This window comes from Agrobacterium sp. GW821-FHT02D03, from assembly GCF_059421725.1.
Window position 1 is genome coordinate 2,216,781 of record NZ_JBWKVN010000001.1, and the last position, 53,349, is coordinate 2,270,129.

The window sequence follows — 53,349 nt, forward strand, 5'->3', positions numbered from 1 at the left end:
AGCTTGCCGAAACGTCGGAGGTGGCTCTCATTCCCCAATGCGGCCTGGCACCGGGCTTCATTTCCATTGTCGCTGCCGATCTGGCATCGCGCTTTGACAAGCTGGACAGTGTGCGCATGCGCGTTGGCGCCTTGCCGCAGTACCCGTCCAACGCCCTGAACTACAATCTCACCTGGAGCACGGACGGCCTGATCAACGAATACATCGAGCCATGCGAGGCGATCGTCGAAGGGCGCCTGACGGCCGTTCCGGCCTTGGAAGAGCGCGAGGAGTTCTCCCTCGACGGCATGACCTACGAAGCCTTCAACACGTCCGGCGGGCTCGGCACGCTTGCCGCCACGCTGGAAGGCAAAGTGCGGACCATGAACTATCGGACGATCCGCTATCCCGGCCACGTCTCGATCATGAAGGCGCTTCTCAACGACTTTAACCTGCGCAACCGTCGTGACGTGCTGAAAGACCTGTTCGAAAACGCTCTTCCCGCCACCATGCAGGATGTGGTCATCGTGTTCGTCACCGTCTGCGGCACCAAGAACGGTCGGTTCATGCAGGAGACCTACGCCAACAAGATCTATGCCGGTCCCGTCTCCGGGCGCATGATGAGCGCAATCCAGATCACCACTGCCGCAGGCATTTGCACGGTTCTCGATCTTCTTGCTGGAAACAAGCTGCCGCTGCGCGGCTTCGTGAAGCAGGAGGATGTGGCTCTCGATGCTTTCCTCGCCAACCGCTTCGGCCAGTATTACGTGCCGCGAGAAGGTCTGGCGAAGGTCGGCTGACAGGTACCCTCACCTCTCAGCAGAAAGTTAGAACAAATTTCCGAGGCTGGCGCGATCGAAACTTCGCTCCAGCCTTTTTGATTGCGTATGACCGCAGTCAGAAACTCGCTCCAGAAACGCAAAAAGCCGACCCTGAGGTCGGCTTTGTGTCTTCGCCAATGCTGATTGCGAAAATGATCAGCGGCCGGACTTGCGGCGCTGGCCGAGGCCCATTTCCTTTGCCAGACGCGAACGCGCTTCTGCATAGGCCGGAGCAACCATTGGATAATCCACAGCAAGATCCCACTTTTCGCGGTATTCTTCCGGGGTGATGTTGTGATGCGTCGTCAGATGACGCTTGAGCGACTTGAAAGAACCGCCACATTCCAGGCAGATGATCTGATCATCCTGCACCGACTTGCGAACAGAAACCGCAGGCTTCTGCTTTTCGACGCTGACCGACGCCACAGCCGGGGCAGACGTGCCGTTCAGCGCGTTGTGGACGTCGGAAATCAGGCTTGGAAGTTCCGCAACCGGAACGACGTGGTGGCTAACATATGCGGCAACAATGTCCGCAGTCAGCTCAACGAGCAGATTCTGCGCTCCGCCATATGTAGTTTCCGTCATTTAATGTCTCCTGTTCATGTCACGCGTAGCGACGGGCAAAGCCACATGCGCCAGTAAAGCAAAGTAGGCCAGCGAAACTGCACTTGTGTCTATGACACGAAGCCAGCCCCGAGCCTCATGCAGAAAAGATGGAATATACTGACGCGATTTACGTCATCCGTGACTGTATTTCCGGCAAATCGCCCAGCAAGACTTCTCAGTCCAATGTAGGCAGCGGCGGAACGCCAATAACGAAAAGCAAATCAACATCAGCAACTTTGCGTATCGTGGATAGCACCAAACCAAAAAAAGTCCAGATATTATTTTGGAACAACTCAGGCAAGTTTCACAGAAACTCATATATAAAAAATAACGGGTAACAAAATTTTTCAGTAGAAGAAAAGCATACAAGTTTAGGGCGAAGATGTTTTTCTAGTTGGACTTTCGATCTGCTTCCAGGTCGTCTTTGACAGCGTGAAAAGACAATTTATATCCAGCGAGATGCGCGGATTTAGCAAGCAAATGTGCCGATATTGGAGCGGTCAAAACAACAAACAGGAAGCCGACGAAAGCGCATCCAAATACCGCAAGCTCTTGGGAATAAAGGCCAACTGCGAGAAGAAGCAGGCCGGAACCGACGGTGCCTGCTTTTGAGGCAGCGTGCATCCGAGTATAGAAATCCGGAAGGCGGTTGAGGCCGATCGCCGCGGTGAGCGAAAACAGGGCACCGCCAATACACAGCACAGTCACAACCAGAGCGATTGTCCAATTCATTTCGTCTTGCCCTTCGCTTTTTTTCTTCGACCTTTGGCTGACCTATTTGGGACTTCACCCGTTACATTTCGTAGTGCCGGAGGCGCTGCAACAACGTCCGTGCCGTCGAGAATTTGTCTTTTCCTCAGCCCATTTTTAGGTTGGCGCGACAAAATGAAGCGTGCAAAAGCCACTGTCGCCAGAAAACCGACCAAGCAAAGTGCCACCGCGATGTCGACATAAAGGTTGAAGCCAGTGCGAATCGCGATGACTGCAATGAAACCGATGGCGATTCCCACCAGCATATCGAGAGCGACAACGCGATCCGGCAGTGTGGGGCCGACGGTCACCCTGTAGACGGTGAGCAAGAAAGCGACGCACAGTATCAGGAGAGCCGCAAAAGAAGCGTAGGAGACGAGGAGTTCCGGCGTCATCTCGTAAAGGCCTCCATGATCTTGCGCTCGAACCCGTCAGCAATCGACCTTCTGGTCGCCTCAACATCGCTGCAGTCGAGCGCGTGGACATAGAGCGCCTTGCGATCCCCGCTCACATCGACCGACAGCGTGCCGGGCGTTAAGGTAATGAGATTAGCCAGAAGAGCGATTTCGAAATCACCTTGAACGGCGAGCGGATAGGCAAAGATGCCGGGCTTCAATTCCATCCTTGGCTGAACGACCAGCTTCGCGACGGTCCATGCGGACAGTGCCAGTTCCTTGATGAACAGCACGATCAGCCCCAGAAGCGGAATGAGATGGACCCGTCTGCCATCGCTCCTGACCAACTGATGGCGGACAAGGCCGAGCGACAGGGCCGCAATGACAGCGCCAAGAAGCAGATTGGGAAGCGTGTAGCTGCCCGAAATCGCAAGCCAGACGATGACAAAAAGTGCGCCTGTGAGAAAGAGATTCATCGAAGCGCTCCTCCCGGAAAGACAGAGCGGATATAGGCGGATGGATCGCCAAGTGTCGCAGCGGCATCCTCACTCAGTTTCATCAGGGATTCTGGAAAGAGCCCGACGGCGATGATCAGCGCCGTCAGAACCGCGACGGGCATCATCGACGGTCCTTTCATATCCGCGACGGCGCGTGGCGCGTTAGCCGTTGATGGTCTCCAGAAACAGAGAAGAAACGCCCTTGCCAAGGCGATGGTGGAGATGAAGCCCGCGACGAGGATGGCGGCAGCAAGCCACCATGCACCGATATCGATGGCGGATTTCGTCAGCATGGCTTTCGGCCAAAAGCCGGAAAAGGGCGGCAAGCCCGCACCGGCGAAGAAGAGTGCCAGCACCATGGCCGAGAACCAGGGGGCCCTGGCGTAAAGCCCGCCGAGACCGGACAGTGTCCAGGCACCGCCAAGCCGCGCGGTATGGCCGATAGCGAGGTAGAGCGCGGTCATCAGCACGATCGAGTTCAGTGCATAAAACACCACGCCGCTGAGTGCCGCCTGGGTGCCGATCGCAATACCCGCCATCATGTAGCCGATGCCGGAAATGACGATGTAGCCGAGCATGCGGCGCAGATCGTTCTGGGCAAGAGCGCCCATGGCACCGAGGATCATCGTCAAGGCAGCCGAGATGGCAATGACGAAACTCAGTTCCTCCCGCTGGACCGGGAACAGCATGACCATGACGCGCAACAGGGCATAGATGCCGACCTTCGTCAGCAGGCCGCCAAAGAGTGCGGAGACCACAATTTTCGGCGTGTGGTAGGACGCGGGTAGCCAAAAATTAACCGGAAAGGCAGCCGCCTTCATGGCGAATGCAAGTGTGAACAACGAAGCCAGAGTGATCAGCGGCGCGGTCTCGCCAACCGCTGTGGACTTCATGGCGATGTCGGCCATGTTGAGCGTGCCGAAGATGGCATAGAGATAGCCAACCGCGATCAGGAACAGCGTCGTGCCGATGAGATTGAGGATGGCATATTTCAGCGCACCATCGATCTGTTCGCGCGTGGAGCCAAGCACGATGAGGCCGAAGGAGGAGACGAGCAGCACTTCAAACCAGACATAGAGGTTGAAGATGTCGCCGGTGAGAAAGGCTCCGGTAACGCCCGCCATCAACAGCATCAGGAATGGGTAGAAGCCGTACCGCCTCCCCGATTCATCGATATCGCGCGCCGCATGGATGGCGCAAACCAGCGCGATGATACCTCCGGTCAACGCGAACAATGCTCCCGTCAAATCCGCGGTAAAGGCGATGCCGAAGGGTGGAAGCCAGCGCCCCATGACCATGGTGAAGGGGCCATTCGAAGCGACACGCCAGGCAAGTGCGGCATCCAGCCCGACGAGGATGGCAAGTCCTGCAATCGCGATCGGTGCGTGGAGGCGGGTTTGGTGGCGGATCATCATCAGCACCGCACCAAGACCGATGCAAAGCGCCACGGGCAGCACGATCAGCCAATCGGCAAAGGTGGTGGGATGCATGACGAGTGTTGCCGAGAGATCCACACTTGCTGTTGGGCCGGATGCGGTGAGAAGCAATTGCGCGGGCATTCAGTACCCCACCGGCGGAAGCGGCTCGGCTTGCGGTTCGGCTGCGCGCATCTCGTCCGTGTCGTCCGTCTTCAACTCCTGGAAGGCACGCCAGACCAGCACCAGCAGGAAACAGAAGAAGCAGAAGGAGATGACGATCGCCGTCAGGATGAGCGCCTGGGGCAATGGATTGGCCGTATCCGGTGGCAATGCGTCTAGGCCAGCGGGAATGATGGGTGGCACCTCGCGATGCAGGCGCCCGGCAGTGAAGAGCAGAAGATTGACGGCGTTGCCGAGGATCGCGATGCCAAGCAGAAGGCGCACACTGTGACGCGACAGCATGAGATAGATTGCGGTCGAGAAGAAGATGCCGACGAGGATAGAGAATATCGCTTCCATCAGTCGCGATCCTTTTCTTCCAGCGCAAGTGCGATGGAGGTGAAGCCGCCGACCACGACGAGATAGACGCCGATATCGAAGGAGATGACGGTCGCGAGCGGCACTTCGACACCGAAGAGGCTCGGATAGACCCAAAGGCCGGTCATGAAGGGAACGTCGACGACGAGGGATATCATACCGGAAAGTGTTGCGATCAGCAGGCCAAAACCGGCAATCGACAGCGGATGAAAGATGATGGCGCGCCGCACGGTTTCCACGCCAAAGGCAATACCGTAGATCGCCAGTGCCGAGACGGCGATCAATCCGCCGATGAAGCCACCGCCTGGCGCGTTATGGCCGCGCAGCAGAACGAAGATGGAAAACAGCGTCATCAGGCTTGTGATCACGGGCGCTGCGGTTCTGAAGATCAGCGTGTTCATGCCCTGCCCTTCCCGACGCGTTCATATTCATCATCCGGATTGTTGTCGCGAGGACGTAACGGTGCTCCCGGACGAATACGGATCAGCGCCAGAACGGCAAGTGCGGTGATCATCACCACCGCGATTTCGCCGAGCGTATCGGTTCCGCGAAAGTCGACGATGATGACATTCACGACATTGTTTCCATGCGCGATGATCTTGGAATAGGCGTTGAAGAACGCCGTCAGGCTGTTGTCGAAGCTCTGCTCGGTGGATTTCAACAGCATCAGAGCAAAACCCGCGCCGCATGCAATCGCGATCGTTCCATCGAGAAGCTTCTGGCCGAGCCCACGGTGATCGGATGGCGATAGACGCAACCGCGTCATGACGAGCGTCAGGATCACCACCGACAGTGTCTCGACCATGAACTGGGTGAAGGAGAGGTCCGGCGCGCCAAACAGCAAGAAAAGAACGGCAACTGCGAACCCCTGGATGCCGAGCGCGATGATCGCTGTTAATCGGCTCGCCGCCACCAGCACCGCAATGAGGCCGATCACGGCGATGGCGATGAAGGTAAATTCATGGATTTGCGCATCCTGTGGCCACGCGGGCGTTGCGGGCAGTTCGCCATAGACGAAAAGTGGTACCAGCAGTGCCACGGCGATCATGGCGCAGGTGGCAGTCATGTAAAATTCCAGTCGGCCGGGTTGAAGCACGCGGGTCAACACGAAAGAGATGCGGACGAGCGCGGAGATGAAAGTATCGAACCCCTTGTCCGGCCCGGGGCCGATGGCCCGCAGGGTGCGATCCATCAGAGAGCGTGCCGTGCCCAGCATTGTGAAGATCATGATCCCAAGACCGATGGTGAAGAGCGACAGCGCCAGCGGGACACCGACATGCGGCACCAGCGATATGTCCACCATGCGTGGCTCGTCGGCGATCGCCGTTGCCATCGGCGTGGAGACGGCCGCGTGAAACGAACTCGAAAACACCGCCGCGAGAAATCCGGAGAGGGCCAACACAGCCGGTCCGAGCCACAGAAGGACCGGCGCCTCGTGTGCCATCTTCGGTGTCCGCGGCGTGATGCCGATAAAGGGTTTGAGGCCGACGGCAAGAGCGATCGCCAACATCAGAGCATTGCCGATGACCGCTACGCCGGTAAAGAGGATGGCCCGCGGATTGGCATGCGCCAAGGCATAATAGATTTCCTCCTTCGCCAGGAAGCCCAAGAAGGGTGGCAGCCCAGCCATGGAGAGTGCGGCAGTAAAAGCGGCGACAAAGGTGATCGGCATCACCTTTCGCAAGCCGCCGAGTTGGCGCACATCCCGGGTTCCGGTCTCGTGATCGATGATGCCAGCGACCATGAAGAGAGCGCCCTTGAACAATGAATGCGCCACAAGGTAAAGCACCGCTGCTTCGAGCGCATGCTCCGATCCGAAACCGATCAGCATGACCAGAAGGCCGAGCGAGGATACCGTCGTATAGGCGAGCATCAGCTTGAGGTCGGTCTGGCGGATGGCCATCAGCGCGCCGATCAACATTGTTAGCCCACCGAAGAAGGGCAGCAGAATTTGCCAGGCCGCCGTGTCGCCAAGAACAGGATTGAGCCGCATCAGGAGATAGACACCCGCCTTCACCATGGTGGCGGAATGCAGATAAGCCGACACCGGTGTCGGCGCTTCCATGGCGTTGGGGAGCCAGAAGTGAAAGGGAAACTGCGCGGATTTCGTGAAGGCGCCGCCGAGGACCAATAGCAGTGCCGCAAAGTAGAACGGGCTTTGGCGCAGCACATCGCCGCCATGAACGAGCAGCGAAAGCTGGGTCGTGCCGCTCATGTTCCAGATGAAGATGAGGCCCGCCAGAAGCGCCAGACCACCACCGCCGGTGACGACGAGCGCCTGAAGTGCTGCCCGGCGTGACGCTTCTCTCTCATGATCGAATCCGATCAGCAGAAAAGAGGTGATAGAGGTCAGTTCCCAATAGACGAACAGCATCATCAGGCTGTCGGAGACGACGACGCCAAGCATCGCTCCCATGAAGAGAAAGAGAAAGGCAAGGAAGCGCCCCTGCTGCGGATGCCCGGCCATATAGCCGCCGGCATAGAGTACGATCAGAGTGCCGATGCCGGTGATCAGCAGCGCAAAGGTCAGGGAAAGACCGTCGATGAACCAGGAGAAACTGAGATTGAAGCTCGGCACCCAGACGTAACCACCGGTCACCACCTCGCCTGCCGCGATCTCGGGAAGGAAGCCTAAGAAATGGACAAAGGCAAATGCGGGAATGAGCGCCAGCAGCCAGGCAGCCTTGGCGCCAAGCCTTCCAACGAGCGAGGGCGCGAGCAGCGCCGCCAGGAATGGCGAAAAAAGTGCGATGAATGTCAGCGACGTGACACCGAATGCCATCTGGCCTCCCCTTAAGAGCCAAACGCTGACTCTCTATCAGAACAGACTGAATTATGGGAAAGGTCGAGACCTCTCAACCCTTTGAGTAGCGAAAACGACAGACTACACGCCGATTTGTCCCTCTTTTAATAGCAAAGCAGCATCCCTATATCTTCGGCAACAGAAAGGGGCCTCTGATGAGCGATCTCAAATCTCCGAAAATTACCAAGACCGATGCCGAATGGCGCGAACAACTCACGCCGGAACAGTATCGAATCCTGCGCGAACACAGCACCGAACGCGCCTTTACTGGCCCCTATTGGAACAGCACTGAAAAAGGCCTGTACCGTTGCGCTGCCTGTGACGAAGCGCTGTTCATCTCTGACACCAAATTCGATGCCGGTTGCGGCTGGCCGAGCTATTTCGAGCCCGTAAAGCCGGATGCGGTCACCGAGCACCGCGATATCAGCCATGGCATGGTGCGCACGGAAATCCGCTGCGCCAATTGCGGCGGTCACCTGGGCCACGTCTTCCCCGACGGCCCACCACCGACCGGCCTGCGTTATTGCATCAACGGCCATTCCATGGTGTTCGAGCCACAAGCGTAAGAATGACTGTGAGGGCCGGCGTGCGAGCGCCGGCCTTTTGCTTTTTCTCGGGAATGTCCAGCCTTCAGGCAGACAGGAAGCCCTTCAAAAAGGCGCACTTCTGTCGCCGATGTTCCTCCGGGGCGCACCCTCGCTTTAATCAAAACAATTTGGACGACGTCTCCCAACGAAAGTTGCAGAGCTCTCACGCTCAATCCGCGAGACGTATTCTCCTCGGCATCCTTCTCTTCCCGTTTTCAACCACTCCTAGCTCCATTCGCCATGCTTTTGGATCGGACCTTCTGTCTCCACTCAAATGCGTGCACGTCTTCAGTCATTCGAATTTTATAGATAATTTTGCATTTTCAGCCATTTCTTTGCGCCTTGACTCTTTTGAGACTCGAACTAAGCTAAGTTCCATCAATAAATTATCTATAATTTGAGAGTACCATGATCAGAGCTGACATATCTTCCTCCCTTCCCGCAACACGCAGCTTGCCTCGCCAAGCTCTCATGATCGTCGCTGGCGTGGCGCTGATGACGCTTGCAGCCAAGACGCAGGTTCCCTTTTGGCCGGTGCCGATGACGCTTCATACGTTGGCGGTGATGGGCTTTGCCGTTGCACTTGGGCCGCGTATGGCCTGCACGATCTTCATCGCCTATCTGGCAACAGGTGCTGCAGGACTGCCGGTTTTCTCAGGCTCCCCCGAACGCGGTATCGGTCTCGCCTATATGATCGGGCCGACCGGCGGATATCTTGCCGGCTTCCTCGTGGCATCCTGGCTGACGGGATGGCTTGCTCAGAACGGGACATTATTGCGGCGTATGTTTTCCATGCTGGCGGGACTTGTCGTGGTCTATGCCTTCGGCATGGCATGGCTGCTGGCCTTCGTTCCTGCCGCAAAGGTGCTGTCCGTCGGCGTTGCGCCCTTTATCCTCGGCGACCTAGTCAAGATCGGCGTTGTCGCGGCTGCTTCAATGCTGCTTCCGAAGGCCAAGGCCGTGGAGAAAGCCGCCAATGACTGAGGATGCGAAACAGGACGGCGTCATCCGGCACGACTGGAGCGTCGACGAGATTGCCTCGCTCTATCGGCTTCCGCTTCTGGAACTCGTGGGCCGCGCCAATGCGGTTCACCGGCAGTATCACGATCCGAACCGGGTGCAGAAGGCGAGCCTCCTGTCGATCAAGACGGGTGGCTGTCCGGAAAATTGCGCCTACTGCCCGCAGTCGGCCCACCATCGCGAAGTGGATCTGACCCGCGACCTGCTGATGGAGCCTCAAAAGGTGCTGGCGATGGCAGCAACGGCCAAAGCTGCGGGTGCGGAGCGCTTCTGTATGGGGGCTGCCTGGCGGCAGGTGCGTGACGGCAAGGAGTTCGATGCGGTCATCGAAATGGTGGAAGGCGTGCGCCGCCTCGACATGGAAGCCTGCGTCACTCTCGGCATGCTGAAACCGCACCAGGCCGAGCGCCTGGCCAAGGCGGGCTTGACCGCCTATAACCACAATCTCGATACCAGCCCGGAATTTTATAGTCGCATCATCACCACCCGAACCTATCAGGATCGCCTGGAGACGCTTTCCACCGTTCGCGCCACAGGCGTCGAACTGTGCAGCGGCGGGATTATCGGCATGGGCGAAGGCATTCGCGATCGCGCCGCGATGCTGCAGGTTCTGGCGGGCTTCGCACCTCACCCGGAAAGCGTGCCCATCAACGCGCTGGTCCCCGTCGAAGGCACGCCGCTTGCCAAGCGAGAACGCATCGATCCGCTGGAACTGGTGCGCATGGTGGCAACCGCGCGCCTCGTCATGCCGCAATCCACCGTGCGCCTGTCGGCCGGTCGCTCCAGCCTGACCCGAGAGGCACAAATCCTCTGCCTCATGGCGGGTGCCAACTCGATCTTCTATGGCGATACGCTGCTGACGACGCCGAATGCCGGCATTGGTGAGGATGCCGAATTGCTCGCCGCTATCGGACCGGTCAATGATGATTCGGAACGAGCATCCGCCGCTTAGCCAAAGCATTTGAGGCGGGCAGCCCTTCTTGCTGCCCGTCTTCTTCAGGCGGTCATGAAGGCAAAACCTTCATCCGCCCAGCCGGTCATGCCACCGATCATGATCTTCACCTTGCGCCCAAGCCGGGCGAGGTTCAGAGCCGCCCGATCCGCGCCATTGCAATGCGGGCCGGCACAGTAGACGACGAAGAGCGTGTCCTCCGGCCATGCCCGCATGCGTTCTGCCGTCATATCCACATGGCGAAGATGGATGGCGCCCGGCAGGTGACGCTTTGCAAATACCGCCGGCGAACCGACGACATGCAGAAGGACGAAATCCTGTTCGCCCTTCTCCATGGATGCAAAGACATCCCAGCAATCGGTCTCAACCGAGAGGCGCTTAGAGAAATGGTCGATAACGATCTCAGCGGGAGCCGCTGGTATTTCAGTGACATAGCTCAAGGTTCGTCTCCTTCTTATCAAGCGTCCCCAAGTTTAGATCGTACTTTTTCTCTTTTGCAGATGGCAGGATTGCCATATATCGTAAAGATCATGACAAACCATCCAACCCTCAGCCGTAATCCAAACCGGCTCGTCGTAGCGCTTGCCTATGACGGGCTTTGCACCTTCGAATTCGGCGTTGCCGTCGAAGTCTTCGGTCTTGCTCGCCCCGAAATGGGAGACGACTGGTATCGCTTTGCGGTGGCCGCGGTGGATGTTGGAGAAATGCGCGCAACAGGTGGGGTGCGCTTTACGGCCGATGGCGGCTTGGAGCTTGTCGAAAAGGCGGGCACCATCATTGTGCCAGGCTGGCGCGGAATGGATGCGCCCGTTCCGGACGCACTTTGCACGGCGTTGCAACGGGCTCATGCGAAGGGCGCGCGACTGCTTTCCATCTGTTCCGGCGTCTTCGTTCTGGCGGCAAGCGGGTTGCTCGACGGTGAACGCGCGACCACCCATTGGCGTTACACCGAGGTCCTGAAGGAGCGTTATCCGGCCATCACGGTTCTGCCGGATGTGCTCTATGTCGATGAAGGCACAGTGCTAACCTCTGCCGGAAGTGCAGCAGGCATCGATCTCTGCCTGCATCTGATCCGCCGCGACTTTGGCACGAAGGCTGCCAATATGGTGGCACGTCGCCTGGTGGTGCCGCCGCATCGTGACGGCGGACAGGCGCAGTTCATCGACAAGGCCGTGCCGGAGCTTCATGAAAAAGCAAGGCTTGGGCCACTGCTCGATACGATGCAGGCCGATCTCAGCAAGAGTTTTACGGTTGCCCAACTCGCGGATATGGCAGGCATGAGTGCGCGGACTCTGCTGCGCCGCTTCGAGGCGGCAACAGGCACCACACCGGCAAAGTGGCTTTTGCTGCAGAGGCTTTCAAAGGCCAAGGATCTGCTGGAAACATCGGCGCTGACGATCGAGGCAATTGCCGAGAGCTGCGGGCTTGGCTCCACCGCCAATCTGCGTCACCACTTCCGCCAGCAGTTTTCCACTACGCCTGCCGCCTATCGCGGCAGGTTCAGCTCTACAGCATCGGCCCGAAAATCGGACTCGATTTTCGGAAAGCACGATGCGTAGATTCAAAAAAGGTAAAGCGTCTTTTGTGCGTCCGTTAGGACGCACGGCGCTTTTGCCGCTTATGAGGGCACCCTGAGTTCCATCGTGGTGAGGTCCAGCCATCTGCCGAATTTCTTGCCGACTTCCGAATATTGACCTGCAATGCGGAAGCCGAGCTTTTCGTGAAGACGGATAGAAGCGACGTTTTCGGACTCGATGGCCCCGATCAGCACATGCACGCCGGCGGCCTTCGCGTGTTCGATGAGCGACAGCATCAGCAGCCTGCCAATACCGTGGCCGCGCGCGTCCTTATGCACATAGACCGAATGTTCGCGCGTGTGGCGGTAACCGTCAAATGCGCGCCAGTCGCCAAACGAGGCGTAGCCTACGACAGTGTCATCCTTGATCGCCACGATCACTGGAAAACCGCGCTCCTTGCGCAGCTTGAACCATTCCTTGCGGTTATCGAGATCCACCAGGATTTCATTCCAGATGGCGGTCGTGTTCTCCACGGCATCATTGTAGATTTCCATGATGCCGGCCAGGTCTTCGACGGTGGCGTCGCGCAGTTGAATGCTCATTCTCGATATCCGCTTCGTATCAATGTCTACCCCGACCATAGGGATCAAGGCAGAGCGTGTGAAGCGATTTTCGGAAGGCTTTAAGCGAATGACAGGATCAAGAGCCGATCACCGGCGTGAGGCTGAAGCTCGTCATCACCGCGGAGTAATGGACCGCAGCGGCCACCACCACGAAGCCATGCCAGATGGCGTTCTGGAACCGCAGGCGTTCCCAAACGTGGAAGATCACGCCCATGGAGTAGATCATGCCGCCGATGACGATCAGCCACATGGTGATTGGTGCCAGATGGTTCGACAGAGGCTCCGCCACCATCACCCCGCTCCATCCCATGCCAAGATAAAGCAGGATCGCCAGCCGGTCATATCGTCCGGGATAGAAGCATTTGAGGAAAATACCGCCTAGAGCCGCCATCCAGATTCCGGCGAGCGTCAGTGCAATCAGAGGATCTTCGATGCCGCGCTGGAGAAACGGCGTGTAAGTGGCGGCAATCAAGATGAAAATTGCCGAATGATCGAGCCTGCGAAGCAGCCACTTCGCCCGCGAATGCGGCCAGATGTTGTAGGTGAAGGAAATCGAGAGACAGAGAATAAGCCCGAGCGCGTAGATCCAAGCCGCTGCAATTGCGCTGAGGCTGCCCCAAAGAGTCACGTAGAAGATGAGCGCGGTTGCCCCCACAAGGGCAAAGGCAATGCCGACGCCATGGACAATGCCATCGGCTACAATTTCATGAAGGTCATACCGGCGGCCAAAAGGCCAAAGCTCGCTCATTTCGTTTTCCCGTCTGTCGTCGCCACATCATGACGCCAATTATGAGACGGGAACAAGACGACGGGCGGCGTCCAACTTCACTTTCCGTTCCTGCCTGTTGCAAAACCGGAGACGGGTTTAACGGTCCACCAGGACCGAGCACTTGGCATGACGCACCACGCGATCTGCCGTGGAGCCAATGAAATAGTTGGTGAAATCCGGTGTGTGCGAGGAGATGATGATGAGATCCACACCGATCTCTTCCGCGAACGCCAGAATTTCACGGGCTGGAGCACCGCTTCGAATTTCCGTGGAAGAAATATGCGGCGACTTCGCCTTCAAAACAGCGAGCTGGCTCTTGGCGTCCTTCACCGCATTTTCGATGATGTCCATCGGCACATCGATTGCCAGATAGCCCGGCAGATCTTCCACCACATTCATCAGCACGATCTGGCCGCCTTGATCGAGAAGCGCCTCGGCCTTTTTCACCGCGCGCTCTGCCTTGTTGGCGTTGCTGAGATCGACAGGTACCAGGATTTTTCCGTACATTGCATGCTCCCTTCGTTTGGAAGCAGTTCTGATGCTTCCTGCCTGTAATCATAGTCTCTTCAGGACAATTTCGCCATAACGGACGTCAAGTCCGAACGCGTTGCTGTCAACGATTATTAGACAGTTTATCGCCGAATGGTGAGCTTCTCGGAACGATCGACTGTCTCCATATTGAGGTCAACAACTTTGCGGCCTAGCGAACGAAATGGAGACGGTCCAATGGACACTGAAAAGCAGTTTGCCTTCACCCGCCCCGGCTATGTGGGACAGGCGCATCTGGTGGTGAAAGATCTCGGTCAGGTCTCCCGCTTCTATCAGGACATCACCGGCCTTTCGGTTATCGACAAGAGTGCCAGCGGTGAGGTTCTTGGCGTCAACGGTTTGCCGCTCTTGACGCTGACAACGTCCAGCGATGCCGAGAAAGCGCCGGCCACCGCAGCCGGCCTTTTCCATACCGCATTCCTCCTGCCAAGCCGCAATGCCTTGGCAGACTGGCTAGCGCATGTGGCGCATAACAATATCCGGCTTGAGGGTGCGTCGGATCACCTCGTCAGCGAGGCGATCTATCTGTCCGATCCGGAAGGAAACGGCATCGAGGTCTATCGCGACCGGCAACCGGGTGAGTGGAACTACAAGCCCGACGGAACGGTGGAGATGGCAACGAAGAGGCTCGATCTCCAGGCACTCTATGAGAGCGCCGGCAAAACCCCGTTTCGGCAGGCCGCCGAAGGCACGGCAATCGGCCACATTCATCTTCAGGTCGGCGCACTGCCGCAAGCGGATGCGTTCTATCAGGATGTTCTCGGGTTGAAGATCATGGCACGTTATCCCGGTGCCAGTTTCTTCGGCTACGGCGCTTACCACCACCATGTGGCAGCCAATATCTGGAACAGCAGGGGTGCCGAAACGCGCAAAGAGAATATGACAGGACTGTCGGGCTACTCTTTGAAATTCAACGAGAAAGAGACCCTCGACACGGCACTTGCCGCACTGGACCGATTGGAAATTCCGACCGAGCGTCAGAGCGACGGGATCGCCGTGAAAGATCCATGGGGCATCGGTTTGAAGCTGTCTGCATAACGCGTGGTCAGCTTTAAGCGGAGTCGAGAGATCGCGACACGCTCTGACCGCTTGAAAAGGGCGCAAATCACGTGCCCTTTCCTTATTTTAGCGGTTCTGGAACTGCGACCCGCACGGAGAGTTATAGCTCTCCATGAGGGGTCGGGAAAAAGATGAACAACCACGTTTTCAGCCGGAAGAAAAAAAAGAAAGCCGAAGCGCTTCCCATTGAGCAAAATCGCGATCCGGTTCTCAAAAGTGCGCTCGCCACGGCGCAGGACGATGCCCGCAGCCAGCAACCGCTGGGGCGTGAGGCGCTTGATGTGGCCGTCGCATGGTCGGTCGTCGGCCTCTTCGTCATCGTTCTGATGAGCGTGATCCACGCGCTTTCTCTCGTCCTCATCCCCATCGTTATGGCGATCGTCGTCGGCATGATCCTCGGTGTTGCAGCGGAAAAGCTCGGCTCCTACGGCATCCCAGGTTTCGCTGTCGCCCTCATTCTGTCGTCGGCGGTGGCGCTCGTTCTGTTTCTTGTCATCAACTCGTTGGTCGAGCCGCTATCGGCGCTTGCCAACGAAGGTCCGGCGCTGCTTGAACGGACGCTTGATCGCTTCCTGCCCTACCTGCAAGGCTGGCGATGGGTGAACATTTCCTCAGCGACATTCAACCTCGGCAACATTTCGATGGAGTCGCTGATCTCGCGCAGTGGCGAGATCATATCGGTGGTGGGTGCCAACCTGACGCCCGCTATCGTGCAGGGCCTGATGTTCTTTGCGGCGTTGCTGCTTTTTCTCTACAGTCGTCTGCGACTGCGTAAAGCGGTCATCATGGCCTTTCCGCAGCGTCATCAGCGGCTTAGAACCATCCGCACCATCGCCTCCATCGAAAACGTTCTGGGCTCCTACTTCGCCACCGCCTCGCTGCTCTATGCAGCACTCGGCGTTTCCATGGTGGTGATCGCGTTTCTTGGCGGTCTCGCCATGCCGTTTCTCTGGGGGCTGTTCGCGTTTCTCTCCAGCTTCGTCCCGTTTATCGGCATCACGGCGATGACGCTGGCGCTGGCGATTGCGGGCATCATCACACATGACAATCTGTTTCTCGCGCTGCTTCCCTCCATCGTCTTCTTCACCATCCACTTGCTGATGGAAAACCTCGTCTTCCCGGCGGTCGTCGGCAAGAACATGGAGATCAACCCATTCCTCGTCTTCGTTGCCATCATCTTCTGGACATGGATGTGGGGAGCCGCAGGCGCGATGCTTGCCCTGCCGCTGTCGCTCATCGGCATGACGATTGCGCGCGAACTCTTCCCCTCGCGTCGGGTCGTACCAAACCTGCCAGACTGATCGGTTGGCCTACTTGGTCAGTTGGAAGGTGGATTGAAGGCGGGATCGTCCAGCCGCACGAAGGTCACTCCACGCGCTTTCAGAGCCAGCAGACCTTTCACTACACCCTCGCCTGCCTCATGGGTCGGCTGGTTGATGTGCGAGATCACCACATCGCCATCCTTCGCGCCAGCAATATGCTTAGCCGTTATCGCGCTTCCCAGAAGCGATCCGCCGTCGCCATTGATGGAGTAGCCGGCCACGCGCTCGCCGAGCTGATTGATCGTGGTCATGGAGGTGTTGGTATATTTTGCCGTGGCACCGCGAAACCATTGCGGCTGCCGGCCGGTCGCAGCAAGAATGGCCTGCCTTCCGCCCTCGACCTCCTGAACGACGGCCTGCTCGGAACCGGCTGCTGCAATGCCATAGATCGACACCGGCTTGTCCACCGCCGGGATATGATTTTCGCCGTGGTTTTCCAGTTCGAAAAGATCCGGGTGGGCCATCAGGATCGCAAGGGCATCGCTATTGTGTTTCAGCCAGCGGGCGGTAACGAAGATGGTCGCCGGAATCTTTTCCTGCACCAACGTGTTGAGAATCCGAAAATCGGTCTTGCCCATGCAGGCATCCAGCGTGATGGCGACGCGCACCGGCGCACCCTTCGTCTGCGCTTTCGAAACAGGCATTTTGAGACTCGGCTCTAGAAGCCCCGTTCCGGCGAAGGCTGGCATGGCAAGGGTCGCAAACAGGGCTGCAAGGGCAATAGGCTTCAACATATCAGACGGGCTTTCGATCAAATTTCACTGGCAATGCGGCTCTCAAAACGCCAGAATTATGGCGTCGCTGCCGGTAGCGCGTCCAGTTCGGCGAGCTTCGCCAGCGCTTCCTCCACGCGTTGCGTATCGCTGACACCAAGCGGCATGATGGGCAGCGGCGGCTGGCGGTGGGTAAGCGAGAGGAGATTTGCAGCCGTGTAGATCACACGGTAGCTGCCAAAGGTCTTGAAGAGCGCCCAGAGCGGTTCAAAGAACGCCTGCAAGCGTTGCACCTCCGCCTTGTTGCCCGCCTTGGCAGCGGTGAAGAGACGCTGCGCAGGAACGGGCAGAAGCCCGGCAATCACGCTGTACCAGCTATCCGCACCCTGAAGCAGCGCGTCGGCGCAGCCCCAGTCTCCACTATAGCCAATGGCAAAACCCTCTCCGAGGCGTGGACGTAGTCGTTCCAGTTCCGCCTTGAACTGCATGTCCGAAGGCAACGGCATTTTCACCGAAAGGATATGGGGAATATAGGCCAGCCGCACCAGCAGCTCTTCACCAAAGGTGAAATGGGTGGTGGACGGGTTGTTATAGATACAGAGCGGCAGCGCCGTGGAGCCAGCGACCGCGGCGAAGTGATGATACGCCTCTTCCTGAGTCAGAGGTGTATAGGAGACAGGTGCCAGCAAAAGCGCATCGGCGCCTGCCTTTTCCGCATCCTGCGCCAGTGCAAAAGCCTCATCCGTGCGCAGCGCCCCCGCCCCGACGATCAGTGTTCGTTTGCCTTTCAGGCATTCGACGGCCGCCTGAACGGCGCGTAGGCGCTCTTCGCGGCTGAGATAAGCATAGCTGCCGGTACTGCCGAGAAGTCCGATGGAATCGACGCCTGCCGCATCCAGCCTTTCGATCAGGCGAGACAGCGCTTCCACATCGACGCGGCCATGCTCATCTGCTGGCGTCAGCGGAAATGCCGAAAGGCCATGAAACCTGCTGCTCATACGACGTCACCCCGAAATCCCTCTTCGAGAAGGATTACGGGGCAAATGACGGAACGACAATAACGATATGAAATCATTGAGATATGGTTGCAGATAAGCAACTACTATCCCATTGGCTTTCTCAGGTTCCGCAAAAGGTTCTGAAGACCCTCTCATGGTTCATCGGCGCCTGCATGTAGACGGAGAATTCCGGCAGTTCTTCGAAAGGACGGGCGGTTGCCTTCAGCATCTCGTGGAACGGCGCAAAATCATTATCCTCGACGGCCGCGGCAATCACTTCCTCGATCCTGTGGTTGCGCGGAATGATGGCCGGGTTGACGGCGCGCATGGCGTCTGCACGCTCCTGGCCTGAACGGCTCTCCTGTGCTGCGCGGTTTCTCCAGCGCTCCAACCATTCGTCCGCAGCAGTGAGGTCGATGAACATGCCGCGGAACGGCTCGGCGTTATCGCCTGCCGCATCACAGAGCCTGCGGAAGGTCAGGGTGTAATCGACCTCCGACCGCTGCATCAGCGCCAGGAGATCCTGCACCAACTGCTCGTCACCCTCTGCCTCAGTCTGAAGCCCGAGTTTGGTGCGCATGCCGGAAATCCAGCGTTTCGGAAACGCCTTGCCGAAATCCGCCAGGACGCCATTGGCCATATCGACGGCCTTGTCCTGATCCTCATCCAGTAGCGGGATCAGGCATTCGGCAAGCCTTGCAATGTTCCATTGGGCGATGCCGGGCTGATTGTTATAGGCGTAACGGCCTTGGGCATCGATTGAAGAAAACACCTTGTTTGGATGGTACTCATCCATGAAGGCGCAGGGACCGAAGTCGATTGTTTCACCGGATACGGCCATATTGTCAGTGTTCATCACCCCATGGATGAAGCCCACCATCAGCCAGCGGCAGATCAGGTCGCATTGCCTCTCCGCAATGGCCTGCAGCATGGCGAGATAGGGCGTTTCCGATTGCCGGGCCTCTGGATAGTGCCGCTCGATGACGTAGTCGGATAGCGCCTTCAAGGCTTCGGTATCTTCGCGCGCGGCAAAAAACTGGAAGGTACCGACGCGGATGTGGCTTGCTGCAACGCGGGTGAAGACGCCGCCTGGCAGGCCAATTTCGCGCTGAACGCGCTCACCTGTCGTCACTGCTGCCAGAGCGCGGGTCGCGGGAATGCCGAGCGCGAACATTGCCTCGGAAACGATATATTCGCGAAGGACCGGTCCTAGCGCCGCACGTCCGTCTCCCCTGCGGGAGAAGCGGGTCGGGCCAGAGCCTTTCAATTGAATGTCGCGCCGCCTGCCTTGGCGGTCGATCACCTCACCTAAAAGAATGGCGCGGCCGTCCCCGAGCTGGGGCACGAAATTACCGAACTGATGTCCGGCATAGGCCATAGCCAAAGGTTCGGCCCCCTGGGGCACGGCGTTGCCAGAGAAGATCGCCGCCAGCCGCTCGTCGTCCATGCCCTCCACGTCAAGACCAAGCTCTTCTGCCAAGGGCCGATTGAAAGCAATGAGCTGCGGCGCCTTGACCGGCGTAGGAAGAACGGCAGCGGTAAAGCGCTCTGGCAGGCGGGCATAGGAATTATCGAAACGGATCACGGGCTTGCTCCCTTTTGCCCCTATATTGGGTCTGAAGCCCGGCTTTGCCAGTGTTCAAGATGATACCAAGATCCGAACAGGTCAGCCTGCAGCCCCTGTCTGTCACTGGTGCGCCTCCATTTCGGGATGGCGGCGAGGCCTTACGGATTGGTCTTCATCACACGGGACTACTGCCCGGCCTTTTTGCCAGTGAACTTTAACCTGCCATTTTCATTCCTATTCTGAGCTTGATTTGCAAAGAAAGGATAGTGGAATGAATGACATCGCTGCGCCAACCGAGAGCGAAAGCGCGATCCGCACCATTCACACCGATCTTCCCGTCAATGCCACATTCCATGTCTGGCTGAAGGCGAAGAAGCCGGATGTTGCAGGTGCAGTCTCGTTTTCAAACGCCAATGGCAAGTTCGGCGAAGTCTCCACCTCCAATCTGGAAGAGTACAGTTTTCGCATCTATCAGGTGTTTGGTGGCGGGCGCGTCGATATCGCCTATGACACGATGACGACCGCCGTCTCGGTGATCTACTGGTTCACCGCCTCCGATGTGCTGGAGACGGGCATTACCGTCGTCCACACCAAGCCGGACAATGCCCCACCGGATCTGCCGGACAGCTATCACTTCCGCCCACCCTTCGGCTGGATGAATGACCCAAACGGGTTTGGACGGTTCGAGGGACACCCGCATCTTTTCTACCAGCATTACTCGCATGGGCTTCGCTGGAACACGATGCATTGGGGCCATGCGATCTCGTCGGATTATCTGCGCTGGCGACACCTGCCAATCTTCCTCTTCCCGTCCGAAGATCTGACGACGCGGCCGGACAAGCGCGGCGGTGCCTATTCGGGATCGACGATCCCGCTTGTGGAAGGGACCGGCATCCGCGTCTTCTTCACCGAACAGGTTCAGGACCGTGTGCCCGAGCAACAGATCCAGCTCACCGCAACCTCCTCCGATCTGATCATGGCGGGACAGGCGGAGGTCATCCTCGGCCACCGGCCCGATGGGCAAGGGCTGACGCCGGACTTTCGCGACCCTTATGTGGTGCGCGGCCCCGATGGCCTTTGGAAGATGCTGCTCGGCAGCCAGAGCGACAGCGGCGGCGTCATCCTGCTTTATGAAACGCAGGACCCAACAGCCGCTTCCGGCTGGACCTATGTGGGCAAGCTTTGGGTGGAGACCCGTTACAAGACCACAGCGATTGAGTGCCCTTGCCTGCTTCCGCTCGATGGACCGGCCAATGCCCGTTCCACGCGCTGGGTTCTGACCTATGGCCTGATGCATTCGGAAGATCCGGCCACGGGACGGAAGAACCTGACGATGGCCGATGTCGGCTGGTTCGACGGCAAGAAGTTCGTCAAGGAATTCGGCCAGGAGCTCGATTTCGGCACCGACAATTATGCCTTCCAGGCGTTTCTCGATGGCGACAGCATCGTCGGCATTGGCTGGTTGGCGAATTGGGCGGATGCGACACCCGAGATCGACTTCCCCACCTCCATGACCTTGCCGCGGCGGCTGCATTTTTCCAACGGCGCACTTCTCACACCGCCGATCGGGGCGGCGGAAAGCCTGCGGCACCGCATTCTGGACCGCACGAGACTGGCGGCTGGCGACCGGGTCGATCTCTCAACGGGTGCGGTAGAGTTGCTGTTCGAACTCAACAAGCCAGGCCTGCCTTTCGATCTGGAACTCGACCACCCGGATGTCAGGCTCGGTGTCGTCTGTGACGAAACCGGTCTCTGGATTCGCCACGAGGACGGTCGCGACGGTGCATCGCCGCGTTATGTCTCCGAGGGCGCACGCCCTTATCGCCTGCGCATCTTTGTCGATTACGGATCGATCGAGGTGTTTGCCGACCGGGGACGCTACGTCGGCACCAAGCGTATCGCCAGCTTCAAGCCGGTGCGCGCAGCCCACCTGAAAACTCTTGAGGGGGCCGTTGCGCATGCGACAATCTGGAGTCTCAAACAGTAAATATAGGAACCTTTGCTGCTTTGGCGCCTTTCCTGAATGACGAGATTTTCAAGAAGGGCGATCAGATGACACAGATTAGAGAAACAGATCCGGTCCATTTTCCCACCCAGGCGAATGAGAACAAAGGCGAAAAACGCAGGGCGGGCAAAGGAATCGTGCTGGTGATCGCAGGCATCGGCATCCTGGCCTTTGTCATCTACATGGCGGCGATCCTGATCGCCTCGACCCAATCCTAAATCAAGCCCGCATATCGAAGAGGAAAACCCATGGACCCGCGCGAACCACTTCTGGAAAGTGAAGACGCACTCGATCAGGCAGTTTCAGACCTGGATGTAGAAGAACTCCCGGCGAAGGGGGAAATCCCGCAGGAGCTGGAGCACGAAATCGAGGAAGACGAACTCGAAACGGAAGACGACCCTTACCAGGAAAGCGACGAGGCCCTTCCGGACGACGCCGAGGAGCGCGTCATTGACCGCAATCCATCCCGCGAAGGCGGCGCTTTCGACGAGGTTTGACGGTTAGCCTTTGCAGCCAACTTCGAGCCTGAGCGAGCTGACTTATGCGGCTCGCTCAGGCGTGTAACCCACCTCCTGCATGGCCGCCATCGCAGTGTCAGCGTCGCCGTCTACCACGACCTTGTGCGATGACAGATCGATACTCACCTCAGCACCCGGCAGTGCCTCGTTCAGCGCGTTGCGGATGGTCTTCTCGCAGTGGCCGCAGGCCATGTCCGGCACGGTGAATGTAGTCTCAGTCATGGTCTTTCCTTTCTTTATCAGTTTTGATGGTTCGGCTTCCGGCCAGATCATCCAGGATCGGGCAATCCGGTCTGTGGTCGCCGCCGCAGCAATGGGCGAGGTGCGATAGCGTTTTCACCATGCTCCTCATGTCCTCTATCTTGCGCTCCAGGTCGGCAATATGGGTGAGAGCAATTGCTTTCACCGCCGAGCTTTCTCGCGCCTTGTCCTGCCAGAGTTTCAGCAGAGCTTCGGTTTCCTCCAGCGAAAAACCAAGGGTTCGGGCGCGCTTGATGAAGCGGAGGTTATGGACTTCCTGATCGCCATAGAGCCGGTAATTGTTATCAGCACGGGTCGCGGGAGAGATCAGGCCGATCTGCTCGTAATAGCGGATCATCTTCGCAGACACGCCGGAGGCCTCTGAGGCTTCGCCGATATTCATGACGTCACCTTTCCACCCGTGGCGCTTATGGTCTTGAGGCGCAGCGCATTGCCCACGACGAAAACCGAGGACAGCGCCATGGCACCTGCTCCGATCATCGGTGACAGCGTGATGCCAAACGCCGGGTAAAGCGCGCCGGCAGCGAGTGGGATCAGCGCGACGTTGTAGCCGAACGCCCAGAACAGGTTCTGGCGAATATTGCTCATCGTTGCGCGGCTCATTTCGATTGCATGGACGGCACCGATCAGATCACCACCGACAAGCACCACATCGGCGCTTTCAATCGCGACATCCGTGCCCGTCCCGATGGCGATGCCGATATCGGCCTCGGCAAGCGCCGGTGCATCATTGATGCCGTCGCCGATGAAGGCAATAATCTTCCCGCCCTGGCGCAGGTCGTGGATGGCCTCCACCTTGCCTTCCGGTAGAACGCCGGCGATGACCCTGTCGATGCCGACCTCATCAGCAATCGCACGCGCCGTTGCCTCATTGTCCCCGGTCACCATCACTACCTCGATGCCCATGCGACGAAGCGTTCTGATCGCCTTGACGCTCGAGGGTTTCAAAGGATCGGCAACCGCGATGACGGCGGCAAGCACACCATCGATCGCGGCATAAATCGGAGTCTTGCCTTCACGGCCCAAGCGCTTCGCGGCGTCGGCGAAAGATGCGACCGACATGCCAAGCTTTTCCATATATCGATCCGCACCGACATCGACCTGACGGCCATCAACGACTGCGCGGATGCCATACCCCGTGATGCTTTCGAAGTTCCGGGCATTCATCGGTTCGAGTCCTTCAGGAACTGCCATTTTCTCCCGTGCCGCACGGGTGATGGCCTCTGCAATCGGATGCTCCGAGTGTGCTTCGACTGCAGCGACCAGACGCAGAACGTCGTCCTGCTCAATGCCATCCGCGACGATCAGGTCAGTCAGTTCCGGCCGGCCTTTAGTCACCGTGCCGGTCTTGTCGACAACGACGATCTCGGCACTGCGCAGCTGCTGTAGCGCTTCGCCCTTGCGGAAAAGTACGCCGAGTTCGGCGGCACGGCCGGTACCGACCATGATGGAAGTCGGTGTTGCGAGCCCCATGGCGCAGGGGCAGGCAATGATGAGCACGGCAACGGCGTTGATCAATGCAAATGTGTAGGCTGGATCGGGACCGAAGACGGCCCAGACGATGAAGGTCAAGAGCGCGATGCCGATAACGGCCGGGACGAATAAAGCGGTAACTCTATCGACCACCAGCTGAATGGGAAGCTTCGACCCTTGCGCCTGCTCCACCAGCCTGATGATCTGCGACAGCATCATATCCCCGCCGACCTTCGTCGCCCGGTATTTGAACGCGCCGGTCTTGTTGATCGTGCCGCCCACAACCCTGGTGCCCACGGTCTTTTCCACCGGAACAGGCTCTCCTGAGATCATCGATTCGTCTACATAGGAATGACCGTCGACCACCTCTCCATCGACCGGCAACCGCTCGCCGGGACGAATGACGACAACGTCACCTGCTCTCACGTCGTCCACGGCCAAATCGACGACCTCACTATTACGCTCGACGCGAGCGGTCTTGGCCTGAAGGCTTGCAAGCTTTCGGATCGCATCGCCCGTCCTGCCGCTGGTGCGGGCCTCAAGCAACCGTCCGATAAGGATGAGCGTGACGATGACGGTGGCCGCTTCGTAATAGACGTGCCGTGCATTTTCCGGCAGGACGCCCGGCGCGAAGGTCGTGACCAGGGAATAGAGATAGGCTGCGCTGACACCGAGTGCCACGAGCGAATTCATCTCCGGCGCTCCATGGAAAAGGGCAGGAAAGCCGCTCTTTAGGAAGCGTCGTCCCGGTCCAAAAATCACCGCCGTCGCCAACAGGAAATAGACGTAATAAAGTTTCTGGGTATCGATCACGCCCATCAACCAGTGGTGCATCGGCGCATAGATATGCCCACCCATCTCCAACACGAAGAGCGGCGCGGTCAGCACGGCTGCGATGATTACATCGCGCTTTAACGTCGCTTCGTCACCCATATGGTGGGCGTGATCATGTGCGCCCTGATGTTGATGTGCAGAGTGGTCATGCTGCGTGGCCTTTGCCGCGGCAGGTGGGAAGCCAGCGGCTTTCGCCGTTTCGATCACCATCTCGCGCTGGCGCAAGCCGCCCATGCCTTCGACGAGGACCTTGCCGTCAGCCTCGACCTTTGCGCTGACGACCGTTGCGACGGCCTCAAGCACGCCCTTCAACCGTGAGGCGTCCGCCTCACCTTTCACGCCATCGACGACAAACTCGGTTCGCGTTGGCTCGATCTCATAGCCGATCTTCTTGACCGCTGCCGCCAAGGTCTTGGCAGAAAAGCCTTCTGCAGGCTCCACCGTCAGCTTTTTCGTCGCGAAGTTGACGGAGCTGGAGGCGACACCCGGAACCTTCGCCGCCGCCATTTCCACGCGACGAACGCAGGACGCACAGGTCATGCCTTCGACGGGAATCGACAAAGGCTCCTGCAATTGCTTGGGTCTGACCATCTCGTTCATCGCTTTCCCCTTTCGAGGTCTGTCACTGTCATGGTTATGACGGGCGGAACTTCAAAATAGTTCCGACGTGAAACAAACCCAATGTAGGGCTTCCCATCATGGGAAGGTCAAGGGAGGAAATTGCGTTTTATGGCATGTTCGCCAAAACAGGCAGCCGCCATCCAGACCCACGCTCTTGACGAAAAGCTAACCGCCGCTACGTCTCGCCAAATAGACCGTCGCCCCGCCACAGCTCTGGTCGTTGATTTTATGTTCGATGATCTGAAAACCACCGCCAGCGAGGATCACCTGATACTCCTCAAATGCCAGGCTGGCGTGATAAAGCGTCTGGCCACAGAAACGGCCAAGCGTTTCCCGACGGTCTGGCCCCGCCGTAAACATCAAGACGGCCTCTTCCGCTGCCAGGCGCATGCATGTTTGAAGGACAATTTGCTGGTCGCCCGGCATCAGGTGAAAGAGGCTGTGCCAGGCGATCAAGCCATCAAAGCGGCTGTCCAATCTCATATCACGCATATCTCGGACCAGCCATCGATGGCCGGGAAAGCGCGCACGGCAAAGCGAAATCAGCGCTGGCGACGCATCGATGCCGGTTACGTCACGACCGTTTTCGATACAGTAGCACGCGATGGGCTCCCCGGCCCCGCAGCCAATGTCGAGCACGGACGCCTTCGGCGGCAGATATACGAGAAATCTGTCCAGCCAATGCTTCTCCACCAGCTGGCGGCTGCGCGACCGATCAAAATCCTCAGCATATGTCTGGTACAGCGCGATGATATTGCTTGCCGCATCAGCAGACATGACCGCTTCTACCGATGGGTGGCGTAACGCTGAATATCGCGCAGGAACTCGCCGCGCACCACCTCGCCCATTGGCTGCTCCGAGGGCTTGTCGCCCACGCGCAGGCGAACGAAGACGATGTGCTGACCTTCGCGTTCGGCCCAGCCGACGAACCAACCGAAGGGCCGATTGGGATCTGGCTTACCATCCGGCCCTTTCATGGTGCCGGTCCCGGTCATGCCATGAGCACTCCAGGCTTCCGCACCGTCAAACACCGGAACGATCGCCTTGGTCTTGTTCTGCGCATCACGAGAAAACGGCAGGTTGTTAGCCAGCAGTCGGCGCATGAACCCGACCTGCTCGACCGGAGAAATTTCCAGGGAGGTGTTCACCCAGGCGTCGGTCAACCCATTGTCCTTGCCCGGCTCTCCGGCCACGTCACCATTGCCGAAACCGAGGCGCCGGACATAGGAGACAAATTTCTCCTTTCCGAGACGTCTGGTGATTTCGCGCGAATACCAGCGGATCGACTCTTTCTGCCACGTCGTCGGATCGACTGTCTTGCGCTCTTGCGGGGCTGCATCCATGCCCTTCTGCCAGTCCCAGGCCGGATTGAACTCGTCCTGCAGAATTCCGGCGTCATAACCGATCAGCGCAAGCGGCACCTTGAAGGTGGAGGCTGGCGAGACGCGCCTGTCGCAGGCGCCCTGCTGGTTGATGACGGCACCGGTTTCCACCGATGTGACCAGCGTGCATTCAAAAGGCTGCACGGCCTGAGCGCGCGCGGGCCCGACACCGTCTACAAGAAGGCAGATCGGCGCAACAAGCGTTAAAGCACGCCGCACTCTTTCAGATGCGCTCTTCACGCTTGAGCTCCTGGTTTTGTCGCATGACGTCGTCGCAAAACCGGGTCACGTTTTTGCGCTGGCCATGCTTTTGACTTTGGCGCATGCGGGGTCCTTCATTGTCCGGCCGATCATCATAGCCGGGAATGGGCCTAAGAAAAGCAAGGTAGCGGGATACAGGGGTCATGCGGCAGGAATAGGACGGGATTTTACACGGGCCGAAGAGAGCGCACAGGTTTGTACTCAACGCGGTTTTTGTGCCTCCGGTCGCTCTCCCACCGTCAACGGCCAGTCCACCACATAGTCCTCGAAGTCATCCACATCGACGTCATTCTCATTGACGGTGCGACCACGCGCGGAAATGCCCGCCACGTGGACGGTTTCAGAATCACCCGACACCAGATGGTGCCACCAATAGAGATCCTGCCCGTCCCGCACCAGCGCATAGGCGCATGTCGGCGGCAACCAGCCGATCTCATCGACCAGCTTCAGATCGAGCTGGATACAGTCGGGCACGGTGGCGCGGCGGTTTTTATAATCGGAACAGCGACAGCTCGTGCCGTCCAGGAGCTGGCAGGCGACGGAGGTGAACACCACCTCGCCCGTATCCCAGTCTTCCAGCTTGTTGAGACAGCAGAGTCCACAGCCATCGCATAGGCTCTCCCATTCGCTGTTACTCATTTGCGCCAGCGATTTGGTTTTCCAGAACGGCGCGTCACTCATCGTTAAGATTTCCGTTTCATTTTGCATCTTCGGGCATCAAATAGGAAAGCCCGTTTTGTCGTATCGCCATAGGCTGGATTATAAGATAATTCTTAAATCCGGCGGAGTGGTGGTGAGGAATGACCCGCGCAAGCTTATCGCGTCAAGCGTTCACTCACCACATCGAACAGGAATACGTTTCAGGTGCAGGAAGACAACAACAAGAAACCGGCGCGCCGTAAACGCCATATTCTGCTTCGCATCGATTCCTGGATCGATTCGAGCCTGTGGACAGCCGCATCCCGTGTGTTCGATTTCTGGGAAGAGGTGACGATCGCCTCTCGCAAGCTGCATGTGCGTGGCTGGAAGAAATTTCTCGTCAACATGACCTGTAACGCGCTGACCGTCGGTACGGCCGGCTCCGTCGTCATGCTGGCGCTGGCGCTGCCCGCCTTCGAGGAAACCAAGAAGGACTGGCGCTATCGCGGCGACTTTGCCGTGACTTTCCTCGATCGCTACGGCAACACGATCGGCCATCGCGGCATCATTCACGAAGATTCCGTTCCAATCGACCAGATGCCCGATCACTTCATCAAGGCGGTTCTGGCGACCGAAGACCGGCGCTTCTTCGACCATTTCGGCATCGATTTCATCGGCCTTGCCCGCGCCATGAGCGAGAATGCGCGTGCCGGTGGCGTCGTCCAGGGCGGCTCGACGCTGACGCAGCAGCTTGCCAAAAACCTTTTTCTGACCAATGAGCGCTCGCTGGAGCGCAAGATCAAGGAAGCCTTCCTGGCATTGTGGCTGGAAGCCAATATGTCGAAGAAGGAAATCCTCGCGCTCTATCTCGACCGCGCCTATATGGGCGGCGGGACCTTCGGTGCGGCGGCGGCGGCGCAGTTCTATTTCGGCAAGAATCTGACGGACGTCACCCTGGCGGAATCCGCCATTCTTGCAGGCCTGTTCAAGGCTCCGGCGAAATACGCGCCGCATGTGAACCTGCCGGCTGCGCGTGCGCGCGCCAACACGGTTCTCTCCAACCTCGTTCAGGGCGGCTTGATGACCGAAGGCCAGGTGGTCGGCGCACGTCGCAACCCGGCAACGGTCATCGACCGCGAAGAGATCCAGGCACCCGATTACTTCCTCGACTGGGCGTTTGACGAAGTGCAGCGCCTGGCCAGGGACGGCAAGATCAAGGATCACACCGTGGTGGTGCGCACCACCATCGACACCGGCCTGCAACAGGCCGCAGAGCAGGCCATGGAAGGCAGTCTTCGTGAATTCGGCGAAGGCTACAAGGTCAAGCAAGGCGCAATGGTGATGATCGAAAATGGCGGCGGCATCCGCGCTATGGTCGGCGGTCGCGACTATGGTGAGAGCCAGTTCAACCGCGCAACGGCAGCCCTTCGTCAGCCAGGTTCTTCCTTCAAGGTCTACACCTATTCCGCTGCGATGGAGAAGGGCTACAAGCCTGAAACGCTGATTTCCGACGCGCCTGTCACATGGCGGGGCTGGTCGCCGCAGAATTACGGCCGCTCCTATGCCGGCAAGGTGACGCTGCAGACCGCGCTCGCGAAATCCTACAACACCGTGCCGGTGCGGCTTGCCAAGGATGTGCTCGGCACGCAGATCATCGTCGACACGGCAAAAGCCATGGGCGTCGCCACGCCGCTTCGCAGCGACAAGACCATTCCGCTCGGTACTTCTGAGTTGACAGTGCTGGACCAGGCGACGGGCTATGCCGTCTTCCCGGCAAATGGCATGCAATCGCGCCGCCACGGCATCGAGCAGGTTCTCGATTACGAGGGCAAGGTGCTCTACGATTTCGATCGCGACGAACCGCCGGCGCATCGCGTGCTTTCGGAAGAAGCGACGTCGAAGATGAACCGCATGCTGGTCACCATCCCGGTGGAAGGTACCGCACGGCGTGGAGCTCTGGACAATGGCATCGTTTCCGGCGGCAAGACGGGAACGTCCCAGGCCTATCGCGACGCCTGGTATGTCGGCTTTACCGGCAACTACACGACGGCGGTGTGGTTTGGTAACGACGACTTCACGTCGATGAACAACATGACCGGCGGCGCCCTTCCCGCCATGACCTTCAAGCGACTGATGGACTATGCCCATCAAGGCATGGAACTGCGTCCTATTCCAGGCATCCAGAACCCGCTGCCAACCGGCACGCGTCCACAACCTGCCGCCAATGGCGCGCAGATCGCTTCAGCCGATGCCAATGCGCTACCGGCTCTGACCCGCCCTCGCTCTCTTTCGGCAGAAGCCACCCGCATTCTTCGCGCAGTCGGCCAGCAGTTGAAGCAGGCGTCTGCGCCGACCTTGTCGCCGCAGAAGGTGGCGGATGTTGGAAACTGACGCGCAGAGCAACCGGTCACCACATTTCGATTGTCAAGACCGATAAGCCCTGTCTCACTGTTGACGGCTCGGGGATATACTTAGGACGCGATTCTCGCCCTCGAACTCTTTCCGGAAGTCCGTCGCTATTGCATAGCTTCAGCAGTTTTTGAAAATGTAGAGACTTCTCCAGCCGAAGCGTAGCCGCTTCGGCGTTGGAGGATAAGCGCATTGAAGGTGACCCTGTGATTACCGGAAAGTTTCAGCTGGATCCTTACCGAGTTGCGGGCCTGTCCCTCTTTTCAATGCGGGTCCGTCGGCAGCCGGGAAGCAGTACCATATAATCAAAATCAGCCAGCCGATGGGAAAGAGAAACCAAAAAAGCTGAAGCCATCCGCTTCGATTAAGGTCGTGGAGCCGACGCGTGTTGACCGCGATTATCGGCAATAACGTTGCTAGGTACCATATGATGCCGAGAATCTCCGATCGATCGATTAGGTCGGCCACAATCGACGTCAGGAATATGAAGAGCATTGAATACCAAAACTCTGATCGGCTCGCTCTTGATGAAAAGTTCACATAATTTTTGAAGAAACTCGATATCGCTTCTCCAAAGCTCATAGCGTATGGCAGCCCCGCAAATCGGTTAGGGCCCGCAGGCGCGCGCCTAAACACGAAGAAGAGCGGGATAGGTGCGAAAATGCCAAGCACTATCAACCAGTGCCAAAGAGAAAAACTACCCATTCAAACCCCCGGATGTAACTGAGAAACCCCGATTACGACCTACGGCTGTTCAGTCGCTAAACAAAACAATATTTCCTCCGCGTGCATATGGATTAAACCTTTTCCACAGCTAACCTAAATGACGTGACCTGCTTCCGCTTCTAACTCCCAAACTCTTGCAACCAAATTGCACCTCCAACCGTTTGCAAGAGCACAAAAGCGCCCATCGGGACTTGGGCGCTCCCCTCAATACCGGTTGGAGCCAAGACATGAATGATGCATCCCACGGGGAAGCTTCCGCCTATCCTTTTCAGTTGCTGTTCGTGCCTTTTCCCTTTGTCTGCTTTTCGCTGACGCTTGCGACGGACATTGCCTATTGGCGCACCGCCAACCTGATGTGGTCGAATTTTTCGGCTTGGCTTCTTTTCGCGGGGCTGGTCGCTGGTGGTCTGGGAATTCTTGCCGGTCTTATCGATCTGCTGCGTCGGCGCACACGGCCGATGCGTCCGTCCTTCGTCTCCATCATCCTTTTCATCGTGATGCTGATCCTCGCCTTCATCAACAGTCTCGTTCACGCCGGTGACGGTTGGACGGCTGTGGTGCCTTACGGGCTGCTGCTTTCGGCCATCACCTTCGTGGTGTCGTTGATGGCTGTTTCCGCCTCCTCCCGCAAATATGCCCGTCTGGCCTGGAGAGTATGATCATGGTTTCTCGCATTTTAGCCCCCGTCCTGCTGCTTGCAGGCGTTGCACTCATTCTGCCGGCCTGCAGCGACCAGAGCGATAATTTCGATATCTCCCAGCAGATCGGCCCAGACCCTGTTCTTCCCGAGCCCTCCATGAGCCTGATTCCTGACCTGAAGGTCGCAGAGGTGGTGGGCTGGAAGGACGGTGAAATGCCTACAGTGCCGGAAGGCCTGAAGATTTCCGTGTACCAGAAGGACCTCGTCAATCCGCGCACCGTGCATACGTTGCCGAATGGCGACGTTCTGGTCGTGCAGTCGCGAGCACCGGAAGGCGGGCAATCATCGTCGCGTCCCAAGGACATCATTCGCGGCTTCATCATGTCGATTGCCCATGGCGAAACCGGTGGACCGCCGAAGGAAAGCAACATCATCACGCTGCTTCGGGACACGAACCGAGACGGCATTGTGGATGAGCGCCACGATCTTCTGAAGAAGCTCGACTCGCCGTTTGGCGTCGCCTTTGCCGACAACACGCTTTATGTCGCAACGTCCAATGAAATCCTCGCCTACCCCTATCAACTGGGTCAGAACGAAATCACCGCCGAACCGCGCGTGCTGACCCAGCTTCCGGGTGGCCCGATCAATCACCACTGGACAAAGGATCTGGCGCTGAGCCCCGATGGCAAGTTCCTCTATGCCTCCGTCGGATCGAACTCGAACATCACCGAAAACGGGCTGGAGGCCGAGAAGAACCGCGCCGCTATCTTGCAGGTTGACCGTCAGACAGGTGCGTGGAAGCTGTTTGCGTCCGGTTTGCGCAATCCGAACGGTCTTGCCTTCAATCCCGAAAGCAAGGAGTTGTGGGCCGTGATCAACGAGCGCGACGAGCTCGGCCCGAACCTTGTGCCAGACTACATGACCTCGGTGAAGGAAGGCGGCTTCTACGGCTGGCCGTGGAGCTATTTCGGCAACCATGTGGATGACCGCGTGCATCCTCTCCGGCCGGATATGGTGGAGAAGGCGATCAAGCCAGATTACGCGCTGTCCAGCCATGTTGCTGCGCTTGGCCTCACCTTCTCGCTGAACTCGGCGCTGCCTGCCCCCTATCAAAACGGTGCCTTCATCGGCGAACATGGAAGCTGGAACAGGACGGCCTTCAATGGCTACCGCGTGACCTTCGTGCCGTTCGAAAACGGCAAGCCCGTCGGCAAAACTCAGGACGTGGTGACGGGATTCATTCAGGGCGACAAAGCCAGAGGCCGTCCCGTCGGCGTCGGCATCGACGGCACCGGCGCGTTGCTGGTAGCAGATGATGCGGGCAATATGGTGTGGCGTGTTGCAGCTGCAGATGGCGCTGTCTCACCGGCGCCGATTGCGACCGATGATGTCTCCGGCACATCGTCGGGCCCTGCCCAAGCGGGACAACCGGCAGCACCCGCTGCTCCCGCCCAGCCTGCGGCACCTGCACAGCCCGCAGCTCCCGCATCGCCGGCACCGCCCGCCCCTGCGAATTGAGAAATATCGATGATGAGGAATGTCCGGCCACCTGATCGGGTGGTCGGCCCTTTTTATGGCGTCCGCGCGGCCCTACGCCCGCGCACCTTGGCGTCGTTGAATGCAATCGCGGACCGGATCAGCGCCGAGAGCGCATCGTCATCAATGTCATCACCTTCGCGAAGGTCGATCGCACGGCGTGTCCCTCCGTCAAGCGAGGCGTTGAACAGACCGAACGGATCCTCCAGCGAGGCGCCATGAGGGAAGGTCATTTTTACGGTGGAGCGATAGGTCTCCCCGGTACAGATGATGCCGTTGCAGGCCCAGACGGGCACGCCACGCCACTTCCAGTCCTCCTCCACACGTGGATCTGCACTGCGAATAATAGATCTGATGCCCGACAGCGCCTGCCCACGCCAGTCCGTCAACTCGGCAATCCGTCCGTCGATCAGCCGGGAAGCCGGAGAGCCTTCCTCATCCTCTGTCGGAGCGATGCTCACAAGGTCGGTGGCGTCCATATTCATGTGCTCTCCTCCACCAGCAGTATTAGGTAGCGCATCCTAGCACATGCAACCTGGATTTGAACTTTAGAGAATACTGAAAAAAGGACAAGTGCACAGAAAGGCTGGAAAATATTGCGGGTCCTTCAAAGCCAAAAAAAGTCTTCACCTTCCAACGCGAAAGACAACAGCGGCAGGCGTGCGCAGCTTGAATATCCCCATCGAAGGTGCGCAATTGCTCGCGAGGGACATCTCATCTAGGGGGAAACTACTATGAAGAAACTCAATCCAGCACTTGCCGCTCTGGCAGTGTTCGTCTGTACATCCGCAATGGCACAGGCCGACGACCTGACCTTTACGCTGAAGAACGGTACCAAGTCCGTCCTGACGCGCTTTTACACATCGCCGGTTGGCGTCAATGAATGGGAAGACGACGTCTTCGGCGAGCAGGTTCTCGAGCCAGGCGAAAGCATCGACATCACCATTGCCGACGGCCGCACGGTCTGTCGCTACGACATGCGTTTCGAGTTCGAAGAAGGCTCCGGCCTCGACACGACGGAAGACAGACAGGATCTCTGCAAGCTCGGTTCTTACACGATCCACGAATAAGCGACGGCTCGGAGGGCGCTGGCCTTATCGATCAGCGCCCTACGGCATCAGCCCAAGAATCGAGAACAATTTGGGGGCGCTACCTGTCGATCCAAAGAGCGAGACACGTCCGTTTCGCGTCCAAAGGGACGTACGCGCCCTGGGAACGAAGACCGATTTAGGGTGTCGCTTGCAAAAGTCTGCGCGACACTCTCTTCGGAGCCGGCGCAGATGCACGCCTGGCTTGTCTAAGCCGCCAAGAGGGCAATACTTCGACCCGCCACCAGAGTTTCCCGACGCAGCGCATATCTAAGAACCGGAATATTCCCGTACAGGTTTGTCCATCCCTCAAGCAGGGCATTTCCCCGAGTCGGAATCAGTGCTAACCGTGACGCTGCTCCAAATCGGGAAAGCAGTGTGTTTCGAGTTCCGTTTCTTGTCGCCATCTCGCTCGTCATTGCCTTCGGCGGTGGCATCGTTTCCACGCTCGTGGCGCTGGAAGCCACATCCGGTTTCGGGTCGATCAAGATCGGCGCGTGGAACGCATTTCCCGAATCGCAGACGATCGAAGCGGACCCTTACGCCAAGGCGCACCGGGCGGATGCAGGCAAGATTCTCTATGGAACGGCCGAAGGTTTGGCCTTTACCGCGGCGAATGACAGCAGCGGCCAGCGCTTGACCGGCCAGTGCCGCTATACCCTCACCGGCAACCTGCCGCCTGCCCGCTTCTGGACCATCTATGTTGCCGATCAACAGGGTAATCTTTTGGATGACGGATCCGGACGGCCGATCGCCCTGAATTCACGCAACCTTCTACACGGCCCTGAAGGTGGTGTTTCCATCACGCTTGCGTCGACGGCAACGCCGTTCAACTGGCTTGCCGTGCCGACAAACCGCGATTTCAAGCTGGTCCTGACGCTGCTCGATACCCCGATTGCTGGAAGCGCGGGTCTGATCGACATCACCATGCCGACGATCAATAAAACGGATTGCGGCAATGCTTAGGCTCATTTTGGCGATCTTCACGGGCCTGGTGGGTGCAGCTGTCCTCCACCTCGTCATCCTCTTTTCGATCCCGCACTTTTCCAACCGCGATGCCTACACGCGCGCGGAATTTCAGGCTGTGCCCAATCGCTTTCATCTGGTCGACAAGGATGGTCACCGCAAGGGTGGTCTGAGCAGCGAAGACCCTTTTATGCGGGTTGCCGTGTGTACCTATAATGTCGAAGAGAAGCCGGTCAGGCTGTCGGCCTTCGGTGCCGTGCCGTTCTGGTCGATCGCAATTTTCGACAGTGCATCCAATGAGATCTTCAGCATGAACGACCGCACATCGGCGGGGGGTGAACTGGATATTCTGATTTCCACCCCGGAGCAAAGCGGGGCCATTCGCAAGGCGGAAGTCCAAGCGCTATCGAAATCGATTTTGGTGGAAGCAAATCGCAACGAAGGCTATGCCGTTTTGCGAACGATGGTACCGCAGGCGAGCTTCCTGGAAGAAGCAGAGCGGTTTCTCGGAGAGGCTACATGTGAGCCCGCACCGCTGAAGTAGGCGCACTTCAGGGCCTCATAAAAAAGATCGGTCAGGCGTTGAGAGCCGTTTCGGAAGAAGCCGCCGCATTGCCCTTCCGCTTGCGCGTCTTGGTCTTCTCGGCGAAGTCATAACGCTCGTAGCGCACACCGGTAAAAAACAGCAGCTGCGCTGGGCCGGCTGCGATTGCGTTCGCGTCAGCCGCCTTGTGAGGACGCCGCGTCGCCGTCGAAATCGAAATAATGTCTGCCATTGCCATCTCCTTTCACAGGCACGACGGATGTGTTGACCGGATCGTGATGCATGACTTTCCATCCGACGATCCAGTATGAGGAAGCGCCATATCGAGCTTTTCAGCAAAAATTTCTTTTTGATCTGCGTGCCGGAGTCTTCAGGACGGCGGCATCAAGCCGATATGGAATGCCAGTACCACTACATCGGGCATCACCAGTCCACGGACTGGGCATTAACTGAGGCTTGGACATTTCGTCCGTCCCTCATAAGCGAGCTCATGTCAGAACTTTAGCACCGAATCTCGGACTTGCCCACGACATTAGAATCATCGGGAGGTTAAGCAAAGGTTAATAATAAAAAGCGGCTTGCAGCCTTACCTCCAATGTTGAGGTTCATTGCGCCCCAATTCCGGTCCACGCGAGAGGAACGCCAAAGTTGGCTTGCGGTTCCAGCGGGTCGAAAAATCCTTTCGTTAACAAAACAGCTGTGAATAAGCCGAAAAATCCTCTTGCCGACGCCCGTGGTTAACAGGGCGTCAACGCATTCGTTATAGTTTGAGCGCTCCTGTAGTTTTGCGTCTGGTTGGGTATTGCGTTGACAGACCGTTTTCGAGAACTGGAACGGCCAAGGGCCGAGAGGAAGAAGGACGTGGTATTGATGGCAACCGTCTCGAGTTTCGAAGGCTTGCCTTACCCGTCGAAATCAGAATTGCGACAGTTCGCAGAACTGTTCATGCCGCTGTTTTCCGCGTCCACCGCCGAAGCGAAGAGAGAGGCGATTGCGGCGCTGTCGCAGAACCCGAACGTGCCCTCGGCCGTCGCGTTCTTTATCGCCAGCCAGCCGATTTCGCTGTCCGCACCGTTTCTCGTCTTCTCCAAGGCGCTGGATGACGAGACGCTGATTGCGATTGCACGAACGCAAGGGGCCGCGCACGCTCGTACGATCGTCCGGCGCGAAGACCTCTCCCCCACTGTCGTCGATGCCTTGGTGGGCTTACGTCACTCCCGCCACGCGACGGGCTCAACGGACGACCATCTTCAAACCTCTACGTCTCAAGCGGCGCTGACCGAAGGCGAGGCGCGTGCCGAGCGGGAAGAGAAGCTGCGCAGGCAACTGCGCACCATGGCGCGACAGATGCACCGCCCTGCGGGCGACACGCTTGGCGTTCGCCGCCTGACCGAAGTGCAGGAAGCCCTGCTCGTGCGGTTTGCACGTGAACGCGATGCAAGCCGTTTCGCCGCCACGCTCTCGGACTCGCTGTCTGCAAGCCACTGGCTGTCGGAGCGCATCCTCCTCGATATTTCCGGTCGGCAACTGGCAACAACGCTTGTCGGCATCGGCATGGATACCGACGACGCCATCTTTATCCTCGAATGCTTCTACCCGCATATGCGCCAGCTCGTTGGCGATATCAGCCGTGCGGAATCCATGCTGGAGTCGTTGGAGACGGCCGAGTGCGAGGAGCGGATCGAAAGCTGGCGACGGGCAGATCGCTACACCACGAGTTCCGGCAGCGACGCCGACGAGCGTCGTGAAGAGCCGACTCCAGCACACAAGCTTGTTGTACGCCGTTAAGGTCCATCGCTGGGTGCGGTAGAAGGAAAGGATCTGTCACCCAACGATGGTGAACAGGTCTCCGACGTTGTCGGTTTCAAGTTCGACCACCCAGAGATCGGCGTCGAAGCGACGCTCCTTTTCCAGTAGCGTCTCCACCTCCTGGGCTTGCGCTTCAGTGAGACGCCGTTCGAAGCGGCGTTCGGCCCTCACCTCCTCGTCTTCGGCGAAGCTCTGGGGTGCAGGACCATAGAGATTTTCGCGCCCATCACGCAGGCGTTGGCGGATGAAGATCGCGCCCGCTTCTTCTGCCCCCTTGCGTTCGATAGCGGCGAAATCACCCGCAGCGAAGACGCGGCGCGTGAGGGCGGAAACGAAGATTTCGGATTTGAGGCGCATGGAAGAACTATAGGACCTCAGGGACAATGGGGCCATGCTTTTCTAAGCCGCGAGACTGGTCCTGGTCGCCACCCGCCAAACCGTGGAGGGAAGGGTGAAAGTCCCAATGAATTGAGTGTTTTGGCCTCAAGCGCTCGTCCTTTGAATCGCAAAAGGACGGCAAATTACCAGGAGGCTCAGTCAGAGATTCAACTGAGGCTCACAAGGCCCCGATAGATTTCAGCTTTTTCAGCACCGCTTCGCTCGGCTCGCCGGTTTCCGGCAGGCGATAATGCTTTTCGAAATTGCGAATGGCCTGACGGGTCTGTTCGCCGGCAACGCCATCCACTTTCACATCGGCGTAGGCGATATTGACGAGGCCCTGCTGGATCTTGGAAACCAGATCCTTGCCAACCGGTTTTGCACCACTCTCGGACGTAAGAGACACATTCTGCGCCTTCGGCGGATGTACCTCCGCATTGCGAATGGCGGCTGCGACGGGATCGATCGCCACCCCGCCCCCATTGGCTGCTGCGGGTCGATCCTTCGGCAGGGCTTTGGGAATGGCGGCAACGGTTGTCGCGCTGTCGATCTTCAAAGCCGAGAGAATGCGGCTGGTCGGCTCGCCGGTCTGTTCCATGCCGACCGTTTCTTCGAAGAAGAGGATGGCAGCGGTCGTGCGTGGCCCCGTCAGACCATCGGCTGGACCATCGTAGAGGCCGCGGCGCGCGAGTTCCCGCTGGATTTCTGCGACGAGTTCGGATGGCGGATGGGTGCCGGCCGGCTGCGCCTGACCGGGGATTGCCGGTGCCGAGCCCTGCCCTGCCGAAGTCTGCTGCGTGGGTTCTGGAACATCCGTCTCGCGCTCTATGCGGAACGTCGTGACATTGCCGTGCTGGCCAAGCGTCGACGTCATGCGATAGCCGGCAATGCCGTTTGGATCTTCCTCATCGCGCGTGCGCAGGAACGGGGACGGATGGTGGCCGGGTTGATACCAGAGAGCATTTGCAGCGACGAAGCCGAAAACGACAAGGAACGCGGTCGAGCCGCCGACCAGTTTGGGATGGCTCAGAATCTGCTGGCCGAGGGCGCGTACGGCCACGGACAGCAAACCCGGCTCCTTCCGGACCGTCTTTTTCCTAGGCGATTTTCGCTTTGGCGCGGCCATCCGCAGTGTCCTTCCTCTTCATCATGTCGGCGCCACCCGCCGTGTCTTTCAGGCGCGGCGGAAATTCCACCGGCGCATCGGCATCGTCACAGCTGCTCAGCGGTTGGCCGGAGCCATCAGCCGGCATCAATATGGTGACGACCGTTCCCTCGCCCGGCTTGCTGGTGATGACAAGGCTTCCGCCATGCAATTCCACAAGTCCTTTGACGAGCGACAGTCCAAGCCCCGTACCCTCATAGCGACGGGTATAGTCATTCTGAACCTGCATGAACGGGCGGCCCAGAAGTTCGATCTTGTCGGCGGCAATGCCGATGCCGGTGTCGCTGACCGTCAGCTTGAGCATCTCGCCCTGCAGCGCCGCATCGATCACCACCACACCACCGGATTCGGTAAACTTGATGGCGTTGCTGGCAAGATTGATCAGAACCTGCTGGATGGCGCGCTGATCGGCAACGACTTCCGTCAGATCGCGCTGGATGCGGCTTGTCAGCGTCAAGCCCTTCTGCTTTGCCTGAAGACCGAGCATGCCTTCGCAGGACGCGATGACATCGCCGATGCGGAAAGGCTCCATCATCAATTCGTAGCGACCGGCCTCAAGCTTGCTCATATCCAGCATGGTGTTGACGACCGACAACAGGTGACCACCCGACTGGCGAATGAGTTTGACATATTCGCGCTGGCGATCGTTCTCCAGTTTGCCGAAATATTCGCCGGCGAGAATATCGGAGAAGCCCAGAATAGCATTGAGAGGTGTGCGCAGTTCGTGGCTGACAGCGGCGAGAAAACGCGACTTCGTCTCCGTCGCCGTCTCTGCCTCGATCGTCCTGCGGGCCGCTTCGCGGCGCAAGGCTTCCATCTCGCTCACATCGATAAGCTGACCGACGACGCGCACCAGCCGGCCGAACTGGTCCCGTTCTGCGGTCATATCCATGCGGGCATAGACGAACTGAATCTGCCGATTGACAGAGCCGGTCTCGAAACGCAGATCGACGCTGGCGTGATCCTCACCCTGGCGCAGCGTATCGAAAGCCTGCATCAGGGCGATGCGATCGGAAACATGGACCATCTCGGCGAGGATATGGCCGGCGCAGTTCTGCAGCTGAAGCGGAAACTGCCGCAGGTCGCGACCTGATACCGCGTGAACGATGCCCTGCTCGTTGAAGAACAGCAGGAGACCTGGCACCTGCGATGCAAGCTGCTCACGGTCGATGACAGCGTCCTGAGCCTCGCGCGCGGGCTTATAGACCGTCAGGAGCACAGCGCAGGATGCCAGAAACAGCGCAACGACAAGAGCTGCACCGAGCGGCAGCGCCACAGATGCCGGCAGGACAAAGCAGATGATGGCGGGAACGATGAAGAGCGCCACAAGAGAGAAAGCAACGAGGCGGCGCAGAACGGCGATGACCGCCAAGCTTTCGCTGGCATCGTCTTCCATGCGCGACAGCCACATGCCCGCGACATGATCGACCAACGCAATCGCTTTTTCCGCTATGTTACGCAATACCAGTACACCGCATTCTAAAAGCAGCAGGCTCGAACCTACCTTGAAACATGCCCGACAATAGGGCTCCGCGGCTTAAGGAATGGATAAAAGCAGGCGCGCCAAAGCCGCCTCAAGCACCATCAAGTCCCATTTCGGGGCAAATCACAAGCACTTTGTCGGTTATGGTTAATGACGGGTAAGCAGAGGATTTCCTTGTATTTTTTCGGTACCGTTAAGATTTGTGGCGGGTGTTATCGCCGCGAACGCCTGCGATTGCGCGCCCCCGCCGCAATTATGCTTAACATCGGTCGCTAAAATCCGATCGAAATCACAATCGTCACCAGCGGCGGGAACAAGTCGCTAAAATTTGAATTAAATCACGCGGTTTTTTGCAAAGGGGTGTTGGTCTCTTGGCTCTAGGGTGTTTGCAAGCCCGGACAACAGGGCAACAGCGGATGATCCGAAAAGGGCGCCGGTCAAACAGGGTAGTCTTGCAATGTGGTTTCTGATCAAAGGAACAATCTGGTTTTCGCTGGTGCTGGTTGCACTCTCCTATTTCGGCGGCAACAACACCGATAGCCAGAACTCGCAAATGAATGTCGCCGGCGCGGTTTCCGCTGCCAGCGAAGCCTACCGTTATGTCAGTGCCATCTGCGTCGAAAAGCCGGACGTCTGCGTCAAGGGTGCGGAAACCTTCCATGCTCTGGGCGAGCGGGCGCGCGAAGGCGCCAAGGTAGCCTATGAGTTGATCGACTCCCACCTGAACGCTGCCGATGAACCCAAGGTCGCCCCTGCTGGCGGGGCTGTCGCCAAGGCCGAGACCGTCGCAGTCAGCGACGATATCAAGACCGGAACCATCAAGGTCGAGAACACCATTCCCCTGCCGCAGAAGCGCCCCGCGCTCTGACGAGAGAGGGAAGCGATCAAGCCTCGCCTCCAAGCCAAACGAATTCGAGAGATCCTCTCAAAACCCCTTGTGGCTCATCCCGCTATAGATGAGCCGCCTGACTGCCCGACTCCTGATGCCCTGCCCGAAGCCCATGCTTCGCCGCAGGGCTTTTTTCTTGGGGTAGCGGTTCAATTCCATTCGCCATTGCCCTATATCGGGGCAGCAACATGGATGGCAGGCAAATGGCTTCTCTCGACAAGATCATGGACGACTTCTCCTTCCTAGACGATTGGGAGGATCGCTACCGCTACGTGATCGAACTAGGGAAGGAACTGCCGGATCTGGCGGACGAGAAAAAGACCGCAGAGAACAAGGTCCAGGGCTGCGCCAGCCAAGTCTGGGTCGTAAGCCACAGCGATGGCGGACCTGACCCGATATTGACCTTCGAGGGCGATTCGGACGCGCATATCGTGCGCGGGCTGGTGGCGATCGTGCTCGCCACCTATTCAGGCAAAAAGGCCTCGGAAATTGCCGCCCTCGACGCCATCGAAGTGTTTGGCAAGATCGGTCTGGTCGAACATCTCTCCTCGCAGCGCGCCAACGGCCTTCGGTCGATGGTCAATCGCATCCGCGAGGAAGCGCGGCTACTGGCCGCCTGATCGCGGCGGGCAAAGCCGCCGCTCTTCTCATTGTTCTCAATCGTAGAGATAGTGCTTCGCCCACTGCGACTCCGGCACCTTGTCGCCCACCTTGTAGTCGAAGTTGCGGATGCCGAGTGTCGTCGGCGCCACCTGGCATTTGTATCTGAGGCGGAACCATTCGCCACCACTGCGGAAGACCGCGCCGGAAGCCTTGATCGAATCCTTGGCGACATCGGGATCGCCAAAGGCATAGGCAATCACCTTGTCGGGCTTCATGCCTTTCTGCTCCTTGGCAATGCGCTCCATCGCTTCGATATCGCACCGTTGTTCCAGGCGCTCCTCAGGCGCAAGCTGGTTCAACTGTCTTATGACATTTGCATCGATGGCGTAGGACGGAAGCGAGAACGAGAGGACGGAAGAGGCGGTCAAAAGGGCGATCAATAGAGGCTTTTGCATCGGATTTAATGAGGCTTTCTCAAGTCTTCTTGGCATTCTTCGGGCGGGGAAACGCCTGCCGCATCTCCTCGAAGCAGCAGGCGATGGCGTCGTCTACCTTCAGAATGTGATCGAAACCCGACGAAAATGTGCCGTGCTGATATTCCGTCGGGGACAATGAAACTTGATAGCGCCGCAGGTGCACTTTACATCATGAAAACGCAGAGTGATTTTCCTATGAAAGCGAGTTTGTCTTGACCATTTTCAAGAACCTGCCCACCCCGCCCCATGCACAGAAGAAGCCGGTGAGCGATACGCATCACGGCATCACGCGCACGGATGATTACGCCTGGTTGCGGGCGGATAACTGGCAGGCGATGTTCAAGGACCCTTCCCTGCTCGATCCCGCCATCCGCACCCATCTGGAAGCGGAAAACGCCTATATGGAAGCCGCGATGGCGGATACGAAGCCGCTTCAGGAAAAGCTCTTCGAAGAAATGAAGGGCCGCATCAAGCAGGACGACTCCTCGGTTCCAGTCAATGACGGGCCCTATGCCTATGGCACGCTGTTCGTGACCGGCGGCGAGCAGCCGCATTATTTCCGCACCCCGCGCGATGGCGGCGAGAAGCATGTCCTGCTCGACGGCGACAAGGAAGCGGAAGGCAAGGACTATTTCCGTCTCGGCGGGCTCGACCAATCTTCCGATCACAGCCGCGGTATCTGGAGCTATGACGACAAGGGCTCCGAATTTTACACGCTGCGCATCCGCGATCTTGCGACCGGCGTCGATCTCGATGATGTCGTTGAAAACACCGGCGGCGGTGGCGCCTGGTCGCCTGACGGCAAGAGCTTCTTCTACACACTTCAGGACGAAAACCACCGCCCCTCCAAGGTCTTCCACCATATTGTCGGACAGCCGCAATCGTCCGACCGGCTGGTTTACGAGGAAAAGGATCCGGGCTTCTTCATGGGCGTCGGCGCCTCGGTTCTCGATGACTTCATTTTCATCGACATCCACGATCACGAGACCAGCGAATACCGCATCCTCTCCACCAAGGATCTGATGGCGGAGCCGCAGATCGTGGCCGAGCGCGAGGAAGGCATCGAATATTCGATGGCGGAAGGCGGCAATGTCTTCTTCATTCTTACCAATGATGGAGACGCCAAGGATTTTCGAATTGTCGAAGCCCCGGTAGAGGCGCCGGGCAAGGAAAACTGGAAAGAGGTCGTGCCGCATGAGCCGGGCCGGCTCATCCTCTCCGTCGATGCCTATGCCCGCCATCTGCTCTGGCTGGAGCGCCGGGACGGCCTGCCGCGTATCGTCATTCGCGATCGCTCCAACGGTGAAGAACATGCGATCGCCTTTGCCGAGGAAGCCTATTCGCTCGGGCTGCATGGCGCTGCCGAATATGACACCGACGTCATCCGCTTCAGCTATTCATCCATGACGACGCCAAGCCAGTTGTTCGACTATAATATGGTGACGCGCGAGCGCACGCTTCTGAAAACCCAGGAGGTGCCATCCGGCCACAACCCGGACGACTATGTGACACGGCGCGTCATGGCGCCTTCGCATGACGGCGCACTGGTGCCAGTGTCGCTGCTTTACCGCAAGGACACGCCGCTCGATGGTTCCGCGCCTTGCCTGCTCTACGGTTACGGCGCCTACGGCATCACCATTCCGGCCTCCTTCAGCACCAACAATCTATCGCTTGCCGATCGGGGCTTCATCTATGCGGTCGCGCATATACGCGGCGGCAAGGACAAGGGGTTCGAGTGGTATGAAAACGGCAAGATGGAGCACAAGCAGAACACCTTCAAGGACTTCATCGCCGCGGCCGACCATCTGGTGACGGAGGGCTTCACGTCCTATAGCGGCATTATTGCCGAAGGCGGATCTGCCGGCGGCATGCTGATGGGGGCTGTCGCCAATATGGCGCCAGAGAAATTCGCCGGCATCATTGCTGCCGTTCCCTTCGTCGACGTGCTGACCACGATGCTCGACGACACGTTGCCGCTGACGCCGCCGGAATGGCCGGAATGGGGCAATCCGCTGGAGTCCGAAGAGGAGTATCAGTGGATCGCTGCTTACTCGCCCTATGACAATGTCGGCGCCAAGCCATACCCGCCTCTCCTGGCGATCTCCGGCCTGACGGACCCGCGCGTGACCTATTGGGAGCCGACCAAGTGGGTGGCAAAGCTGCGTGAGAAGACCACCGGCGACGCGCCAATCCTGCTCAAAACCAACATGGCCGCAGGTCATGGCGGCAAGTCAGGCCGCTTCCAACGGCTTGAGGAGATCGCCTTCGAATATGCCTTTGCGCTGAAAGTCGCTGGCAAGGACCAAGTCTAAGGCCATTCAGCCATTTTGGAGAGATAGGCGGTGCGCTTGGGCGCATCGCTGATTCTGTTCATTTTCAAAGTGATTCCCCGCGTAATGCAGGTTCGAACGGCGTCTGATCGTCAAAGAATCGGCATTTGCGGGGTTTTTGTTATTTTGCAAGCCCCTAAAGTGCAAAAACGAAGCAGGGGTTTGCCCCCTGTCAAGCACCGTCAACGCATCCGAACAACGCGCGGCAAGCTTCGCGCAAGCTTCAGCGGTTAAAAAACCGTTAACAGCTTGGTGAGGCTAACGATGAACATCGACAACAACATTGGCGGGGCGCCCTATCAAAGTCGCTCACAACCTATTGAGAAAGTGCAAACAGACGCCGCTGTCTCAGAGGTTTCTTCGCCTGCCTTTTCCGGCAGCACGATTTCCTTCGTCAACGCCCTGCAAGCAGGCGCGCTGGCAAGCGTGCTCTGGACCGTCAACCGCGACGCGGTGAAAGAGGCTGCGGCGGCGCCATCGACCGTGTCACAGGGATCTTCAGAAGCCGCTGATGCAGCATGGGTTTATCAGGCCTATACGGAACACTGATACCGCCGGATGCTTCCGGCGGCGCTCACTCTACGGGCTGTCGTGACTTCAGGCGAAGCCCCGAGCCATTGCAAGAGCGCGTTTCGCGCGTCGATCACGCAGCTGCGTTGATCTCGACGGTCACATGCGACAATTCTTCAATCTCTAGAAGCTTTTCCCTATAGGCTGCAGCCGACGCCTCGCCTGTCGTCGACAACGACACGATGGCCGCGTGATGACCGGGGCCGACTTGCCAGACATGTAAGTCGGTAATGCTTTCTTCGCCCGTTTCGACGATGCCGCGGATTTTTGCCACGATTGAGCGTTGCTGTGGCATCGCATCCAGCAGCACCGCACCCGTGCTGCGAAGCAGTCCCCAGGACCAGCGGGCAATGACGATACCACCCACAATGCCCATCGCCGGATCGAGGAAGGTCCAGCCGTTCCATTTGCCGAGAACAAGGGCCACGATGGCCAGCACCGAGGTCAAGGCATCTGCCACCACGTGCAGATAGGCGGCGCGCAGGTTGTTGTCGCGGCTCCCATGGTGCGCGTGCGATCCATGGGAATCCGAGTGATGAGCGTGGGTGCCATGATGGTGGGCGTGGCTTTCATGGCTATGATCATCGTGATGGTCGTGATGATGTCCATGGTGATGGTGATCGTCCTTGAGGAGCAAGGCGCTGACGATGTTGACGACCAGACCGATCACCGCAACGATGATCGCCTGGTTGAAGTCGATCTCCACCGGCGAGACGAAGCGCAGAGCGCTCTCCCAGGCAATCAGCAGCGCGACGACGCCCAGTACGACGGCACTGGCAAAACCGGCGAGATCACCAAACTTTCCCGTACCGAAGGTGAAGCGCGGATCATGCGCGTGCTTGCGGGCATAAAGATAGGCAAGCGCCGAAATCAGCATCGCGCCCGCATGGGTCGACATATGCCAGCCATCGGCTGTCAGCGCCATGGAGCCGAACCAGTGACCTGCTGCGATCTCCACAACCATCATGACAGTAGTCAGAGCAATGACCATCCAGACGCGTCGTTCGTTGCGCTCGTGATGGCTGCCTAAGAAAACGTGGCTATGCGTGCCATCCGCGTGGCTATGTTCCATCGTTGCCATCATCGTCACCTTATCGAATGTAGGTTTTGAGAACCTGCGCCAGCTCTTCCGCAGCCTTGGCGCGCTCCTCGTCATTTGCGGCGTGCAGCACATGTTCGTGCAGATGCTCTTGCATCACTTCGCCCGTCAGGCCAGAGAGCGCGCCGCGAACCGAGGCGAGGAGTTGCAGAACATCGCCACAGGGCTTGCCGCCCTCCAGCGCCCGTTCCACCGCTTCCATCTGCCCCTTCATGCGCCGAATACGGGCTAGAAGCTTATCCTTGTCGCGGATCGTATGGGACATCTGCCTATCCTCCCTATAGTATAGAGGGGTATACTATTTTCTCTTGAGGCCGGCGGCAAGCCCCCCCCTGTGCTGCTTGAGAAGATGCAGATGGTGGCAGAATGTTCGATCAGCCCTTCAGGGCATCGAAGAGCGGCATGCTGATGAGGGCCGCGGTTGCGATCATCCCATAGCAGATGCGGCGAAAGGTCTTCTCCTCGGCAAGGCCGAACATTCGACTGCCGAGCCATACACCAAGGCCGTAAACCGGGGCGACCAGAACCGCTAACCCTAAGAGCTTCACCGTGATGAGACCATTCCACAGATAGGCCGTGGCATTGAGCACCGTGGAGATCGCAAAGTAGAGAATGATATTGGCCCGAACGATGACGGCCGGCACGGCCCCACCCAACCAATAGGCCACGACCGGCGGGCCGCCGATCTGCACCACGCCGGAAAACACACCTGCGATCAGCCCGACGACCGCCGTCAGAATTGCCTTCGGGCGGTCCCTATAGCGCCAACCGGACATCAGGAGCGACAAGAGCACAACAACGATGATGACGATGGCCCAGCGGATGGTGACGGGATCGAGTGTCATCAGGAGGTGGACGCCAAGTGGCACGCCAATGATGGCGCCGACCGCCATGGTGAGCACGTCGCGTCGATCCGCCCGACGGACTGCCCCTGGTATCATGCCGAGCGTCATCACCCCATCGACCACAAGAAGAAGCGGAACGGCAATCTGCGGGCCCATGACCGAACTGGCGGCACGAAGATCAGCGCCGCACCGAAGCCGGAAAAACCGCGCGCGAGACCCGCGCTCAAAGCGACGAGCACCAGAAATGCCAGGGCGGAAAGGGAAAGATCGGTCGATAGAATACTGGGCATGACGGGTGATCATTAAAGGGAGGCGTTGTCGCTTGCGTCATACTCCATCAGCGCCCGTCAATAGCCAACTGCTTTTCTCGTATGGCTGACGGCGGAGACGGCAAACCAATTGCGTTCCCATTGGCTGAAACCTATATCTCTACAAGCTATAGCTATGAGGATGAGGCCCATGTATTCCATCGGCGATCTATCGAAACGGACAGGCGTGAAAGTCCCGACCATTCGCTACTACGAGCAAATGGGGCTGCTTAACGAAGCCGACCGCTCCGAGGGCAATCAGCGCCGTTATGAAAAGGCCGATCTGGAACGTCTCGCCTTCGTGCGGCACGCCCGCGATCTCGGCCTCAACATCGATGCGATCCGCGAATTGATCGCGCTCAGCCAGCACCGCGAAATGCCGTGCGCGGGTGCGGACCGCATTGCCGCCGATCATCTGGCCACCGTGCGGGAAAAGATCGCCAAGCTGAAGAAGCTGGAGCACGAGCTGGAGCGTATCGTCTCGCACTGCGATGGGCATTCCATCGAGGACTGCTATGTCATCCGCGCGCTGTCAGATCATGGTCTGTGCGATCACGATCATTGAGACGTCATGCCGGGAAAGGACAGTCGTGATCGCGAGCGACTGTCCTCTGCTACACCCTTAGCGGTTATAGACTGCTGTGATCTTTGCCGTGGCAAGGGTGTTGGCGCCAATCATAAATCCCGCAAGCGCGTTGCTGGCATTGTCCGGCAGGTCCAGATGCTCCGTGCCAAGCGCATGGACGGTGAAGATGTAGCGGTGGACTTCACCCGGCGGCGGGCATGCCCCGCCAAAACCGACTACACCATAATCATTGCGAATTTCCATGGCTCCTGAGGGCAGCTTCTTGCCTGCGCTTGCGCCAAGTTCGAGCGACGTTTGCGAGACGGGAATATTCACCACGTTCCAGTGCCACCAGCCCGAGCCTGTTGGCGCATCCGGGTCGTAGGCCGTAATGGCAAAGCTCTTCGTGCCAGCCGGTGCGCCAGACCAGGATAGCTGCGGCGACTGATTTCCGCCCTCGCAGCCGAAGCCCTTGAACACGAAGGTCGACGCAAGTTGCTGACCCTCGGCAATTGATGTGCTCGACAATTTGAAGTCCGCGGCGCTTGCTGTCGTGGCGGTCAGAAGAGCCAGAATGACGCCGGTCGCAACGTTCTTTTTCAGCATGATAAGGTGTCCTTTCCAGACGTTGATCATGCTCAAAGACATAAACCGGCCAGGAATTTCGAGCTTCCGGCTCGCGATCAAAGACTGTCGAAAAACGATCAGAATTCGGCTGTGCGGATGGAGCGTGGCTTAAGACCGAATCTCTTGCGGAACGCCTCGGAGAAATGCGAGGGCGTCTTGAAGCCGCACTCCAACGCGATACTGGAGATCGGCGTATCCGTCGATTGCAGCATCCCAAGCCCCTTCTCCAGCCTCGTGTTCAACAGGATCTGCGAAAATCCCGGACCGGATTTCGCCAGCCACCGCCGAAAACTGGCTTCACTCATGGCAAAATGGCGCGCGACATCTTCGGCCCGCCAAGGCTGGCTGATGTCGGTCTCTATCAGCCGCCGCACCTTGTTCCAGGGTTGATCTTCCCCTCGCCGGGGCAGATGGACACCGTGATGGCGGAGCCAGACCAACGGCTCCAGAAGCCGATGGCGTTTGACCGACAAGGGTAGAGTATCATCATGCAGGGCCTGCCGCGTGACCTCCACCACATCATAGTCCGCGCTTGCTGCTTGGCGAACGATCTGGACACCGGGCGAGCCTGACGCCCGCGGTGGACCGGCGAAGACCTCGTCAATCAGTTCATGATCGAAGTAGATGCCGGTCGCCCGATAATTCGTAGCGCTGACAGGACGGTTTTCCAAGGTGACGATAGAACCAGAGGGGAAAATCAGGAGGTCACCCGCCTCGCCCACGAATTCGCCATTCACGGGGCAGACAACCCTTTTGCTCCCAACGCAGATGAAGCACAGGAAGGTCACGCCGATGAAGAGATCCGTGAATGTCGCGGCCGTGGCTTGGGTAATGGGAAAAATCGAGACGCCCGTGCCCTGAAGCCCCAATTGCTCTGCGGATTGCGCCGTCATCGATGCTTCTGTCCCTGCCGTTGACCTATCGAGCGCGAGAGCACGCCGCGCAGACACATAGCGGACTGAGGACGACTGATGTCAATGCGCCGCTTGCCCTCGTGGCATGCATCGAGACGGACCCATCCAAAATGCGAGAACCGCCCCTTGACAGCTTTCCAATTCGAGCGCATTGAATCGCCCATGATCAACGAACGCGCACCCATCTCCTGCACGTATTTTTGGGCCTACCTGTAAAGGGCGGCTCGACAGATCACTTTGTCAACAAGCCGCCGTCAGGCGGCTTTGTTGTTTTCCAAGCGTCCTGACGGCAAAAAACCAGACAACCGAAGGACCAGACCCATGACCGAAGATAGCCTCCTCACACTGCCAAGACCGCCCGTCGTCACCATTCGTGGCGCGCGTCCGGCCGATCTGCCTGAACTCAACGAGATGATCACCCTGCTCGCCGCCCATCATGGCGACGCCGCCGCGATCACGCCGCAAAAGCTCGAGCGCGATCTGTTCGGCCAGGTTCCCTGGATCACCGCACTGGTGGCGGAAGCTGCAGGCGAGCTTATCGGTTACGCCATTCTCGTGCCGCTCTACCGCGCCCAGGAAGGCCGCCGCGGCATGGAGTTGCACCACCTCTTCGTGCGGGACGGCCATCGCGGTCACGGCACCGGTCAGCACTTGGTGGCGCGCGCGCGTGACGTCGCAAAACGCTGCGGCTGCGACTTCCTGTCCGTCGGCGCTGCGACCGGCAACTTCGCCGCACACAAATTCTACGAAAACATGGATTTCGTTCCGCGTCCCGTCACCGGCATGCGCTTCATGCAGGCAATTGCCTGAGCTTCTTCGCTTCTGGAGGATGACATGACTCGTATTGCCATTGCGCTGACGCAAGACTTTGCCGACTGGGAGCCTGCACTGCTTGCCGCTGCGGCCCGCAGCTATCTCGGTGTCGAGATCGTCACCGCTTCACCCGACGGCCAGCCTGTGACGTCGATGGGCGGATTCAAGGTGATGCCGGACACGTCCCACGACGCCCTCGACCCGGAGACGATCGACGCGCTGGTCATCCCGGGCGGTTTGAGTTGGGAAAAAGGAACTGCGCCCGATTTTAGCGATCTGGTCCATCGCTTTAGGGCAAAAGGCCGCGTGGTTGCAGGCATCTGTGCTGCGGCCAGCGCGCTCGCCGGCACCGGCATCCTGAACAGTGTGGCCCATACAGGCAACGCCCTGGCGTCGCATCAAAAATACGGCGGCTATGACGGAGCAACGCTCTACCGCGATCAGCCACAAGCCGTCAGCGATGAGGGTGTTGTCACAGCACCGGGCAATTCACCGGTCAGCTTCGCGAAAGAGGTGTTGAAAGCCCTCGGTCTATGGGGACCGGAAGCCGAAGCCGAACTGTCGGTATTTTCCGCGGAACACGTGCCGACTTAACGATCCAGCACACGGCAGAGGCGCGCCGGTCCTTGCGCGTCTTCTGCTGTCACGGCTCGGCGAAGATCGCGGCTGTTGATATGGAGGCTGCGCTCGAAGGGGATACTCAGCCGCTCGATCTTGTTGGTGGCCGCCGCGAGAAATGCGTCGCGGTTTGCCACGAAGTAAGCGCGACAGGTTTCTTCCGTCAGCGCATCATTGATCAACACCTTGAAAGCAAGCCGATGCATGGCGCAAGGCGCGCCATGACCGGGAACGGAAAAACGCAGGCAATCGAGGTCATCGCTCCAATCGACTGCGTTCTCCTCTGTCATCATGTCACTTTACAGCGTCGAAGCGCTTGAGGAACAGGCCGCTGAGGGAGCCCAAGATCAGCCAGAAAACGAAGCTCGTGACGGTGGCGAGCACGACGAAGCGGCGTTCCAGCGGCAGCGGCGCCAGCGCATGTTCACCCGCAGGTGGCAATGGCGCGCCGACGACATGCGGCGCAACGATCAACACGACGGCAAGGATCACCGCCCAAGGCTCCGAGCGGCGGAAGGCCAGAAGCGCAATGCCTCCGGCAGTTGCGGCAGCAGTTGCAATCCACCAGACCTGACGCGCACCAAGATCGGCCGCGGGGCTGCCCGGCAGTTCCGGCGGCAAGCCGATCATCGGCGCCAGCATGACGGCGGCGAAGCCGGCGAGCCCCCAGAACAGACCTTCGCGCCAGCCGCCCTGAGAGCCGCGAAGCGAGATCAGGCCCGTGAGCACCAGCGCATAGCCGATGGCCGTCAGGACATTGGCGGCGACGGTGTAGGCATTGCGCTCGAAGCCATCCGCAGGTGCCCAGGCTTCCGCGTCATGGTGGTGATCCGCGGGGGTGGCGGCATCATGTGAATGACCGGCCTCGCCACCCGCACTCTCGAAGGTCTCCGCCTGCAGGATCAGTGGCGTGGTGCCGACCGCTTGCATGGCGCTGACGGCAAGACCCGCGATCAGGCCGACGAGGACTGCGGTAAAGACGATGTTTCTGAAAAACGGCATCTCATCTCCCCTCAATGGCAGGGGAAAGCATTGGCGTGGCGCGCATCATGCGCCGCATTGTGCATGGCCTCGACATGCGAGAAGCCAACGAAACCGACAATGAACAGGCCAAGTGCAACGGCACTCAACGCTTGTAAGAGTTTCGATGTGGTCGAGGAAACGGCGCTCGACGCCGTATTCTGTTGGATAGACATGGTGACCCTCTTTTTCAGCGGCGCGTTACTTTCAGGCAGCCGGACGCACGCGTTCAACTTTCACCACGGGGAAAGACAAACAGGGCTTTTCGGACGGATGGTGCCAACCCGAAAACCGTGCTCTTCCGGACACCCCGCCGGCATTGACGACACTTCGTGATGGCAGGTCTCCTGGCTCGCGGGTCGTAGCCTTGAAAACACCTTCCCGATGCCAAGTTTGGCATCAGTGGCTGTTGTTTTCAGGCTCACCGCTCACAGTTGCGGGGGCAGCCACGAATGAGAGCGAGGCTCCTATCGTGTTCCCTTTTCACTTTCCGGCAGAACCGGAAAGACCATCACGCCTCTGTTATCGGTCAGGGGTTGTGGAGAGTCAATGCGAGAAGCTTGAGCCTCCCGTATTCACAGATGTCAACGCGCTGGAATAGCCTTGAGATAGGCGGCGATCGCGTTGCGATCTTCGGCCGAAAGCTTCGCCATATTCTGCTGCACCTTGACCATGGATCCGCCGACGCTATCGAAATCTGGGGTGAAGCCCGTTTCGAGATAGCTGGCGATATCGGCGACCGTCCAGGAACCGATGGCTTGCGAGCCCGGCGTGATGTCGGGGATCGTCCCCTCACCCTCTGGGTTCGGGCCGCCTGCCAGCCACTTGTCTTTGCTGAGACCGCCAAGTGCCGTGCGTGGTGTGTGGCACTCGCCGCAATGGCCCGGGCCTTCCACCAGATATTGGCCGCGCGCCACATCGGCGCTGGCATTGGCAAGCTGCACGCGTGGCGCGCCCTTGTCGAAATAGAGGAATTTCCAGCCGCCGAGCGCCAGTCGCATGTCGAGCGGGAATGGCAAATCGTGAGGAGGCGCGTCGTTGGTGCTGGCGGGCAGCGTCTTCAGGTAGCCGAAGAGATCGTTGATATCCTGCGCCGTCATGCGGGCATAGGACGTATAGGGGAAGGACGGATAGAGATGCTCGCCGTTCTTTCCGACCCCTCGGGTCATGGCATCGCCGAACTCGGCCACCGTCCAGCTTCCGAGACCATGCTGTGGATCGGGCGAAATATTGGGAACATGGAAAGTGCCAAAAGGGGTTGGCAAGGACTGGCCGCCGGACAGCATCTTCAAGGCATCGCCGCTGGCATTCGGAGCAGCATGACAGCTTGCGCATCCGCCTGCCCAAAACAGCGTTTCGCCATTGGCAAGATCGGGTTCACCCAGATTGGCCCAGTGGCTTGGCGGCTGGCGCTCAGGTGCGGTCACCCACATGAAAATGCCGAAGCCGGCG

General features: G+C 58.6%; 62 protein-coding genes and 1 riboswitch (2 of these 63 running past the window's edge). Of the genes, 24 read left to right on the plus strand and 38 right to left on the minus strand.

Translation table 11 applies throughout. The annotated features are described in order from the left end of the window. A protein-coding gene (locus tag AC07U5_RS10535) for a saccharopine dehydrogenase family protein (RefSeq protein WP_494722953.1) crosses the window boundary here: on the plus strand, positions 1 to 779 show its 3' portion. The gene continues 322 nt to the left of window position 1, outside the view; 779 of the gene's 1,101 nt are visible here — the last part of the coding sequence; its start codon lies off the left edge, out of view; its stop codon occupies positions 777 to 779. Positions 780 to 956: 177 nt separating this feature from the next. On the opposite strand, the gene AC07U5_RS10540 is transcribed toward AC07U5_RS10535, so the two are convergent. The 8 genes from AC07U5_RS10540 to AC07U5_RS10575 all read right to left on the minus strand — a co-directional run bounded on the left by AC07U5_RS10540 (position 957) and on the right by AC07U5_RS10575 (position 7,785). Next, entirely contained in the window at positions 957 to 1,385 is a 429-nt protein-coding gene (locus AC07U5_RS10540; protein ID WP_062425746.1) for a Ros/MucR family transcriptional regulator, read from the minus strand. Between the two features lie 411 nt (positions 1,386 to 1,796). After that, positions 1,797 to 2,138, minus strand: a complete 342-nt coding sequence (gene mnhG / locus AC07U5_RS10545) for a monovalent cation/H(+) antiporter subunit G (RefSeq protein ID WP_112359498.1) — start codon at positions 2,136 to 2,138, stop codon at positions 1,797 to 1,799. Further along, entirely contained in the window at positions 2,135 to 2,551 is a 417-nt protein-coding gene (locus AC07U5_RS10550; protein WP_494722954.1) for a cation:proton antiporter, read from the minus strand. Before AC07U5_RS10550 ends, mnhG begins: the two co-directional genes overlap by 4 nt. Further along, positions 2,548 to 3,027, minus strand: a complete 480-nt coding sequence (locus AC07U5_RS10555) for a Na+/H+ antiporter subunit E (protein WP_494722955.1) — start codon at positions 3,025 to 3,027, stop codon at positions 2,548 to 2,550. The genes AC07U5_RS10550 and AC07U5_RS10555 overlap by 4 nt, the downstream gene beginning before the upstream one ends. Continuing rightward, positions 3,024 to 4,607, minus strand: a complete 1,584-nt coding sequence (locus AC07U5_RS10560) for a Na+/H+ antiporter subunit D (protein WP_494722956.1) — start codon at positions 4,605 to 4,607, stop codon at positions 3,024 to 3,026. The genes AC07U5_RS10555 and AC07U5_RS10560 overlap by 4 nt, the downstream gene beginning before the upstream one ends. Continuing rightward, a complete protein-coding gene (locus tag AC07U5_RS10565) occupies positions 4,608 to 4,985 on the minus strand; it encodes a Na+/H+ antiporter subunit C (RefSeq protein WP_494722957.1) in 378 nt (125 codons plus the stop codon). After that, on the minus strand, positions 4,985 to 5,404 hold the full coding sequence (locus AC07U5_RS10570) for a Na(+)/H(+) antiporter subunit B (protein WP_494722958.1): 420 nt from the start codon (positions 5,402 to 5,404) through the stop codon (positions 4,985 to 4,987). The genes AC07U5_RS10565 and AC07U5_RS10570 overlap by 1 nt, the downstream gene beginning before the upstream one ends. Continuing rightward, positions 5,401 to 7,785: a putative monovalent cation/H+ antiporter subunit A gene (locus tag AC07U5_RS10575; RefSeq protein WP_494722959.1), complete on the minus strand. Its 2,385-nt coding sequence runs from the start codon at positions 7,783 to 7,785 to the stop codon at positions 5,401 to 5,403. The genes AC07U5_RS10570 and AC07U5_RS10575 overlap by 4 nt, the downstream gene beginning before the upstream one ends. Before the next feature lie 176 nt (positions 7,786 to 7,961). On the opposite strand from AC07U5_RS10575, the gene msrB reads away from it, so the two are divergent. The 3 genes from msrB (at position 7,962) to bioB (ending at position 10,365) form a co-directional block, all read left to right on the plus strand. Continuing rightward, the gene (msrB, locus tag AC07U5_RS10580; protein WP_494722960.1) at positions 7,962 to 8,372 is read left to right on the plus strand and encodes a peptide-methionine (R)-S-oxide reductase MsrB; all 411 of its coding nucleotides are present in this window, start codon (positions 7,962 to 7,964) and stop codon (positions 8,370 to 8,372) included. A 429-nt stretch (positions 8,373 to 8,801) separates the two neighbouring features. Further along, positions 8,802 to 9,377, plus strand: a complete 576-nt coding sequence (locus AC07U5_RS10585; RefSeq protein WP_494722961.1) for a biotin transporter BioY — start codon at positions 8,802 to 8,804, stop codon at positions 9,375 to 9,377. Beyond that, entirely contained in the window at positions 9,370 to 10,365 is a 996-nt protein-coding gene (bioB, locus tag AC07U5_RS10590; protein WP_494722962.1) for a biotin synthase BioB, read from the plus strand. Before AC07U5_RS10585 ends, bioB begins: the two co-directional genes overlap by 8 nt. 44 nt (positions 10,366 to 10,409) lie before the next feature. Here the strand turns inward: bioB and AC07U5_RS10595 are convergent, their stop codons facing one another. Next, on the minus strand, positions 10,410 to 10,805 hold the full coding sequence (locus AC07U5_RS10595) for a rhodanese-like domain-containing protein (RefSeq protein WP_113272145.1): 396 nt from the start codon (positions 10,803 to 10,805) through the stop codon (positions 10,410 to 10,412). Between the two features lie 90 nt (positions 10,806 to 10,895). On the opposite strand from AC07U5_RS10595, the gene ftrA reads away from it, so the two are divergent. Next, the gene (ftrA, locus tag AC07U5_RS10600; protein ID WP_494722963.1) at positions 10,896 to 11,924 is read left to right on the plus strand and encodes a transcriptional regulator FtrA; all 1,029 of its coding nucleotides are present in this window, start codon (positions 10,896 to 10,898) and stop codon (positions 11,922 to 11,924) included. A gap of 59 nt (positions 11,925 to 11,983) precedes the next feature. Here the strand turns inward: ftrA and AC07U5_RS10605 are convergent, their stop codons facing one another. The 3 genes from AC07U5_RS10605 to AC07U5_RS10615 all read right to left on the minus strand — a co-directional run bounded on the left by AC07U5_RS10605 (position 11,984) and on the right by AC07U5_RS10615 (position 13,781). After that, positions 11,984 to 12,484, minus strand: a complete 501-nt coding sequence (locus AC07U5_RS10605) for a GNAT family N-acetyltransferase (protein WP_112952258.1) — start codon at positions 12,482 to 12,484, stop codon at positions 11,984 to 11,986. Positions 12,485 to 12,581: 97 nt separating this feature from the next. Then, on the minus strand, positions 12,582 to 13,253 hold the full coding sequence (gene trhA / locus AC07U5_RS10610) for a PAQR family membrane homeostasis protein TrhA (protein ID WP_062438134.1): 672 nt from the start codon (positions 13,251 to 13,253) through the stop codon (positions 12,582 to 12,584). Positions 13,254 to 13,370: 117 nt separating this feature from the next. Beyond that, positions 13,371 to 13,781: a universal stress protein gene (locus AC07U5_RS10615; RefSeq protein WP_062438135.1), complete on the minus strand. Its 411-nt coding sequence runs from the start codon at positions 13,779 to 13,781 to the stop codon at positions 13,371 to 13,373. Between the two features lie 219 nt (positions 13,782 to 14,000). Between AC07U5_RS10615 and AC07U5_RS10620 the strand changes: the two genes are divergently transcribed. Together AC07U5_RS10620 and AC07U5_RS10625 are read left to right on the plus strand one after the other, a co-directional pair. Then, positions 14,001 to 14,861: a VOC family protein gene (locus tag AC07U5_RS10620; RefSeq protein ID WP_494722964.1), complete on the plus strand. Its 861-nt coding sequence runs from the start codon at positions 14,001 to 14,003 to the stop codon at positions 14,859 to 14,861. 152 nt (positions 14,862 to 15,013) lie between these two features. Next, positions 15,014 to 16,183 carry an AI-2E family transporter gene (locus AC07U5_RS10625; RefSeq protein ID WP_062425762.1) on the plus strand — a complete coding sequence of 390 codons (1,170 nt, stop codon included), beginning with the start codon at positions 15,014 to 15,016 and terminating at the stop codon, positions 16,181 to 16,183. A 17-nt stretch (positions 16,184 to 16,200) separates the two neighbouring features. On the opposite strand, the gene AC07U5_RS10630 is transcribed toward AC07U5_RS10625, so the two are convergent. From AC07U5_RS10630 to AC07U5_RS10640, 3 genes are all read right to left on the minus strand, one after another. Then, a complete protein-coding gene (locus AC07U5_RS10630; RefSeq protein WP_494722965.1) occupies positions 16,201 to 16,938 on the minus strand; it encodes a polysaccharide deacetylase family protein in 738 nt (245 codons plus the stop codon). A gap of 56 nt (positions 16,939 to 16,994) precedes the next feature. Further along, positions 16,995 to 17,915, minus strand: coding sequence for a dihydrodipicolinate synthase family protein (locus tag AC07U5_RS10635; RefSeq protein WP_313554995.1), 921 nt, complete (start codon positions 17,913 to 17,915; stop codon positions 16,995 to 16,997). Positions 17,916 to 18,036: 121 nt separating this feature from the next. Further along, the gene (locus AC07U5_RS10640; RefSeq protein ID WP_494723288.1) at positions 18,037 to 19,497 is read right to left on the minus strand and encodes a protein adenylyltransferase SelO; all 1,461 of its coding nucleotides are present in this window, start codon (positions 19,495 to 19,497) and stop codon (positions 18,037 to 18,039) included. A 256-nt stretch (positions 19,498 to 19,753) separates the two neighbouring features. Between AC07U5_RS10640 and AC07U5_RS10645 the strand changes: the two genes are divergently transcribed. From AC07U5_RS10645 to AC07U5_RS10655, 3 genes are all read left to right on the plus strand, one after another. Further along, positions 19,754 to 21,469, plus strand: a complete 1,716-nt coding sequence (locus AC07U5_RS10645; RefSeq protein ID WP_144621046.1) for a GH32 C-terminal domain-containing protein — start codon at positions 19,754 to 19,756, stop codon at positions 21,467 to 21,469. 65 nt (positions 21,470 to 21,534) lie between these two features. Continuing rightward, positions 21,535 to 21,705 carry a hypothetical protein gene (locus AC07U5_RS10650; protein ID WP_494722966.1) on the plus strand — a complete coding sequence of 57 codons (171 nt, stop codon included), beginning with the start codon at positions 21,535 to 21,537 and terminating at the stop codon, positions 21,703 to 21,705. 30 nt (positions 21,706 to 21,735) lie between these two features. Further along, complete coding sequence (locus AC07U5_RS10655; RefSeq protein ID WP_062425767.1) at positions 21,736 to 21,984, plus strand: hypothetical protein; 249 nt, start codon at positions 21,736 to 21,738, stop codon at positions 21,982 to 21,984. A gap of 42 nt (positions 21,985 to 22,026) precedes the next feature. Here AC07U5_RS10655 and AC07U5_RS10660 read toward each other — a convergent pair whose 3' ends face one another. The 6 genes from AC07U5_RS10660 to AC07U5_RS10685 all read right to left on the minus strand — a co-directional run bounded on the left by AC07U5_RS10660 (position 22,027) and on the right by AC07U5_RS10685 (position 27,518). Beyond that, complete coding sequence (locus AC07U5_RS10660; RefSeq protein ID WP_494722967.1) at positions 22,027 to 22,227, minus strand: heavy-metal-associated domain-containing protein; 201 nt, start codon at positions 22,225 to 22,227, stop codon at positions 22,027 to 22,029. Then, positions 22,220 to 22,648, minus strand: a complete 429-nt coding sequence (gene cueR, locus AC07U5_RS10665) for a Cu(I)-responsive transcriptional regulator (protein ID WP_062425769.1) — start codon at positions 22,646 to 22,648, stop codon at positions 22,220 to 22,222. Before cueR ends, AC07U5_RS10660 begins: the two co-directional genes overlap by 8 nt. Beyond that, positions 22,645 to 25,173, minus strand: a complete 2,529-nt coding sequence (locus AC07U5_RS10670; RefSeq protein WP_494722968.1) for a heavy metal translocating P-type ATPase — start codon at positions 25,171 to 25,173, stop codon at positions 22,645 to 22,647. Before AC07U5_RS10670 ends, cueR begins: the two co-directional genes overlap by 4 nt. Positions 25,174 to 25,359: 186 nt before the next feature. Further along, positions 25,360 to 25,971 (minus strand): class I SAM-dependent methyltransferase, encoded by a 612-nt coding sequence (locus AC07U5_RS10675; protein ID WP_494722969.1) that lies wholly within the window; start codon positions 25,969 to 25,971, stop codon positions 25,360 to 25,362. 8 nt (positions 25,972 to 25,979) lie between these two features. After that, on the minus strand, positions 25,980 to 26,795 hold the full coding sequence (gene blaOXA, locus AC07U5_RS10680; RefSeq protein ID WP_494723289.1) for a class D beta-lactamase: 816 nt from the start codon (positions 26,793 to 26,795) through the stop codon (positions 25,980 to 25,982). A 243-nt stretch (positions 26,796 to 27,038) separates the two neighbouring features. Further along, entirely contained in the window at positions 27,039 to 27,518 is a 480-nt protein-coding gene (locus AC07U5_RS10685) for a YcgN family cysteine cluster protein (RefSeq protein WP_494722970.1), read from the minus strand. A 183-nt stretch (positions 27,519 to 27,701) separates the two neighbouring features. On the opposite strand from AC07U5_RS10685, the gene AC07U5_RS10690 reads away from it, so the two are divergent. Continuing rightward, a complete protein-coding gene (locus AC07U5_RS10690) occupies positions 27,702 to 29,867 on the plus strand; it encodes a transglycosylase domain-containing protein (RefSeq protein ID WP_494722971.1) in 2,166 nt (721 codons plus the stop codon). A 228-nt stretch (positions 29,868 to 30,095) separates the two neighbouring features. Here the strand turns inward: AC07U5_RS10690 and AC07U5_RS10695 are convergent, their stop codons facing one another. Then, positions 30,096 to 30,590, minus strand: coding sequence for a DUF805 domain-containing protein (locus AC07U5_RS10695; RefSeq protein ID WP_494722972.1), 495 nt, complete (start codon positions 30,588 to 30,590; stop codon positions 30,096 to 30,098). Between the two features lie 248 nt (positions 30,591 to 30,838). Here AC07U5_RS10695 and AC07U5_RS10700 point away from each other — a divergent pair, with 248 nt between their 5' ends. Next, positions 30,839 to 31,270: a DUF2231 domain-containing protein gene (locus tag AC07U5_RS10700; protein ID WP_494722973.1), complete on the plus strand. Its 432-nt coding sequence runs from the start codon at positions 30,839 to 30,841 to the stop codon at positions 31,268 to 31,270. A gap of 2 nt (positions 31,271 to 31,272) precedes the next feature. Then, on the plus strand, positions 31,273 to 32,769 hold the full coding sequence (locus tag AC07U5_RS10705; RefSeq protein WP_494722974.1) for a PQQ-dependent sugar dehydrogenase: 1,497 nt from the start codon (positions 31,273 to 31,275) through the stop codon (positions 32,767 to 32,769). A 53-nt stretch (positions 32,770 to 32,822) separates the two neighbouring features. Here the strand turns inward: AC07U5_RS10705 and AC07U5_RS10710 are convergent, their stop codons facing one another. Beyond that, a complete protein-coding gene (locus AC07U5_RS10710) occupies positions 32,823 to 33,272 on the minus strand; it encodes a DUF1801 domain-containing protein (protein ID WP_494722975.1) in 450 nt (149 codons plus the stop codon). Between the two features lie 249 nt (positions 33,273 to 33,521). On the opposite strand from AC07U5_RS10710, the gene AC07U5_RS10715 reads away from it, so the two are divergent. The 3 genes from AC07U5_RS10715 to AC07U5_RS10725 all read left to right on the plus strand — a co-directional run bounded on the left by AC07U5_RS10715 (position 33,522) and on the right by AC07U5_RS10725 (position 35,385). Further along, positions 33,522 to 33,857: a hypothetical protein gene (locus tag AC07U5_RS10715; protein ID WP_494722976.1), complete on the plus strand. Its 336-nt coding sequence runs from the start codon at positions 33,522 to 33,524 to the stop codon at positions 33,855 to 33,857. A 396-nt stretch (positions 33,858 to 34,253) separates the two neighbouring features. Then, on the plus strand, positions 34,254 to 34,841 hold the full coding sequence (locus AC07U5_RS10720; RefSeq protein WP_494722977.1) for a DUF1214 domain-containing protein: 588 nt from the start codon (positions 34,254 to 34,256) through the stop codon (positions 34,839 to 34,841). Continuing rightward, the gene (locus AC07U5_RS10725; RefSeq protein WP_062438164.1) at positions 34,834 to 35,385 is read left to right on the plus strand and encodes a DUF1254 domain-containing protein; all 552 of its coding nucleotides are present in this window, start codon (positions 34,834 to 34,836) and stop codon (positions 35,383 to 35,385) included. Before AC07U5_RS10720 ends, AC07U5_RS10725 begins: the two co-directional genes overlap by 8 nt. 31 nt (positions 35,386 to 35,416) lie before the next feature. On the opposite strand, the gene AC07U5_RS10730 is transcribed toward AC07U5_RS10725, so the two are convergent. Next, positions 35,417 to 35,617, minus strand: coding sequence for a hypothetical protein (locus AC07U5_RS10730; protein ID WP_062425783.1), 201 nt, complete (start codon positions 35,615 to 35,617; stop codon positions 35,417 to 35,419). Between the two features lie 629 nt (positions 35,618 to 36,246). On the opposite strand from AC07U5_RS10730, the gene AC07U5_RS10735 reads away from it, so the two are divergent. Further along, positions 36,247 to 37,173, plus strand: a complete 927-nt coding sequence (locus AC07U5_RS10735; protein WP_162743404.1) for a DUF2336 domain-containing protein — start codon at positions 36,247 to 36,249, stop codon at positions 37,171 to 37,173. 36 nt (positions 37,174 to 37,209) lie between these two features. Here the strand turns inward: AC07U5_RS10735 and AC07U5_RS10740 are convergent, their stop codons facing one another. From AC07U5_RS10740 to AC07U5_RS10750, 3 genes are all read right to left on the minus strand, one after another. Beyond that, positions 37,210 to 37,551 carry a DUF1491 family protein gene (locus AC07U5_RS10740; RefSeq protein WP_113226741.1) on the minus strand — a complete coding sequence of 114 codons (342 nt, stop codon included), beginning with the start codon at positions 37,549 to 37,551 and terminating at the stop codon, positions 37,210 to 37,212. Between the two features lie 199 nt (positions 37,552 to 37,750). Beyond that, positions 37,751 to 38,698: a peptidoglycan-binding domain-containing protein gene (locus AC07U5_RS10745; RefSeq protein ID WP_494722978.1), complete on the minus strand. Its 948-nt coding sequence runs from the start codon at positions 38,696 to 38,698 to the stop codon at positions 37,751 to 37,753. After that, entirely contained in the window at positions 38,670 to 40,190 is a 1,521-nt protein-coding gene (locus tag AC07U5_RS10750) for a sensor histidine kinase (protein WP_494723290.1), read from the minus strand. The genes AC07U5_RS10745 and AC07U5_RS10750 overlap by 29 nt, the downstream gene beginning before the upstream one ends. Positions 40,191 to 40,677: 487 nt before the next feature. Between AC07U5_RS10750 and AC07U5_RS10755 the strand changes: the two genes are divergently transcribed. Continuing rightward, positions 40,678 to 41,088, plus strand: coding sequence for a DUF5330 domain-containing protein (locus AC07U5_RS10755; protein WP_494722979.1), 411 nt, complete (start codon positions 40,678 to 40,680; stop codon positions 41,086 to 41,088). A 224-nt stretch (positions 41,089 to 41,312) separates the two neighbouring features. Further along, on the plus strand, positions 41,313 to 41,729 hold the full coding sequence (locus AC07U5_RS10760) for a SufE family protein (protein WP_062425787.1): 417 nt from the start codon (positions 41,313 to 41,315) through the stop codon (positions 41,727 to 41,729). Between the two features lie 36 nt (positions 41,730 to 41,765). Here the strand turns inward: AC07U5_RS10760 and AC07U5_RS10765 are convergent, their stop codons facing one another. Beyond that, a complete protein-coding gene (locus tag AC07U5_RS10765; RefSeq protein WP_062438172.1) occupies positions 41,766 to 42,167 on the minus strand; it encodes a DUF930 domain-containing protein in 402 nt (133 codons plus the stop codon). A 233-nt stretch (positions 42,168 to 42,400) separates the two neighbouring features. Here AC07U5_RS10765 and AC07U5_RS10770 point away from each other — a divergent pair, with 233 nt between their 5' ends. Further along, on the plus strand, positions 42,401 to 44,500 hold the full coding sequence (locus AC07U5_RS10770; protein ID WP_494722980.1) for a S9 family peptidase: 2,100 nt from the start codon (positions 42,401 to 42,403) through the stop codon (positions 44,498 to 44,500). A 282-nt stretch (positions 44,501 to 44,782) separates the two neighbouring features. Then, entirely contained in the window at positions 44,783 to 45,067 is a 285-nt protein-coding gene (locus AC07U5_RS10775; RefSeq protein WP_494722981.1) for a hypothetical protein, read from the plus strand. Between the two features lie 94 nt (positions 45,068 to 45,161). On the opposite strand, the gene dmeF is transcribed toward AC07U5_RS10775, so the two are convergent. From dmeF to AC07U5_RS10795, 4 genes are all read right to left on the minus strand, one after another. Further along, positions 45,162 to 46,172 carry a CDF family Co(II)/Ni(II) efflux transporter DmeF gene (dmeF, locus tag AC07U5_RS10780; protein ID WP_494722982.1) on the minus strand — a complete coding sequence of 337 codons (1,011 nt, stop codon included), beginning with the start codon at positions 46,170 to 46,172 and terminating at the stop codon, positions 45,162 to 45,164. A gap of 7 nt (positions 46,173 to 46,179) precedes the next feature. After that, the gene (dmeR, locus tag AC07U5_RS10785; RefSeq protein ID WP_062438176.1) at positions 46,180 to 46,452 is read right to left on the minus strand and encodes a Ni(II)/Co(II)-sensing transcriptional repressor DmeR; all 273 of its coding nucleotides are present in this window, start codon (positions 46,450 to 46,452) and stop codon (positions 46,180 to 46,182) included. A gap of 109 nt (positions 46,453 to 46,561) precedes the next feature. After that, positions 46,562 to 47,188 carry a sulfite exporter TauE/SafE family protein gene (locus AC07U5_RS10790; RefSeq protein ID WP_494722983.1) on the minus strand — a complete coding sequence of 209 codons (627 nt, stop codon included), beginning with the start codon at positions 47,186 to 47,188 and terminating at the stop codon, positions 46,562 to 46,564. Beyond that, positions 47,140 to 47,322, minus strand: a complete 183-nt coding sequence (locus AC07U5_RS10795; protein WP_494722984.1) for a hypothetical protein — start codon at positions 47,320 to 47,322, stop codon at positions 47,140 to 47,142. The genes AC07U5_RS10790 and AC07U5_RS10795 overlap by 49 nt, the downstream gene beginning before the upstream one ends. A 169-nt stretch (positions 47,323 to 47,491) precedes the next feature. On the opposite strand from AC07U5_RS10795, the gene AC07U5_RS10800 reads away from it, so the two are divergent. Beyond that, a complete protein-coding gene (locus AC07U5_RS10800; protein WP_062438177.1) occupies positions 47,492 to 47,905 on the plus strand; it encodes a MerR family transcriptional regulator in 414 nt (137 codons plus the stop codon). A 57-nt stretch (positions 47,906 to 47,962) separates the two neighbouring features. On the opposite strand, the gene AC07U5_RS10805 is transcribed toward AC07U5_RS10800, so the two are convergent. Then, on the minus strand, positions 47,963 to 48,511 hold the full coding sequence (locus tag AC07U5_RS10805; protein ID WP_113179775.1) for a YbhB/YbcL family Raf kinase inhibitor-like protein: 549 nt from the start codon (positions 48,509 to 48,511) through the stop codon (positions 47,963 to 47,965). Positions 48,512 to 48,609: 98 nt separating this feature from the next. After that, entirely contained in the window at positions 48,610 to 49,425 is an 816-nt protein-coding gene (locus AC07U5_RS10810) for a helix-turn-helix transcriptional regulator (RefSeq protein WP_494722985.1), read from the minus strand. Positions 49,426 to 49,767: 342 nt separating this feature from the next. Between AC07U5_RS10810 and AC07U5_RS10815 the strand changes: the two genes are divergently transcribed. Continuing rightward, complete coding sequence (locus AC07U5_RS10815; RefSeq protein ID WP_494722986.1) at positions 49,768 to 50,256, plus strand: GNAT family N-acetyltransferase; 489 nt, start codon at positions 49,768 to 49,770, stop codon at positions 50,254 to 50,256. A 24-nt stretch (positions 50,257 to 50,280) separates the two neighbouring features. After that, complete coding sequence (locus tag AC07U5_RS10820; protein ID WP_494722987.1) at positions 50,281 to 50,853, plus strand: type 1 glutamine amidotransferase family protein; 573 nt, start codon at positions 50,281 to 50,283, stop codon at positions 50,851 to 50,853. Here the strand turns inward: AC07U5_RS10820 and AC07U5_RS10825 are convergent. From AC07U5_RS10825 to AC07U5_RS10840, 4 genes are all read right to left on the minus strand, one after another. After that, a complete protein-coding gene (locus tag AC07U5_RS10825; RefSeq protein WP_494722988.1) occupies positions 50,850 to 51,167 on the minus strand; it encodes a hypothetical protein in 318 nt (105 codons plus the stop codon). The genes AC07U5_RS10820 and AC07U5_RS10825 overlap by 4 nt on opposite strands. Before the next feature lie 4 nt (positions 51,168 to 51,171). Then, positions 51,172 to 51,879: a CbtA family protein gene (locus AC07U5_RS10830; RefSeq protein WP_116493951.1), complete on the minus strand. Its 708-nt coding sequence runs from the start codon at positions 51,877 to 51,879 to the stop codon at positions 51,172 to 51,174. A gap of 11 nt (positions 51,880 to 51,890) precedes the next feature. Further along, complete coding sequence (locus AC07U5_RS10835) at positions 51,891 to 52,073, minus strand: CbtB domain-containing protein (protein WP_494722989.1); 183 nt, start codon at positions 52,071 to 52,073, stop codon at positions 51,891 to 51,893. 144 nt (positions 52,074 to 52,217) lie between these two features. Next, positions 52,218 to 52,425, minus strand: a riboswitch (cobalamin riboswitch). A gap of 56 nt (positions 52,426 to 52,481) precedes the next feature. Next, positions 52,482 to 53,349: the 3' portion of a c-type cytochrome gene (locus AC07U5_RS10840; protein ID WP_494722990.1), read on the minus strand. Its footprint extends 50 nt past the window's final position; only the last 868 of its 918 coding nucleotides appear in the window; its start codon lies off the right edge, out of view — the gene reads right to left on this strand; it ends in the stop codon at positions 52,482 to 52,484.

Bases quoted from the DNA above. Each gene is read 5' to 3' on its own strand.
- AC07U5_RS10620 (WP_494722964.1), top strand. From the start codon at position 14,001: ATGGACACTGAAAAGCAGTTTGCCTTCACCCGCCCCGGCTATGTGGGA.
- AC07U5_RS10730 (WP_062425783.1), bottom strand. From the start codon at position 35,617: ATGGCAGACATTATTTCGATTTCGACGGCGACGCGGCGTCCTCACAAG.
- AC07U5_RS10800 (WP_062438177.1), top strand. From the start codon at position 47,492: ATGTATTCCATCGGCGATCTATCGAAACGGACAGGCGTGAAAGTCCCG.
- AC07U5_RS10560 (WP_494722956.1), bottom strand. From the start codon at position 4,607: ATGCCCGCGCAATTGCTTCTCACCGCATCCGGCCCAACAGCAAGTGTG.
- AC07U5_RS10625 (WP_062425762.1), top strand. From the start codon at position 15,014: ATGAACAACCACGTTTTCAGCCGGAAGAAAAAAAAGAAAGCCGAAGCG.
- AC07U5_RS10565 (WP_494722957.1), bottom strand. From the start codon at position 4,985: ATGGAAGCGATATTCTCTATCCTCGTCGGCATCTTCTTCTCGACCGCA.
- AC07U5_RS10755 (WP_494722979.1), top strand. From the start codon at position 40,678: ATGTGGTTTCTGATCAAAGGAACAATCTGGTTTTCGCTGGTGCTGGTT.
- AC07U5_RS10775 (WP_494722981.1), top strand. From the start codon at position 44,783: ATGAACATCGACAACAACATTGGCGGGGCGCCCTATCAAAGTCGCTCA.
- AC07U5_RS10745 (WP_494722978.1), bottom strand. From the start codon at position 38,698: ATGGCCGCGCCAAAGCGAAAATCGCCTAGGAAAAAGACGGTCCGGAAG.
- AC07U5_RS10655 (WP_062425767.1), top strand. From the start codon at position 21,736: ATGGACCCGCGCGAACCACTTCTGGAAAGTGAAGACGCACTCGATCAG.
- ftrA (WP_494722963.1), top strand. From the start codon at position 10,896: ATGACAAACCATCCAACCCTCAGCCGTAATCCAAACCGGCTCGTCGTA.
- msrB (WP_494722960.1), top strand. From the start codon at position 7,962: ATGAGCGATCTCAAATCTCCGAAAATTACCAAGACCGATGCCGAATGG.
- AC07U5_RS10705 (WP_494722974.1), top strand. From the start codon at position 31,273: ATGGTTTCTCGCATTTTAGCCCCCGTCCTGCTGCTTGCAGGCGTTGCA.
- AC07U5_RS10660 (WP_494722967.1), bottom strand. From the start codon at position 22,227: ATGACTGAGACTACATTCACCGTGCCGGACATGGCCTGCGGCCACTGC.
- AC07U5_RS10715 (WP_494722976.1), top strand. From the start codon at position 33,522: ATGAAGAAACTCAATCCAGCACTTGCCGCTCTGGCAGTGTTCGTCTGT.
- AC07U5_RS10550 (WP_494722954.1), bottom strand. From the start codon at position 2,551: ATGACGCCGGAACTCCTCGTCTCCTACGCTTCTTTTGCGGCTCTCCTG.
- AC07U5_RS10675 (WP_494722969.1), bottom strand. From the start codon at position 25,971: ATGTCTGCTGATGCGGCAAGCAATATCATCGCGCTGTACCAGACATAT.
- AC07U5_RS10805 (WP_113179775.1), bottom strand. From the start codon at position 48,511: ATGCTGAAAAAGAACGTTGCGACCGGCGTCATTCTGGCTCTTCTGACC.
- AC07U5_RS10575 (WP_494722959.1), bottom strand. From the start codon at position 7,785: ATGGCATTCGGTGTCACGTCGCTGACATTCATCGCACTTTTTTCGCCA.
- bioB (WP_494722962.1), top strand. From the start codon at position 9,370: ATGACTGAGGATGCGAAACAGGACGGCGTCATCCGGCACGACTGGAGC.
- AC07U5_RS10830 (WP_116493951.1), bottom strand. From the start codon at position 51,879: ATGCCGTTTTTCAGAAACATCGTCTTTACCGCAGTCCTCGTCGGCCTG.
- AC07U5_RS10615 (WP_062438135.1), bottom strand. From the start codon at position 13,781: ATGTACGGAAAAATCCTGGTACCTGTCGATCTCAGCAACGCCAACAAG.
- AC07U5_RS10645 (WP_144621046.1), top strand. From the start codon at position 19,754: ATGAATGACATCGCTGCGCCAACCGAGAGCGAAAGCGCGATCCGCACC.
- AC07U5_RS10685 (WP_494722970.1), bottom strand. From the start codon at position 27,518: ATGAGTGACGCGCCGTTCTGGAAAACCAAATCGCTGGCGCAAATGAGT.
- mnhG (WP_112359498.1), bottom strand. From the start codon at position 2,138: ATGAATTGGACAATCGCTCTGGTTGTGACTGTGCTGTGTATTGGCGGT.
- AC07U5_RS10585 (WP_494722961.1), top strand. From the start codon at position 8,802: ATGATCAGAGCTGACATATCTTCCTCCCTTCCCGCAACACGCAGCTTG.
- AC07U5_RS10810 (WP_494722985.1), bottom strand. From the start codon at position 49,425: ATGACGGCGCAATCCGCAGAGCAATTGGGGCTTCAGGGCACGGGCGTC.
- AC07U5_RS10670 (WP_494722968.1), bottom strand. From the start codon at position 25,173: ATGAACGAGATGGTCAGACCCAAGCAATTGCAGGAGCCTTTGTCGATT.
- AC07U5_RS10815 (WP_494722986.1), top strand. From the start codon at position 49,768: ATGACCGAAGATAGCCTCCTCACACTGCCAAGACCGCCCGTCGTCACC.
- AC07U5_RS10635 (WP_313554995.1), bottom strand. From the start codon at position 17,915: ATGAGCAGCAGGTTTCATGGCCTTTCGGCATTTCCGCTGACGCCAGCA.
- AC07U5_RS10835 (WP_494722989.1), bottom strand. From the start codon at position 52,073: ATGTCTATCCAACAGAATACGGCGTCGAGCGCCGTTTCCTCGACCACA.
- dmeR (WP_062438176.1), bottom strand. From the start codon at position 46,452: ATGTCCCATACGATCCGCGACAAGGATAAGCTTCTAGCCCGTATTCGG.
- dmeF (WP_494722982.1), bottom strand. From the start codon at position 46,172: ATGATGGCAACGATGGAACATAGCCACGCGGATGGCACGCATAGCCAC.
- trhA (WP_062438134.1), bottom strand. From the start codon at position 13,253: ATGAGCGAGCTTTGGCCTTTTGGCCGCCGGTATGACCTTCATGAAATT.
- AC07U5_RS10725 (WP_062438164.1), top strand. From the start codon at position 34,834: ATGCTTAGGCTCATTTTGGCGATCTTCACGGGCCTGGTGGGTGCAGCT.
- AC07U5_RS10790 (WP_494722983.1), bottom strand. From the start codon at position 47,188: ATGGGCCCGCAGATTGCCGTTCCGCTTCTTCTTGTGGTCGATGGGGTG.
- AC07U5_RS10820 (WP_494722987.1), top strand. From the start codon at position 50,281: ATGACTCGTATTGCCATTGCGCTGACGCAAGACTTTGCCGACTGGGAG.
- AC07U5_RS10630 (WP_494722965.1), bottom strand. From the start codon at position 16,938: ATGTTGAAGCCTATTGCCCTTGCAGCCCTGTTTGCGACCCTTGCCATG.
- AC07U5_RS10825 (WP_494722988.1), bottom strand. From the start codon at position 51,167: ATGACAGAGGAGAACGCAGTCGATTGGAGCGATGACCTCGATTGCCTG.
- cueR (WP_062425769.1), bottom strand. From the start codon at position 22,648: ATGAATATCGGCGAAGCCTCAGAGGCCTCCGGCGTGTCTGCGAAGATG.
- AC07U5_RS10605 (WP_112952258.1), bottom strand. From the start codon at position 12,484: ATGAGCATTCAACTGCGCGACGCCACCGTCGAAGACCTGGCCGGCATC.
- AC07U5_RS10765 (WP_062438172.1), bottom strand. From the start codon at position 42,167: ATGCAAAAGCCTCTATTGATCGCCCTTTTGACCGCCTCTTCCGTCCTC.
- AC07U5_RS10650 (WP_494722966.1), top strand. From the start codon at position 21,535: ATGACACAGATTAGAGAAACAGATCCGGTCCATTTTCCCACCCAGGCG.
- AC07U5_RS10740 (WP_113226741.1), bottom strand. From the start codon at position 37,551: ATGCGCCTCAAATCCGAAATCTTCGTTTCCGCCCTCACGCGCCGCGTC.
- AC07U5_RS10710 (WP_494722975.1), bottom strand. From the start codon at position 33,272: ATGAATATGGACGCCACCGACCTTGTGAGCATCGCTCCGACAGAGGAT.
- AC07U5_RS10695 (WP_494722972.1), bottom strand. From the start codon at position 30,590: ATGGGTAGTTTTTCTCTTTGGCACTGGTTGATAGTGCTTGGCATTTTC.
- AC07U5_RS10540 (WP_062425746.1), bottom strand. From the start codon at position 1,385: ATGACGGAAACTACATATGGCGGAGCGCAGAATCTGCTCGTTGAGCTG.
- AC07U5_RS10555 (WP_494722955.1), bottom strand. From the start codon at position 3,027: ATGAATCTCTTTCTCACAGGCGCACTTTTTGTCATCGTCTGGCTTGCG.
- AC07U5_RS10700 (WP_494722973.1), top strand. From the start codon at position 30,839: ATGAATGATGCATCCCACGGGGAAGCTTCCGCCTATCCTTTTCAGTTG.
- AC07U5_RS10760 (WP_062425787.1), top strand. From the start codon at position 41,313: ATGGCTTCTCTCGACAAGATCATGGACGACTTCTCCTTCCTAGACGAT.
- AC07U5_RS10570 (WP_494722958.1), bottom strand. From the start codon at position 5,404: ATGAACACGCTGATCTTCAGAACCGCAGCGCCCGTGATCACAAGCCTG.
- AC07U5_RS10795 (WP_494722984.1), bottom strand. From the start codon at position 47,322: ATGCCCAGTATTCTATCGACCGATCTTTCCCTTTCCGCCCTGGCATTT.